We start from the raw sequence: 57130 nt of genomic DNA, 5'->3' as shown, positions 1-57130 counted from the left end.
CGTCCTGGAGTCGCTGCTGGCCCTGCCGGCGCTCTACCGGCTGCCGGCCGTGGCCGCCGACTGGGAGCCGCGGGCGCGGGCCAACCTCACCGCGGAGCTCGGTCTGCTGCGCTCGCGCGCTTCCTGACCCGCAGCCCCGCCCCCACCAGCCGGGTGAGCAGCTCGCGGGCACCCACCGGCTGCGCCCCGGCGGCGACGGCGACGTCGTAGAGGTCCTCGGGGACGTCGTAGTGGTCGCCCTGGAACGCGCGGCGCGGGATGCCGAGCTCCGCGGCGACGAAGGCGTGCAGCTCGTCGTAGGAGACGTCGCTGACCAGGTGCGACCACCGCCGCCCCCGCCAGGGCCACACCGGGGTGTCGATCAGGACGGCCACCGGGTCAGTCTGCCGCGCCCCGGCTAGCGTCGTCGGGGTGAGCAGGGAGATCCGCTGGGGCGTCGTCGGACCGGGGCGCATCGCGCAGAACGTGCTGGGGGACTTCGCGCACGTCCCGGACGCCCGGCCGGTGGCGGTGGCCTCGCGGTCGGCCGAGCGCGCGGCGGCCTTCGCCGGGCAGCACGGGCTGGAGCGCTCCTACGGCTCCTACGCCGAGATCCTCGCCGACCCCGACGTCGACGTGCTCTACCTCGCCACCCCGCACGCCCAGCACCACGCCGTCGCGCTGGCCGCCATCGAGGCCGGCAAGCCGCTGCTGGTGGAGAAGGCGTTCACCGCGACCACGCCGGGTGCCGAGCAGGTCGTGGCCGCCGCCCGCGACGCCGGCGTCTTCGTCATGGAGGCGATGTGGACCCGCTTCCAGCCGGCGGTCGTGGCGCTGCGCGAGCTGGTCGCCGACGGCGCGATCGGCGAGGTGCGCTCGGTGCAGGCCGACCTCGGCGTCGACCGCGCCTACGACCCCGCCGACCGGTTGTTCGCCCTCGAGCTCGGCGGCGGCGCGCTGCTCGACCTCGGCGTCTACGTCGTGTCCTTCGCGCAGATGCTGCTCGGCGCGCCCGACACCGTCACCGCCGTGGGCTCCACCTACCCCACCGGGGTCGACGCCGAGGCCGGCCTGCTGCTGGGCTGGGACGACGGCCGCAGCGCGACGCTGACCACCTCGCTGCGCTACCCGACGCCGGGGCAGGCGCGGGTGTTCGGCACGCAGGGGTGGATCGACGTGCTCCCCCGCTTCCACCACCCCGACACGATCGTGCTGCACCGCACCGGTGCGGAGCCGGAGACGATCACCCGCCCGGCGTCGGGGGTCGGCTACTCCCACGAGCTGGCCGAGGTCACCGCCTGCCTGCAGGCCGGCCGCACCGAGAGCGCGGTGGTGCCGCTGGCCGACACCCTCGCCGTCCAGTCGGTGCTCGGGCAGGCCGCCGAGCAGCTGGGCGTCGCCCACCGCGAGGACCCCGGCGCGCTCGGCTGATCCTCAGGCCGCCGCCCACGCGGCGCCGGTCGCCTGCTCCGCCGTGGGCACCCGGGTGGGCGTGCGGCCGGCCCGGCGGACGGCGCCGGCCAGCGCCACCGCGTCGACGACGGCCGCACCGCCGGGGTCGTTGTTGAGGTAGACGAACACGTCCTCGTCGTCGGCGTAGCCGGCCGCCAGGCGCTGCGTCCACTCCTCCAGGACCGCGCCCGGGTAGCCCCAGCCCTCCGCGCCGGTGTGCAGCCGCAGGTAGCCCCAGCCGGTGGTCCGCCACAGCGGGGTCACCGGCCGCTCGGCGCGGTCGGCCCAGCACAGCGCGGCGCCGTAGCGCTCGAGCAGGTCGCGGACCTCGTCGGTCCACCAGGTGTCGTGCCGCGGCTCGACGGCCACCCGGACGCCGGGCGGGAAGCAGGCCAGGCAGTCGCGCAGCAGCCCGGGATCGGCCTTGAGCGTCGGCGGCAGCTGCAGCAGGACGACGTCGAGCCGCTCACCCAGGCCCTCGGCGTGCTGCACCAGGCGGGCCACCGGTTCCTCCGGTTCCCGCAGCCGTCTGACGTGGGTGAGGAAGCGGCTGGCCTTGACCGCCCACCGGTAGTCCGGCGGCGTGCGCTCGCGCCAGGCGGCGAAGGTCTCGCGGGCGGGCAACCGGTAGAAGGCGGCGTTGCTCTCGACCGTGGCGAAGTGCTGCGCGTGGTGCTCCAGCCACAGCCGCTGCGGCAGCCGCTGCGGGTAGAAGCGGCCGCGCCAGTCGCGGTACTGCCACCCCGACGTCCCGATCACCACCGCCATCCCGTCGCCCTACCCGCCGCCCGGTCGCGCGACTCCGCCGCCGGCACGCCCCCGGATTGGGGGGACCGGCTCCCCCCCGTCGCGGCTGCCCAGGGCGTCGCGGGCGGACGAGCGTGCCCTCATCACCGGACCGGCCCGCGACGTGCGGGCACGGCGCGACTGCGGAGTAGGCGATGACCAGGACACGACCGACCCAGCACGGCGGTCGCGGGGGTGCGCACAGGGCGGTTCCCCCCGCATCGCGAACGATCCGATCCCCGAGGCGGCTGCTCGCCGGCGGCCTCGCCGCCGTCACGGTCACGGGCGCCGCCGTGACCCTCGGCGGGATCGCCCAGGCCGGCAACCCGCCGCTGGGCCCGGGCAACATCGAGGTCTTCCCCAAGCGCGACATGGTCGCCCTCGAGGGGTACGACGCCCAGGCCGGTGAGACGGCGACCGTGACCGTCTCCCGCAACGGGCAGCAGGTCGGCATCGGGGAGGGCGTCATCGACGCCACCGGATTCCTGGAGTTCAACCACCCCGGCGGCTCCTGCTGGACCGGCGTGACCCCCGACATCCAGGGCGGCGACCTCGTCGAGGTGCGGTTCAGCCGCACCGCCTTCACCGACGGCGCCTACGTGAGCTCGGCCGCCATCACCAGCGTCACCCACGACACCTTCGCCGCCACCCCGGCCGAGGGCGACGTCGAGGGCACGGTGACCATCGCCGGCACCTACGGCGACGACTTCGGCACCCGCTTCGACCTCTCCCGCTTCGTCGTCGAGGTGGTCAACCCGGAGATGCGCCGCCCTGACCCGAGCACGCCCCCCACCCTCATCGGTGAGCGGGCCATCGGCTGGACGCCGGTCACGGACCCGGCCGAGCCCAACGGCGGGCCCGGGTACGAGGTCACCGGGTCGGCCGGGAACGGCGCCTTCTCCGTCACCTTCAGCATGTACTCCGCCGCCGACGCCGAGCGCGTCCTCGACGGCGAGCACGTGGTGACCTCGTGGATGCAGGAGTCCGGGGAACTGGCACTGGGCAACTCGCTGTACGAGTTCGGCGAGACCGACGGCCCCGGCTTCGGCGGGTGCCCGGCCGGCCCGGCCAGCCAGGCGCCGGTGCCGCCGACGAGCGTCGACGCCGCCCGGAGCGGCACCGACGTCACCCTCACCTGGACGACGCCGACGCAGCCCGCGGGCGCCCGGCCGATCACCACCTACCGGGTGGCGGCCGTCGACACCGTCACGGGTCAGGAGATCGCCGTCCGCCAGGGTGCCAACCCGGGCGAGAACTCGGCGGTCATCCACGGCCTCGTCGCCGACCAGTCCTACCCGCTCGTCCTCGAGGCGACCAACGGCCTGTGGAGCCCGTTGGTGGAGCTCGGCACGCTCCACGCCGACGGCTCCCTCACCCCGGCCACCGACCCGACCAACCCCGACACCACCGGTGGCGGCGGGACGGGTGGCGGGACGGGTGGCGGCGAGACCCCGGCCGAGCCGGTCGTCGTCGCCCCGACGGCGCCCTCGCTGACCCGGGTCCTGTCCGGCCACGAGTCGGTCACCGCCGAGTGGACGGCGGCCCAGCCAGGCAACGCCAACAGCCCGATCACCGGCTACGAGATCGTGGCGACGCCCGCCGCCGCGGACGGCACCCCGGGCACCCCGGTCACGGCGCAGGTCGCGGCCACGGCCACCTCGGGCACGGTGACCGGCCTGACCAACGGCGTCGACCACACCGTCTCGGTGTTCGCCCTCGCCGGTGAGCAGCGCACGGCCGGCACCACGGCGGCCGGCGTCACCGGCGTCGTCACGCCCAACGACGTGGTGGCCGTCAGCCGGGCCCAGTACCGCACGGACAAGCGCGAGTACCGGATCTCGGGCACCGCCCAGGACACCACCGCCAACCGGGTGCACCTGCGGATCGGCGACGTCGCGGGCAGTGGTCAGGTCATCCAGCTCGACGTCCCGGTCGCGGCCGACGGGACCTGGTCGGTCGACCTCCGCAACGGCCCGACCCTGCCGGCGAACAACCGGTTCAACGTCACCTCGGACTCCGGCGCCGGCACCGTCGCCGCGATGACCCGGACGCGCTGATCCGGCCGGCACACCACGGGGCCGGCCCCCGGCCCTGACACCCACCGCGGGTCCCGAGGGCCCGTCACCACACCGGTGACGGGCCCTCGGTCTGCGGGAGGCCCCGCTGGACCCGGGCCCACCGCGGGAGGACCACCCCGCGAACGCCGACAGGGGCGGCCCCGCGAGTGCGGGACCGCCCCTGCCGGGCGTTGCTGGTGCTACGGGACGGCGGGACTCAGAAGTCCATGCCGCCCATGCCGCCGTCGCCACCGGGCATGGCCGGGGCGGCCTTCTCCGGCTTGTCGGCGATGACGGCCTCGGTGGTGAGGAAGAGCGCCGCGATGGAGGCGGCGTTCTGCAGCGCCGAGCGGGTGACCTTGGCCGGGTCGATGATGCCCGCGCCGACCAGGTCCACGTACTCGCCGGTGGCGGCGTTGAGGCCGTGGCCCACCTCGGAGTTGCGCACCTTCTCCGCCACGACGCCGCCCTCGAGGCCGGCGTTGACGGCGATCTGCTTCAGCGGCGCCTCGAGCGCGACGCGCACGATGTTGGCACCGGTGGCCTCGTCACCCTCGACGTCGAGCTTCTCGAACGCGACGGCGGTGGCCTGCGCCAGGGCGACGCCACCACCGGCGACGATGCCCTCCTCGACGGCGGCCTTGGCGTTGCGCACCGCGTCCTCGATGCGGTGCTTGCGCTCCTTGAGCTCGACCTCGGTCGCGGCACCGGCCTTGATGACGGCGACGCCACCGGCCAGCTTGGCCAGGCGCTCCTGCAGCTTCTCGCGGTCGTAGTCGGAGTCCGACTTCTCGATCTCGGCGCGGATCTGGTTCACCCGGCCGGCGATCTGGTCGCTGTCGCCGGCGCCCTCGACGATCGTCGTCTCGTCCTTGGTGACGACGACCTTGCGGGCGCGGCCCAGCAGGGAGACGTCGGCGGTGTCGAGCTTGAGGCCGACCTCCTCGCTGATGACCTGGCCACCGGTGAGGATGGCGATGTCGGTCAGCATGGCCTTGCGGCGGTCGCCGAAGCCGGGGGCCTTGACGGCCAGCGACTTGAAGGTGCCGCGGATCTTGTTCACGACCAGGGTCGCGAGGGCCTCGCCCTCGACGTCCTCGGCGATGATGGCCAGCGGCTTGCCCGACTGCATGACCTTCTCCAGCAGCGGGAGCAGGTCCTTGACCGAGCTGATCTTCGAGTTGACGACGAGCACGTACGGGTCGTCGAGGACGGCCTCCATGCGCTCGGCGTCGGTGACGAAGTAGGGCGAGATGTAGCCCTTGTCGAAGCGCATGCCCTCGGTGAGCTCGAGCTCGAGGCCGAAGGTGTTGCTCTCCTCGACGGTGATGACGCCTTCCTTGCCGACCTTGTCCATCGCCTCGGCGATGAGCTCACCGATGGCGGGGTCGGCGGCGGAGATCGACGCGGTGGCGGCGATCTGCTCCTTGGTCTCGACGTCCTTGGCGGTCGAGAGGAGGTACTCGGTGACCGAGGCGACGGCCTTCTCGATGCCCTTCTTCAGGGCCATCGGGTTGGCGCCGGCGGCGACGTTGCGCAGACCCTCGCGGACGAGTGCCTGGGCCAGCACGGTGGCGGTGGTGGTGCCGTCACCCGCGACGTCGTCGGTCTTCTTCGCGACCTCCTTGACCAGCTCGGCGCCGATCTTCTCCCAGGGGTCCTCGAGCTCGATCTCCTTGGCGATGCTCACACCGTCGTTGGTGATGGTGGGAGCGCCCCACTTCTTCTCGAGGACGACGTTGCGGCCCTTGGGGCCGAGCGTCACCTTGACGGCGTCGGCGAGGGTGTTCATGCCCCGCTCGAGGCCGCGGCGCGCCTCTTCCTCGAAGGCGATCATCTTGGCCATGTGGTGATGTCCTCCATGCATGGATCGCTGCACGGCCGGGACCGGCGCCCGCGACGGACGACACCGGCGCGGCGGGCGCCCTTGTGGCCCGCGCTCCAGTGCCTCACCGTTCCGACCTGATTGGCACTCGGCACTGTCGAGTGCCAATCGAAGTCTGGCACTCGCACCTGCCGAGTGCAAGAACGGGGGGTGCCCGTCAGCCGTTCCCGGGCAGCGGGCGGTCGCCGTCCCCGGACACGACAGCGGCCCGGCCCCCGCGACGGGGACCGGGCCGCTGTGCGTCTCGGCGGGGGCTCAGGCGGGGCGCACCGCGTCGGCCTGGGGGCCCTTCTCGCCCTGGACGACCTCGAAGCTGACCCGCTGGCCCTCGTCGAGGCTCTTGTACCCGTCCATCTGGATGGCCGAGTAGTGGACGAAGACGTCCTGGCCGCCGTCCACGGCGATGAAGCCGAAGCCCTTCTCGGCGTTGAACCACTTCACGGTGCCCTGTGCCACGTGTGCTCCCACGTTTCGTGCGTGCGGACGGACCCCGATGTCCGGGGACCGGGTACAGCTCTTCCGCCCGTCGATCACGAACGTGGAACTGACAACCGCGCGGAAACGTACAGCAGGGAGCGCTGCCTGGGGAGTCACCGCACGCAGGACACATGGCCCGATCGGGGGGTGTGGTCACCCGCCCGGACCGGCGCTGTGGCCGAGCGTACGCCCCTCAGCCGATGAGCCCGGCCGACCGCACCGACCGCAGCGACGGCTCGACCCGGTGGGTGAACCCGACCACCGGCAGGAGCGGGTCGAGGGTCTTGAGGCCCTCGCCGGTGTTGAGGACGACGGTCTCCTCCGACGGGTCCAGCCGGCCGTCCTCGACCAGCTGCCGCAGCACGGCCACGGTCACCCCGCCGGCGGTCTCGGCGAAGACGCCGGTGGTGCGGGCGAGGTCGCGGATGCCCTGGACGATCTGCTCGTCGCCCACCCGGCCGACCGCGCCGCCGGTGCGGCGGATGGCGTCCAGCGCGTAGGGGCCGTCGGCGGGGTTGCCGATGTTGAGCGACTTGGCGATGCCGGTGGGCTTGACCGGCTTGACGACGTCCCAGCCGTTGTCGAAGGCGGTGGCGATCGGGTCGCAACCGGCCGACTGGGCGCCGAAGACCCGCCACCCGGTGTCCTCGACGATGCCGGCGGCGGCCAGCTCCCGCCAGGCCTTGTCCACCTTGGTCAGCAGCGAGCCCGAGGCCATCGGGATGACGACCTGGGCCGGGATGCGCCAGCCGAGCTGCTCGGCGATCTCGTAGCCCATCGTCTTGGAGCCCTCGGCGTAGTAGGGCCGCACGTTCTGGTTGACGAAGGCGGTGTCCTCGAACTCGTCGGTCTCGGCGAGCTCGCTGGTCAGCCGGTTGACGTCGTCGTAGGACCCGTCGACGGCGACCAGCGTCTGCCCGTAGACCGCCGACTGGACGACCTTGCCGGGCTCGAGGTCGGCCGGGATGAAGACGTAGGACGGGATGCCGACGCGGGCGGCGTGCGCGGCCACCGAGTTGGCCAGGTTGCCGGTGGAGGCGGCGGCGATCTTGGCGTAGCCGAGGCCCTTCGCGGCGGTCGCGGCGAGGCTGACCACGCGGTCCTTGAACGAGTGGGTGGGGTTGGCCGAGTCGTCCTTCACCCACAGGCCGCCGGTCAGGCCGAGCTCGGCGGCCAGCCGGTCGGCGCGCACCAGCGGCGTCATGCCGGGGTCGAGCGACACCCGGTCGGCCGGGTCCTGGCCCACCGGCAGCAGGGCGGCGTAACGCCAGATGCTCTGCGGGCCGGCCTCGATCTGCTCGCGGGTGACCGCGCGCATGCGCTCGGGGTCGTAGTCGACCTCCAGCGGGCCGAAGCACTCCGCGCAGGCGTGCTCGGCGACGAGGCCGAAGGTGGCGCCGCAGTTGCGACAGACCAGGCCGCGGGCGGGGCTGGGCGGGACGGGGCCGCCGGCGGCGGAGTCGGCCTGGAGAGAACCGGGAGCGGTCAGGGTCATGCGACGACTACCTCCTCATCTTCCCCGCGTCGGGCCGTCGAGCCGCGCGGGACGGAATTGGCACCTCTCGCCGCTCGCGCAGCGCGGTTGCCGGGGCTTCACCGGGCCGTGTCCCTCTGCCCCTCTGGATGAGTGGAACGACCCGGACTCTACCCCGCCCGTCCGGGGCGCCCCGGGGTCCGGCCATGCTGACCGGTGTGGCAGCGCGCATCGTCTACACCGACCTCGACGGCACGATGGTCGGCCCGCGGGGGTCGTTCTGGCACACCGCGGAGGGCGAGCCGACGGCCGAGCCGGCGGCGGCGCTGCTGGAGCTGCACACCGCGGGGGTCGTGCTGGTGATCGTCAGCGGTCGCACCGCCGACCAGGTGACGGAGGCCGGGCGGATCTTCGCCGCCGACGGCGCGATCGCCGAGCTCGGCTCACTGGTCACCTGGAAGGGCGGCCGGTCGCGCCACCAGCTGACCGGCGAGCTGCCCCCGGAGTACGCGGGGCGGACGCCGGTGGACGTGCTGGCCGAGCTCGGCGTCGTCGAGGCGCTGTGCGCCGCGCACCCCGGCCGGCTGGAGTGGCACGCGCCCTGGCACACCACCCACGAGGGCGACGCGCTGCTGCGCGGCTACGTCGACCCGCTCGCCGTCGACGCCTGGCTGGCCGAGCGGGGCCTGGGTTGGCTCACCCTCAAGGACAACGGCGCGATCCCGGCGTCGGCCCGGCTGCGGCTGGCCCCGGAGGGGCAGCTGGCGCGGGTCTACCACCTCATGCCGCGCGGCATCACCAAGGGCGTCGCGATCGCCTGGGACCTGCAGCGGCGCGGCATCGACCCCGCCGACGCCGTCGCGATCGGCGACAGCGCCAGCGACCTGGAGATGGCCCCGGCGGTCGGGCGGCTGTGGATCACCGCCAACGGCGCCGAGGTCGACGGCATGGCCGGGCTGCTCGGCGCCGTCCCGAACGTGTCGGTGACCGACGAGGCGATGGGCGTCGGCTGGGCCCAGGCGGTGCGCGCGAGCCTGTAGCGGGTCGCGTCCCCTTGAGCGCGGGCGCCGTGCGGCGTAGGACCTCCCCGGGAGGCGGAGGGACGCCCATGACCACGGTGCTCGTGTCGGGAGCGGGGGTCGCCGGGCCGACGCTCGCCTGGTGGCTGCGCCGGCGCGGGCTCCGCCCGACGGTGGTGGAGCGGCGACCGGCACTGCGCGCGGACGACGGTGGCCACGCGGTCGACCTGTTCGGCCCGGCGGTGGAGGTCGTGGCGCGGATGGGCCTGGCCGAGGCCGTGCGGGGGGCGCGGACCCGGACCGTGGCGCTGTCCTACGTCCGTCCCAGCCGCCGTCCCGTCGAGGTGGACGTCGCCACCCTCGCTGCCGGGGTGTCCGGACGGCACGTCGAGATCCTCCGGGGCGACCTGGTGTCCCTGCTCGCCGGCGCGACCCGCGACGTGGAGTACGTCTTCGGCGACGAGGTCACCGCCCTGGACGACACCGGCACCGGGGTCGAGGTCACCTTCTCCTCCGGGACCGAGCGGGTCTTCGACCTCGTCGTCGGGGCCGACGGACTGCACTCGGGGGTCCGCCGCCTCGTGTTCGGGAACGTCCCGCAGCTGTTCCTCGGCGGCTACCTCGGCGTGTTCAGCCTGCTGTTCGAGCCGCTGGGCGGGCGGGCACTCGCACTCGCCGACGTCGGCCGCAGCATCGGGGTCTACGGCGTCGGCGACGGATCGCGGGCGCGGGCCGTCTTCCTGCTCCGCACCCCCCCGCGAGCTGTCCTTCGACCATCGCGACCTCCCGCGGCAGCGGGACCTGCTCCGGGAGGCCTTCGGCGACCTCGGGTGGGAGGTGCCGCGGCTGCTCCGAGCGCTGCCCGACGCCGAGGACTTCTACTTCGACGCGATCAGCCAGATCCGCATGGGCACCTGGTCCCGCGGCCGGGTGACGCTCGTCGGCGACGCCGGGTACTGCCCCGGCCCGGCGGTCGGAGGCGGCACCAGCCTGGCCGTGGTCGGTGCCCACCTGCTGGCCGCCACGGTCGCCGAGGCCGGCCGCGACCCCGCCGCCGGCTTCGCCGCCTACGAGCGGGCCATGGCCGAGCCGGTGCGGCAGAGCCGCCGGGTCGGCCCCGCCGTGCTGCGCACCCTCGTCCCGGGATCGCGGGCGCAGGTGTGGCTCACGCCCCGGGTCCTGCAGACCCTGACGTCGCTGCCGGGACCCCTCCGGCGGCGGCTCACCGCGTACGGGGGCGGGCCCGCGCGGATGCTCGGTGCGGTCGTCCTGCCCGACGACGACCGGCTCCCGACGGTCCCCTGACCGCCGCCGTCAGCTGGTGACGTCGCGGCGGGCGAAGTGCCGGAAGCCCAGCGCGGTGAACACGGCGGCGTAGACCAGGGACTGGACCACCCCGCGGAAGAGGTCGGAGGAGTCGACCGGGGTCTGCAGCAGGTCGGTCCAGGCGAACTCCTCCGCGGTGGGGAACCAGTCGCGGATCGACCCGAGCTGCTCGACCTGGTCGAGGATGGCGAACACGAACATGGTGAACACCGCCCCGCCGACCGCGGCCAGCGGCGCGTCGGTGATCGTGGACAGCCAGAACGCCAGCGTGCCGACGACGAGCAGGTGGACGGCGAGGTAGCCGAGCATCCCGGCCAGCCGCAGCAGGCCCTCGCCCTGCGGGAGGGTCACCCCGATCGGCGTCCGGATCTCCGCGAAGCCGAACGCGGTGCCGCCCGCCACGACCGCCACGAGGGCGAGGGTGAGCAGCGCGCTCACCGAGAGCACCAGCGCGGCGGCGAACTTCTGCCGCAGCAGCCGGCTGCGCGGCACCGGCGTGGCCAGCGTGTAGCGCAGCGACCCCCACTGGGCCTCGCTGGCCACGGTGTCGCCGAAGAACAGCGCGTAGACCACGACCAGGAAGAAGCTCGTCGTCGCGAACAGCACGAACAGGGTGAAGTTCAGCCCGCTGGCTGTGGCGACGTCGACGAGGTTGATCCGGCTGTTGGTCTGCGCCTCCTCGCTGGCGCCCAGCTGCAGCGCGGCGATGAGCACCAGCGGCAGCGCGACCATCAGCGCGAACACACCGATGGTGCGCCGCCGCTTGAACTGCCGGCGCAGCTCGACGCCCAGCCGCAGCGTGCGCTCGGGCCGGTAGCCGGCGACCGCGCCGGTGGGCTGCACGTGCTCCGTCGCGGTCATCAGTTCTCCCCCACCAGGGCCAGGAAGGCGTCCTCGAGCCGGCGCCGCGGCGTGAACTGGTCGACGGCGACGTCGGCGGCCACCAGCGCCTGCAGCGCCGCGGCGCGCGTCGTGCGGTCGCCGAGGTCGGCGACCAGGCCCTCGTCGGTGCGCTCGACGGTGACCCCGGGCAGCCCGGAGAGCACAGCGGCCGCGCGGTCGGCGTCGGCGGGGTCGGACAGGCCGACCAGCACCGCGCCGCCGGTGCCGACGATCTCCTCGACGGTCCCCTGCGCGATCTTCTGCCCCTTGGCCATGACCACCACGTGGGTGCAGGTCTGCTCGATCTCGCTGAGCAGGTGGCTGGAGACGATGACCGTGCGGCCGGTGGCGGCGTAGGAGCGCAGCACCTCGCGCATGGCGTGGATCTGCGGCGGGTCCAGCCCGTTGGTCGGCTCGTCGAGGACCAGCAGGTCGGGCAGGCCCAGCATCGCCTGCGCGATGGCCACCCGCTGGCGCATGCCCTGGCTGTAGCGGCGCACCGGGCGGTCGATGGCCGCACCCAGGCCGGCGACCTCGATCGCCTCCTCCATGTGCGCGTCCCCGGCCGGGCGGCCGGTGGCGGCCCAGTACAGCGTGAGGTTGTCCCGACCGGACAGGTGCGGCATGAGCCCGGTGCCCTCGACGAAGGAGCCCAGCCGCGACAGCACCGGCGCCCCGGGACCCGCGGCGTGGCCGAAGACGCTGATCCGCCCCTCGGTCGGGCGGATGAGGCCCATGAGCATGCGCAGCGACGTCGTCTTGCCGGCGCCGTTGGGTCCCAGCAGGCCCAGCACCTGGCCGCGGCGCACCTCGAAGGACAGGTCGCGCACGGCCACGAAGCCGTCCTTGTAGGCCTTGGTGACGCCCTTGAAGCGCAGCGGCACGTCCTCGCCGTCGGGCTCGACCACCGAGGTCACCCGGCGCCGGCGGCGGCCCCACAGCCACCCGGCCAGCGCGCCGAGCAGGCCCAGGGCGACGACGGCGGCCAGCAGCCACCACCAGCGGGAGGTGCCGCCGTCGGCCTGCGCCTGGCCCTCGACGGTCGGGACGGCGAGCGCGGTGCCGCCGTCGTCCGCGCCGGCCAGCGCCACCGAGTAGACGCTGGACTCGGCCGGCAGCGCGAAGGCCTGGTCGGTGGAGGAGACGACGACGCGCATCGTGTGGCCGGCCTCGAAGCGGTGCACGATGCCCGGCAGCGTGACGGTGACCTCGGTCGGCGCGGTCGGGTCGGCCGACAGCCCGGTGAGCGCGAGCGGGGCCACCAGGCCGCCCGGCAGCGTCTGGGCGCCGTCGGGGCCGACGTCGTACAGCTTGGCGAAGAGGGTGGCGCTGCCGCTGGGCGCGGCGACGGCGAGGTCGACGGTGGGCGCGCCGACGACCTCGACGGCCTCCTCCAGCGGCTCGGTGGCGAACGTGGCGAACTGGCCGGGGATCTCCACCGCGGTCCCGGCCAGCGCCGAGGCGAGCGCGCCCAGGCCGGGGACGGTGGTGATCGCGGCCGGGGTGCCGCCGGCGGGGGTGACCACCGGCTGGGTCGGGCCGTCGACGGCGAGCTCGGTCCGCTCGGCGGCCGCGCCGTCGTCCAGGCCCGGGTAGGTGCCGGCGACCACGCTCTGGCTGCCGCCCTGCACGGTGCCCAGCCCGCTGCCCAGGCCGGTGGGCGCGGGGAACCGGAAGCCGGTGCCGGGGTCCTCGCCGCGGGCGGGGTCGCCCTCGTCGCGCAGGTGCCAGTCGAACCAGCCCGCCACGAGGTCGCGCAGCTCGGCGGTCTCCCGCTCGGTGGCCTGCGAGTCGTGGCCGCCGGCGTACCAGACGACCTTCACCTCGGTGCCGGTGGCGGCGATGCCGCGGGCGTTGGCGTCGGCCTGGCCGAGGCCGAACAGCGAGTCCTCGGTGCCCTGCACCAGCAGCGTCGGCGCGGTGATCCGGTCGAGCACCCCGGCCGGGCTGCTGCGGTCGAGGACGGCGGCGATCTCCGGCGTCAGCGTGCCGGTGGCCGCGGCGTCCTGGTAGGCGGCGCAGATGTCGGCGCGGAAGCGGCCGCAGGTGAGCGCCTGCGCCACGGCGGCCGGGTCGAGCGTCGAGGGGTCGACCGGCAGCTCGGGCACCGACGCCGGAGCGGCCGCCGTGCCGCCGCCGCTCCCGCCGTCGCCCGGGCCGCCGTCCCCGCCGTCCTCCGTGGTCGCCTCCGAGCCGCCGCCGACCTGGCCGAGCAGGCCGGTGGGCACCGAGCCCACCCCGAAGAACAGCCCGGCCCACAGCCGCTTGTAGACGCCGGCGTCGGCGTCCTGCGGGGTGGCCGCGGGCGTGCCGGCCTCGACGGTGCCGGTCTGCGAGGGGAAGAGCGCCGCGGTGAGCGAGTTCCAGGTGATCTGCGGGGCGATGGCGTCGACGCGGTCGTCGTAGGCGGCGCCGAGCAGCGACAGCGCACCGCCGTAGGAGGCCCCGGCCACGCCCACCCGCGGGTCGCCGTCGCCGTCGCGCAGCACGTCGTCGCGCTCGGCGAGCACGTCGATCAGCGTGGAGAGGTCGGCGACCTCGTAGCGGGGGTCGTCCAGGCCGATCTGGCCGGTGCTCGCGCCGAAGCCGCGCGCGGAGTAGGTCATCACGACGTAGCCGCGGCCGGCGAGGTCGGCGGCGTCGTCGGCCACCGACTGCTTGCTGCCACCGAAGCCGTGGGCGAGGACGACGGCCGGGGCCGGGGCGTCCGCGCTCGCCGAGGCCGGCAGGTACAGCGTGGTGTCGAGCTCGACGGCGTCGGCACCGGAGCCCGAGGGGATCCGCGCCTCCTCCGTGCCGACGTCCTCGGCGGCGAGGGCGACCGAGGGCAGCGAGACGAGCACCGTGCCGGCGAGCAGCAGGGCGGTCAGGGCACCGAGGGTCGCGCGGGCGCCGGAGCGCGGGCGGGAACGCACGGGCCCGCGGTGGGGGCGCACGCTGCGGCCAACGGACGGCGTCGCAGCGGTGTTCCGCCGGTGTCGGGTCAGGGCTGCCACTCGCCGGTGACGACGACCACCAGACCGGGGTCGGCCACGCCGGGGACCTCGAAGAAGCGCACCGAGGGCCCGACCGTCACCTGGGGGAAGGCGTCCATCAGCTGCACCGCCGACTGGCGCTGGGTCTCGTCGCCCTGGGTGAAGAACACGGTCGTCGTGGCGACCTCGCTGCCCTGGTACTCACCGACCCCGGCGGTCGACCACCCCTGCCCGGACAGCGAGCCGGCCACCTCGGCGGCCAGCCCGCCGATCTGGGTGGCGTTGAGCACGGTCACCGGCACGCGGACCGGCGTGGCCGGCGCCTCCTCGACCGGCGGCAGCGGCGACACCGACAGCGGCGGCAGCGGGCCGGACGGGGGCGGCACCGACGACGGCGCCGCCGTCGTCGTCGCGGGCTCGGTGGACCCGGTCTCCTGGGCCGCCGGGGAGACGAAGCTGTAGACGCCGAGCACGACCAGCGCGACCACGACCACGGCGAGCAGGCCCAGGGCGGTACGCCCGCGGCGCGGCGAGGCGGCCTGGTCGTCGGCGGCGCGCAGCGCGGCCCGCGAGACGCCGGCCCGGCGCGCGGCCTTGCGCCGCTCGGCCTCCATCGCCTGCCGCTCGGCCTCCCGCGCCTGGCGCTCGGCCCGCAGCGCGGCCCGGCCGCCGACGACGCCGGTGTCCGTCCCGGTGTCGGGGCCGGTCCCGGGCTCGTCCCGGTGCCGCTCGGCGACCCCGCGGTCGGGGATGGCCTCGGTGGGCGGGGCCGGCTCGACGCGGTCGCGGACGACCTCGCGGTCGGGGATGGCCTCGGTCAGCGGGGCCGGCCCGGCGGCTCGGCCGCGGGCCACCTCCCGGTCGGGGATGGCCTCGGTGGGCGGGGCGGCCGGGCGGGCGTCGGCCGGGCCGGAGGGGCGGGTCCAGTCGCGGTAGGCCGGGGTGCCGCCGTTGGGCGCGGGGGACGACGGCGCGGGGGACGACGGCGCCGCGACGGGTGCCGCCGCGACGGGTGCCGGCCGGGCCGGCGCGGCCGGCGGGGCGGCCGCGACCGGACGCGCCCGGACGGCGGGCTCGCGGCGGGCGGGTGCGCTGCGGCCGCGGGCCGGGGGCCGGGCCGGCTGGTCCCAGGGGTCGATGGCCGGTGCGGCGGGCCCGGCGTCGTCGGCCTGGGGCGTGGGGACCGCCTGGAACGGCGCGACGGTGGTCTCCAGGACGGCCGGGCGGGCCGGCGGCTCCGGCTCGGGCCGCGCGGGACTCGCGACGGGCGGCGCGGGCAGGCGGGGACGGGTCAGCGGCGCGGGCTCGACCGGGCGCGAGCGGCCGGCCGGCGGCGCCGGCGGTCGCGCGGGCCGGACCTCGGGCCGGGCGGGGCGGGAGGCGGACGGCGCCGGCGGCTCGACGGTGCGCGGGGCCGCGGTCGCCCCGGCCGGCCGGCCGGTCAGCAGGCGGCGCCGGTCGGTGTCGCCGGCGAGCAGGGCATCACGCCGGCGGTCGGCGCGGCTGCGGCCGGGGGCGGTCGCGTGGTCGCTCGGCTCGACCTGGTCGGCGGGCGGCGGAACGGGTGACGGAACGCCGGGTGGGGTGCCGTCGGTGCGGCGCCGGCCACCGGCCACCGGGGCGGCCGGCCGGTCCGGTTGGTCACCACCTGACGCCGCGTGCCTGCCCACGGTGACCAAATCTAGATGGCCGGGGAGCCCTTGCCCAGGAGGTGAGGCGAACGCCGCTGGCGCCGGGCGGTTCGCAACCGCCGCAGCCGGCGCACCAGGAGGGGGTCGGCGGCCAGCGCCGCGGGGCGGTCGACCAGGGCGTTGAGCACCTGGTAGTAGCGCGTCGGGGCGACGCCGAACTGCTCGCGGATGGCCGTCTCCTTCGCGCCGGCGTGGCGCCACCACTGCCGCTCGAAGGCCAGCATCTCGTGCTCGCGCCGGGTGAGGCCCGCGGGCTGCGCGGGACCCTCGCTCGACGCCGTGTCCTCGGGCGGGGAGACCGCGGGGACGGGGTCGGGGGTCATGGCCGGGACGTCCGTTCGATCGGGGGGAAGCCGTCACCCACGACGGTAGGCCCGGGTGCCGACACTCCGCGCCGTGTCGTGCGCGCCGTCGGCGATCCGTGACCGGGCGAGGCCCTCACGCGGCGGCGGGCACCTGCTCGGCGGCCGCCCGGCGCCCGGCCGCGCGGGCGGCCCGCAGGCTGTCGACGGTGAACACGGCGAGCGCGGTCCACACGACGGCGAACCCGGCCAGCCGCGCCGGGGGCATCGGCTCGCCGTAGACGAAGACGCCGATGGCCAGCTGCATGAGCGGTGTCACGTACTGCAGCAGGCCCACCGTCGACAGCGGGATCCGCCGGGCGGCCGCGGCGAACAGCAGCAGCGGCACCGCCGTCGCGATGCCGGAGCTGACCAGCAGCAGCAGGTGCCCCGTGCCCTCCCCCGCCGTCCCCCGCCCGGTGCCCTGGAGCACCCCGATGACCACCAGCGCGGGCACCAGCACCAGCGCCGTCTCCACCAGCAGGCCCGGCGCCGCCTCGACCCGCACCAGCTTCTTGAGCAGGCCGTAGCCGCCGAAGGTGAGGGCCAGGGTCAGCGCGATCCAGGGCGGGCGGCCGTAGTCCCAGGTGAGGACGGCGACGGCGAGGGCGGCCAGGCCCACCGCCGTCCACTGCAGCGGGCGCAGCCGCTCGGCGAAGACGACGACGCCGAGCAGCACGCTGACCAGCGGGTTGATGAAGTAGCCCAGCGAGGTCTCGACCACGTGGCCGGAGTTGACGCCGTAGACGAACACCAGCCAGTTGGCCGCGATGAGCACCGCCGCGCCAGCCAGCACGAGCAGCGACCGGAGGTCGGTGACCGCGGCGCGCACCAGCGACCACCGGCGCAGCACGGTGATCAGCAGCGCGACGAACAGCAGCGACCAGACCACGCGGTGGGCGACGATCTCCAGCCCGCCGGCGGGCTCGAGCAGCGGGAAGTAGAGCGGGAACAGGCCCCAGAGCCCGTAGGCGGCCAGCCCCGCCGCCGTCCCGGTGCGCCGCTCGTCCACGCGCCGCACCGTACGCCCGCCTCCCGAGCGGTCCTGAGCCAGGCTCAGGACCCGCGTCTAGGAGGTCTGGATGTAGTCGACGAGGTGGGCGCGCTCCTCCTCGAGCTCGTCGAGCCGCGCCTTGACGACGTCGCCGATCGAGACGATGCCCAGCAGCCGGCCGTCCTCGACCACGGGCACGTGCCGGACGCGGTGGTCGGTCATCGTGCGGGCCAGGTCGTGCACGGAGGCGCCGGGGACGCAGGTGCGCACCTCGGCGGTCATCAGCGCCGACACCGGCCCGTCGAGGACGCCCGGGCCCGAGGTGTGCAGCCCGCGGACGACGTCGCGCTCGGAGAGGACGCCGTCGACGGCGCCCGGGACGGCGGCCACCAGCAGCGCCCCGATGCCGTGCTCGGCCAGCAGCCCGAGCGCCTCGCGGACCGGCGCGCTGGGCGCCACGGTGACCACGCCGGGACCCTTCCGGCGGAGCAGGTGGGCGATCTGCACGGGCGCCTCCCTCCCTCGGCGGCGGCAGTCTCCACCCGGCCGCGAGCGCGCACAACGGCCCGCGTCACGAGGGGCGGCACGAGCAGCCGGACCGGCCTACCGTCGGTGTGTGCGCACCGAGCACCGCCCCTCCGCGGCCACCGCCCGGCCCACCCCGTGGCAGTGGCTCTACTACGCCTTCGGCGGCCGGCTGCCCCGGCGGCTGTCGGCCTGGGTGCTCGCCGACACCACCGGCCCCGGCTGGGCGCGCCGGCACCTGACCCGCTCGGTGGTGCAGCTCTCGCCGCTGGTGGCGCTGTGCATGGTCGTCCCGGTCGGCGTGGGCTACCGGCTGACCGCGGCGCTCGGCGGCCTGGTGGTCGGGCTCATGTACTCCCTCGCCCTCATGGTCGAGACCACCGAGCACCGCGTGGCCAAGGCCGGCTACCCCGCGGGCACCGCCGCCCGGCTGCGCGAGGAGCGGGCGGAGCGCGCCCGGACCGCCCGGGTCGAGCAGCGCCACCCCTACCGCGTGGGCGGGGCGGGCAGCTTCGACTGAGCGGGTCGCGGGAGGGAGCCGACGGGGGGACTCGAACCCCCAACCGCCCGATTACAAGTCGGGTGCGCTACCAGTTGCGCCACGCCGGCGGGACACGGGAACAAGTCCCGGGACGAGTCTAGGGACAGCGCGGGCGAGGACTCCGCGGGCTCCAGGACGCCGCCCCTCCGGCGGTCGGGCCCGGGTCAGAGCCGGGGGTCGACCGGCTCGGACTCCAGGGCGAGGACGGCGAAGACGCACTCGTGCACGCGCCACAGCGGCTCGCCCCGGGCCAGCCGCTCCAGCCCCTCCACGCCCAGCGCGTACTCCCGGAGCGCGAGTCCGCGCTTGCGGCCGAGCGACCGCTGCCGCAGCCGGTCGAGGTGCCGGGGCTCGGTGTAGTCCGGGCCGTAGACCAGCCGCAGGTACTCGCGTCCGCGGACCTTCAGGCCGGGCTGCACCACCCCACCTCGCCCGCGGGTCGGGCCGGCCGCGGGCTTGACGACCATGCCCTCACCGCCGGCGGCGGTCAGGTCCTCCCACCACGCCGTCGCCGCGGCCTCGCTCGTCGGGTCGGTGACGTCGACGGGGAGCGAGCGGGTGCCGCGGACGAGTCCGGGGTCGGCCGCGGCGAGGCGGTCGGCGAGGGCCAGGTGCCAGGCGTGCGGCCGGTCGGCGTGGGTGGCGCCGGCGGAGGCGAGCAGCTGGAAGGGCGCGAAGGAGACGCCGCCGAGCCCGTCGGTGGGCCAGCAGTAGCGCCGGTACCCCTGGGTGAACGCCTCCGCGTCGGCGACGCGCCGCCGCTGGCGGTCGAGCACGTCGGCCACCTCGAGGCCCCGTGCGGCCGCCTGCTCGAGGGCCGCCACGGCGACCGGTAGCGCCGTCCGGGCGGCGGCCCCGACGGTGGCGTACTGGTTGCGGACCAGGTCAGCGGCCTTGACCGACCAGGGCAGCAGCTCGGCGTCGAGGAGCAGCCACTCGCTGTCGAGCTCCTCGAACAGCCCCGCCTCCTCCGCCGCGGTGCCGAGGCGGCCCAGGAACGCGGCGGTCAGCCCGGGGCCGAAGAAGGAGCGACCGGTGCGGGTGTGCAGCGCACCGCTGCGGTCGCGGCGGACCAGCGCGACCGCGCGGGAGCCCATGTGCTTCTCCTGGCAGACGACCTCGGCCACGCCCTCGGTGCGGAAGTAGGCGAACGCCTCGGCCGGGTGCTCGAGCAGCCCCGGCCGGGTCGAGGTGGCCGACGGGCTCATCGTCGGCGGCAGGTGGAGCAGCTGCTCCGGGGCGACGGCGAAGCGGCTCATCACCTCGATCGCCGCCGCGGCGCTCTCCTCGCGCACGGTCACCCGGCCGGCGAGCCGGGTCTCGACGACCCGCTTGCCGAGCACGTCCTCGACGTCGAGGACGTCGTCCCGGCGCCGCGTCCCGGTCGCGGGTGCCGCCTCCCCCTCGGGCAGGAACGGGCGGGCCGGCTCGTAGTAGGTCTCCCTGGCGGCGACGCTGACCAGCTCGCGCTCGGGGTAGCGCAGCGCGGTCAGCCGGCCGCCGAAGACGCAGCCGGTGTCCAGGCACAGCGTGTCGTTCACCCACTCCGGCGTCGGGACGGGGGTGTGCCCGTAGAGCACCGTCGCGCGGCCCCGGTACTCCTTCGCCCAGGGGTAGCGGACCGGCAGGCCGAACTCGTCGGTCTCCCCGGTCGTGTCGCCGTACAGCGCGAAGGCCCGCACCCGCGCGCTGGACCGGCCCTGCAGCGACTCCTTGAGCCCGGCGTGCGCGACGACCAGCGCCCCGCCGTCGAGGACGTAGTGGCTGACCAGGCCGTGGCAGAACTCCTCGACCCGACGCCGGAAGCCGTCGTCCTCCCCCTCGAGCTGGGCGAGCGTGCGCTCCAGGCCGTGGGTGACCTGCACGTCCCGACCGCGCAGGGCGCGCACCAGCTTGGCCTCGTGGTTGCCCGGCACGCACAGGGCGTGTCCGGCGGCGACCATGCCCATGACCAGGCGCAGGACGCCGGGTGAGTCCGGCCCGCGGTCGACGAGGTCGCCGACGAAGACCGCTCGTCGTCCGGCCGGGTGCTCGGCGTCCACCGGGCGGCCGTGCTCGTCGCGGCGCAGCTCGTAGCCGAGCTCGCCCAGCAGGTCCTCGAGCTCGGCGCGGCAGCCGTGCACGTCGCCCACGACGTCGAAGGGGCCGGTGTCCTCGCGCCGGTCGTTGTACTGCTTCTCGTAGGTGACGACCGCGCGCTCGACCTCCTCGGTGCCGTCGAGCACGTGCACCTTGCGGAAGCCCTCACGGCCCAGGCCGCGCAGGCCGCGCCGCAGGTCGGTCCGCTGCCGCCGGACCACCTCGGGGGGGAGGTCCCGGTCCGGCCGGGCGGCGTTGCGGGCCAGGCACTCGCCCTCCGGCACGTCGAGGACGACCGCGACCGGCAGCACGTCGTGCTCGCGCGCCAGCGCCACGAGGGACGCCCGGTCCTCGCGCTTGACGTTGGTCGCGTCGACCACCGTGAGGCGGCCGGCGCGCAGCCGGACGCCGGCGATGTGGTGCAGCAGGTCGAACGCGGCCGGCGTCGCCGACTGGTCGTTCTCGTCGTCGGCGACCAGGCCGCGGCAGGAGTCGCTGGAGACCACCTGGGTGGCCCGGAAGTGCCGGCGCGCGAAGGTGCTCTTGCCCGAGCCGCTGACCCCGATCAGCACGACCAGGGCGAGGTCGGGGACGACGACGGTGCGCGGTCGACCGGCCGGGCGCTCCTCGGCGGGGGTGCTCACGCCGCCACCTCCGTCGCCGCGCCGCGGGTGAACACGGCCATCTGCGTGGGTGTCCCGACGTCCGGGTCCTCCTCGCCGACGCCGAGCAGCCGCGCCGTGTACCCGTACCGGTCCCCGGCGGCGGCCACCCAGTCGGCGAACTGCTGACGGGTCCACTCGAACCGGTGGTCGCGGTGCCGGAAGGTGCCGGCCGGCAGGCCCTCGAAGCGGACGTTGTACTCGACGTTGGGCGTGGTGACGACGACGGTCGCGGGGGCGGCGGCGCCGAAGACGGCGTGCTCGAGCGCGGGCAGGCGGTCGAGGTCGAGGTGCTCGACGACCTCCATCAGCACCGCCGCGTCGTAGCCCCGGAGCCGGACGTCGGTGTACGTCAGGCCGCTCTGCAGGAGGCGGATGCGTGCCCGCTGCCGCTCCGGGAGCCGGTCGAGCCGCAGGCGCCGGGCGGCCACCTCCAGCGCCCGGGCGCTGACGTCGACGCCCAGGACCTCGGTGAACGCCGGCTCGGCCAGCAGCGCGTGCAGCAGCGCGCCGGCCCCGCAGCCGAGGTCGACGACCCGCTGCGCGCCGGCCGAGCGCAGCGCGGCCAGCACCGCCCCGTGCCGCTGCACCGCCAGGGGCACCGGCCGGTCGGTCGCGTCCTCGCCCTCCGGCGACCGCGGACCGCCGGCTGCGGCGAGCGGCGGGGCGATCGCGTCGTCCAGCGTCTCGGGATCGGCGTCGTCGACCTCGGCGAGCCGCTCGATCGCCCGGCGGGTCAGGGCGGTCCGGTGGCCCAGGTACCGGCGCGTGATGAGGTCGCGCTCCGGGTGGCCGGCCAGCCAGCCGCTGCCCGCGCGCACCAGCTTCTCGACCTCGTCGCTGCCGACCCAGTAGTGCTTCGCGTCGTCGAGCACGGGCAGGGCCACGTAGAGGTGGTTGAGCGCGTCGGCGAGCCGGAGGTCACCGCCCAGCCGCAGGTCGACGTACCGGGAGACGCCCCAGTCCGGCAGGGTCTCGTCCAGCGGTACCGCCCTCGCGTCGACCCGCCAGCCGAGCGGCGCGAAGAACCGCTGCGCCATCTCCACGCCACCGCGGCACGACAGCGCGGGGACGTGCACCTCCAGCGGCAGGGCGACGTCCACCAGCTCCGGCCGTTCCCTGCTCACCCCCCGGCGGGCGCTGGAGAACGCCTTGCCCAGGGCCACGGCCAGCAGGCTCGACGCCGCGTACGGACGGTCGTTGACGTACTGGGCGAGCGCGCCGTCGTCCCCGCCGGCCCGAGCTGTGCGCACCAGGCCGACCGGGTCGACCTCCAGCAGCAGCGCCGCGGTGCACCGGTGCTCGTCCGCCTCGGGGTAGAAGACGTGCGCCGTGCCGGTCGAGACCTCCACCTGCTGCGCCCGCGCCGGGTTCTTGTGCAGCAGGAAGCCGAGGTCGGTCGCGGGCACGTGCGTGGTGGTCAGGGTGACGAGCACGCCCGAGTGTCACCGAGCGACGCCCGGCAGGCGAACTCCTTTCGGTACCGTGCCCGCGTCCTGTCGCCTCGGGCTACGACCCCGGGTGGCGACGCCGGGGCTAGGGCATCGGCTCCATCTCGCCCGTCCCGTCGGCGCCGGGAGTCGTGAGGGCCGGGACCGCCTGAGGCGCGGTCAGCACGAGCACGCCCAGCGCGAGGAGCAGGGCCGCCGTCCCGTAGGTCGCCACGCGCCGCCACGGCAACGTCTTCTCGACGGCGATCACCCCCGCCACGACGGCCATCCAGACGACGCTCATGACGCCCAGCGCGAACAGCGACGCCATCAGCGCCCAGCAGCAGCCGACGCACCACGCGCCGTGTCTCGCGCCCATCTGCAGCGCGCCCCGGCGGCCGTCGCGCCACGAGCCCAGCAGGAACCCGAGCGGGCTGCGGCACTTGCCGAGGCAGACGTCCTTGAGCGGGGTGAGCTCGTAGACCGCCGCGACCACCAGGGTGGCGCCGGCGACCCACCGGCCCGCGCGGTCCCAGGCGAGCACGTCACCGGCGGCCCGGGTCACGAGCGCCGTGAGCGCGAAGGCGAGCAGGCCCGCCGCTGCCCAGGTGAGCAGGTAGCCGGCCGCGAACAGCAGGGGCGACAGCGGAGACCGCCGCCGGGTCATCCGGGAGTACAGCGCGACCGTCGGTGCGACCGACGGGAACATCATCGCGGCCATCATCACGACCCAGACCGAGAGGAACCAGCCCAGCGTCCCCAGGCCGGTCCACGGGCCCTCGTCCATGCCCCGCATCGACTGGACGGTCCACCACCAGCCGACGCCGGCCAGGACGAACAGGACGGCGACCAGTCCCAGCCGGACACGGACGGCGGCGAAGGCCGGCGCGAGGCCGCGGTCCGGGGGGAGGCGTACCTGCGCCGGAGGGCTCACGGGGTCACCCGGCCCAGGAGAACTCCGCGGTCGAGACGCCGCTCCTGCCCTCGTACCGGATGCCGAAGGCGTCGATCCGGGAGCGCCGCGCCTCGGCGATCGTCAGGTCCGACGCGACCGGGTGGCCCCCACCGACCAGCCTGGCCGGCCGACTGTCCTCCCTGTCGAACGGCACGACGTCCTCGACCTCGAAGTCGATCACGTCCCCGACCCGGACGCTGTGTCGCAGCCCGTCGTCCCGGAACTCGATCGGCGCCCGTTCGACGCCGGCGATCTCCGCCACGAGCGGGCCGAGTGCGGCCATCGGCCCGCCGAGCTGCCCACCGAAGACCTGGACCAGCTTGTCGAACTGCTCGTCCGTGGCCTGGTCGTCGACGAACATGCCGAGCCGCCAGTTGCCCTCGGTCATCACCTTCGGGGTGTCGATGATCGTCACGACCCTGCGGCCCCGGACGTCGGTGCCGTCGACCTGCCCCTCGCGGATGGCGAAGGCCAGGGTCGCCCGGCAGAAGTCGTAGGTCGCGCCGTGGTCGAACGAGAGGTTGCACGGGCACATGAGCTCGCACGAACACGTCTCGGCGTAACTGCCCCTGAGGTCCCACGCCATGGCCGGCCCCCTCCGCGAGGGAGCCAGTGTCCGACCGTCCGGCGGGACCGGTCAACGGCCCCCGCGACGGCTCCGTCGCTCAGGCGGGGGCGGTGCCCGCGGCCGGGCCCTGCTGCAGCCAGTCGGCCGGGTCGCTGCCCGGCAGCGGGCCCTCGGCCAGCCAGCGGGCGAAGCCCTCGGGGTCGCGGCGCTCCAGCTCGTCGAGCGTGTCCTGGCGGCGGCGGACCACGGCCTGGCGGGCCGCCGGGTCCAGCCGCCCGGCGAGGGCCGCCGTCGTGGTCAGCCACTCGCGGCCCAGCGCCACCGTCGACAGCGTGGCCACCGGCGGCAGGGCCAGCACGCGGGCGCCGGGCCGGCCGGAGTACCGGGCGGTCCCCGGCCGCGGCGGTCCGGCCGGCGCCACCGACGGAGGCGGCACTACGGGAAGGCCGGGGCGGTGCCCGCCGGGCCGGCCGGCGCGCAGCAGCCAGACACCGAGCCCGGCGATGACGAGCAGCGCGGCGGCCGACGCGGTGAGCGCGGCGCCGCCGACCGCGGCCGTCCCGGAGAGGAACAGCAGGACGACGATGGTGGCCGCGCCGGTGCGCCAGGCGGCCTCCAGCGGGGCCGGCCCCCCGTCGGTCGACTCGCGGGCCACCCCGGCGGCCAGGCAGGCGGTGACCACCGCGGCCAGCCCGATGGCCAGCAGCCCGGGCGGCCGCAGGGCCAGGCCCCCGACGACCACGACGGCCGCCAGGGCGAGGGCGGCGACGCCCAGGAGCAGGCGGACGGGCAGACCGCGGTCGGACATCGGGCAGCCTCCAGGGGGGCAGGCCGGGCACGGGGCTCCCGGCCGGCTCCAGGCGGAGCGACCGGGACCGCCCCCTACCCAGCGGAACGGCGCTCGCACACCGCGCCCGGGCGTGTCGTGGCCCGCCGGGTCGCGGGCGGCATGATCGCCGCCCGTGGGCACCTCCGTCGTCGACCTCGGACCCCGGCTGGCCGTCGTCCTCGTGCTGCTCACCGCCCTGGCCGCGGTCGGCGGCCGGCTGTCCGGACTGGGGCAGGAACGGCCGGTCGTCGTGGCGGCGCTGCGGGCCACCGTGCAGCTGGCCGCGGTCTCGGCGGTGCTGCTGGCCGTCGTCGGCTCGCTGTGGCTGTCGTCGGCGTTCGTGCTGCTCATGCTCACCGTCGCGGCGGTCACCGCCGCCGGGCGGGTCAGCGGCCTGACGCTGCGCACGCCCGGGGCGCCACGCCGGGTCGCGGCGGCGGCGCTCGCGGTCGTCGGCGGGGCCGGGCCCGTGGTGGGGCTGGTGCTGGCCAGCGGCACGGTGCCGCTGCGCGGTGAGGCGGTGGTCCCGGTGGCCGGGATCCTCATCGGCGGGGCCATGACGGCGACGTCGCTGGCCGGGCGGCGGCTGCGCGAGGAGCTGGCCGGCCGGCGCGGCGAGGTGGAGGCGGCACTGGCCCTGGGACTGCTCCCCCGCGACGCGGTCCTCCTCGTCGCCCGCCCCTCGGCCGCCACCGCCCTCGTCCCGCCGCTCGACCAGACGCGCACCGTGGGCCTGGTCACCCTCCCGGGCGCGTACGTCGGCGTGCTGCTGGGCGGCGGCAGTCCGCTGGCCGCCGGGGCCGCCCAGCTGCTCGTGCTGGTGGGGCTGCTGGCCGCCCAGGTCGCGGCGGTGTGGATCGTCACCGAGCTGGTCGCACGTGGGCAGGTGCTGGCCTTCCTGCCCCGCTGAGGACGTCCAGCGACCTCACAGGCGACCTGCAGCGCCCCACCAGTCGCCGCGCCGACCGTGGTCGTCGAGGGCGGCGGACGGCCGCCCGTGAGGGAGGCGCAGGACAGTGACCGACGGACAGCAGCACCCGGCGCAGCAGCCGACCGGCGCGACCCCGGGGTGGGCCCCGCCGCCGTCCGGCGGCTCCTGGCACCCCTCGGGCGGGACCGCGACGGTCCCGCCGCCGCTGGTGCCGCTCGTCCCCGCCGCCGCGCCGCGCCGCGCCAGCCGGCTGCGGCTCGGCGTCGCCGGGCTGCTCGCCGGCGCGCTCATCGGCGGCGGCGCCGGGGCCGGCGTCGTCGCGCTCACCGCGGACGGCGGCACCGCGGCGACGACGGCCGCCACCGCGCAGAGCGTCGTCGTCAAGGACCCCCAGACGGCGACCGCGGTGACCGCCGCCGCCGCCAAGGCGGCGCCCAGCGTCGTCACCGTGTACGTCAGCGGCGGCTCGGGGTCGGGCAGCGGCTCGGGCGTGGTGCTCTCCGCGGACGGCTACGTGCTGACGAACAACCACGTGGTCACCCTCGACAGCAGCACCGACGGCGCCACCATCCAGGTGCGCACCTCCGACGGCACGCTCTACGACGCCACCGTCGTCGGCACCGACCCGACCTCGGACCTCGCCGTGGTCAAGCTGCAGGGCGCCGACGGGCTGACCCCGGCGACCTTCGCCGACTCCGACGACGTGCAGGTCGGCGACCTCGCGGTGGCGATCGGCGCCCCGCTCGGCCTGTCCGACACGGTCACCGACGGGATCATCAGCGCCACGAACCGCGCGGTGGCCACCGGCTCCACCCGCGACGACGCGACGGTCCTCGACGCGCTGCAGACCGACGCGGCGATCAACCCGGGCAACTCCGGCGGCGCGCTGGTCGACGCCGCCGGCGAGGTCATCGGCATCAACAGCGCCATCGCCTCGGTGGCCTCGGGCGCACCGGGCCAGGACGCGCAGAGCGGCAACATCGGCGTCGGCTTCGCCATCCCCAGCAACACCGCGCAGCGCATCGCCCAGGAGATCGTCGCCACCGGCTCGGCCACCCACGCCGTCCTCGGGGTGCAGGCGCAGACCGCGGCCAGCGACGCCAACAGCGGGGTCGGCACCGGCGCGCAGGTCGTGCAGGTGCAGGACGGCGGCGCGGCGGCCTCCGCCGGGCTGCGGGCCGGTGACGTGGTGACCGCCGTCGGCGACCGGGCGGTGACCACCTCCACCGAGCTCACCGCCGCGGTGCGCAGCAGGGCCCCCGGCGACGAGGTGACGCTGACCGTCCGCCGCGACGGGCAGACCTCCACCGTGCACGTGACGCTCGGCAGCAGCGACAGCTGATCCCCGCGCCCCGACGGCACCCTCCCGCGCCTCCTAGGCTCGGGAGGGTGTCGTCGTCCCCGAGCGCTCCGCTGGCCTCCTCGCTGGACGACCCGGAGCGCGCCGAGGGCCTGCGCCGGATGAAGCGGCTGGCCACCGGGCTGTTCCTGCTGGCCGCGGCGGTGTTCCTCGCCTGCGTGCTGGTCGGGGAGGACGCCGGCGCCTGGGTCGGGTACGTGCGGGCCACCGCCGAGGCCTCGATGGTCGGCGCGCTGGCCGACTGGTTCGCCGTCACCGCGCTGTTCCGGCACCCGCTGCGGATCCCGATCCCGCACACGGCGATCATCCCGCGCAAGAAGGACCAGATCGGCGCGAGCCTGGGCACCTTCGTGCAGGAGAACTTCCTGACCCGCGGCGTCGTGGAGGACAAGCTCGCCACCGTCGACGTCCCCGGCCGGCTCGGGGGCTTCCTCGCCGCGCCCGGCCGGGCCGAGCGGCTGGCCGCCGACGCCGCGGTCGCGCTGACCGGGGTCACCGACCTGCTGCGCGACGACGACGTGCAGGACGCCGTCGCCGGGCTGGTCGACCGCAAGCTGCACGAGACGCCGGCCGCGCCGGTGCTGGCGCGGGTGCTGGAGCTGGTCGTCGACGGCGACCGCCACCAGGAGGTGCTCTCGGCGGCGCTGCGCTACCTGGCCCGCTTCCTGGAGGACAACCGGGTGGTGTTCCGCGCCCAGCTCGGCGACGCCTCCCCCGCCTGGGTGCCCGACTGGGTCGACGACCGGGTGTTCGACCGGGTGTTCGCCGGGGTGCAGTCCTTCCTCGACGAGGTGGGCGCCGACCGGCACCACGAGCTGCGCCGGGTGTACGACGCCCGGCTGCGCGTCTACGTGCACGCCCTGCGCACCGACCCCGACACCGCCGCGCGGGTCGAGGCGTTCAAGAAGGAGCTGCTCGAGCACCCGGCGGTGCGCACCTGGTCCTCGTCGCTGTGGACCAACGCCAAGACCGCGTTCCTCGCCGCGGCCGCCGACCCCGACTCCGAGCTGCGGGCCCGGGTGGCCGGGCTGGTCCGCGACGCCGCCCGGCTGCTGCAGACCGACCCGCGGGTGCGCGAGCGGGTGCAGCGGCAGTCGGTGCGGGTTGCCGGCTACCTGGTCGACCGGTTCGCCGGCGAGCTGGCCGACGTCGTCGGCGCCACCGTGGCGCGCTGGGACACCGAGGAGACCAGCCGGCGCATCGAGTTGCAGGTGGGCCGCGACCTGCAGTTCATCCGGATCAACGGCACCGTCGTCGGCGGCCTGGCGGGCCTGGTCATCTACACCGTCGCCCAGCTGCTGGGGTGAGGCGCTCGATGATCAGGTGACCTGATCGTCGCGGCCGCTACCGGCGGGCCTGGGCGGCCGCGTAGAGGGCGATGCCGGCGGCGACGCTGACGTTGAGCGACTCGGTGTCGCGGGCGATCGGGATGCGCAGGACGACGTCGCAGCGCTCACGGACCAGCCGCGACAGCCCCGTCCCCTCCGCGCCGACGACCAGGACCACCGGGTCGGCGAGGCCGTCGAACTCGTGCAGGTCGGTGTCGCCGTCGCCGGCCAGGCCCACGGTCATCAGCCCGGCGTCCTGGTAGGAGGCCAGCGCGCGGGCCAGGTTGACCGCGCGGGCCACCGGCAGCCGGGCGGCGGCCCCCGCGCTGGTCCGCCAGGCCGAGGCGGTCATGCCGACGGCGCGGCGCTGCGGCACGACGACCCCGTGCGCGGCGAACGCGGCGGCCGAGCGGACGACGGCGCCGAGGTTGCGCGGGTCGGTGACGCCGTCCATCGCCACCACCAGCGGCGGCCGCCCGGAGTCGCGGGCGACGTCGAGCAGGTCGTCGGGGTGGGCGTAGGAGTAGGGCGGGACCTGCAGGCCGATGCCCTGGTGCAGCGCCCCGTTCGACATCCGGTCGAACTCGGCCTTGCCCACCTCCAGCAGCGGCAGGCCGCGGTCCGCGGCGAGCTGCACCGCCTCGGTGACCCGCTCGTCGGACCGCGTGGACTCACCGGTGACCACGTAGAGCGCGGTCGCCGGGATCTCCGCGCGCAGCGCCTCCACCACCGGGTTGCGGCCGAGCAGCAGCTCCGGGGTCTCCTCGGCGCGCTGGCGGCTGCGGTCGCGCTCGGCCCGCCGGCGCGCGTCGGCCTGCGCCTTGCGCTGCGCCGGGTGCCCCTTGCGCATCTCCGCGGGCGGGGTCGCGCCGCGGCCGGCGAGGGACCGGCGGTTCTTGCCGCCCGTGCCCGCGGTGGCGGTCTTCTTGCCGGCACCGCTCGTGCGGCCGCGGCGCTGGCTGTTGCCGGCCATCAGCGGGTCAGCTCCCATCGGGGTCCCTGCGGGGTGTCCTCGACCTGCACGCCGAGGGCGGTGAGCTGGTCGCGCAGCGCGTCGGCCGCCGCGTAGTCCTTGCGCGCGCGGGCGGCCTGGCGCTGGTCGAGCGCCAGCCGGACCAGGCCGTCGGCCACCTCGGTGAGCCGGTCGTCGGATCCACCGCCGGCCCACCGGGGGTCGAGCGGGTCGAGGCCGAGCACGGCGAGCATCGCGCGCACCGGGCCGAGGGCGGCGGCGGTGGCGGCGTCGTCGCCCTCGGCCAGGGCGGTGTTGCCCTGCCGGACGGTGTCGTGCACGACGGCGACGGCGGCCGGGGTGCCCAGGTCGTCGTCCATCGCGGCGCGGAACGCCTCGGGGAGGTCGGCCGAGTGCTCGGCGCCCACCCGCTCGGCGGCCCGCTGCACGAACGACTCGATCCGCCGGTAGGCCGCACCCGCCTCGGCCACCGCGGCGTCGGTGAACTCGATCGTCGAGCGGTAGTGCGGGGCGACCAGGTAGTAGCGCAGCTCCACCGGCCGCACCCGCTGCACCACCTCGTCGACCAGCGCGGTGTTGCCCAGCGACTTGCTCATCTTCTCGCCGCCGAGGGTGACCCAGCCGTTGTGCAGCCAGTACCGCGCGAACCCGTCGCCGGCCGCGCGCGACTGCGCCTGCTCGTTCTCGTGGTGCGGGAAGCGCAGGTCCAGCCCGCCGCCGTGGACGTCGAAGTCGGGGCCGAGGTAGCGCCCGGCCATCGCCGAGCACTCCAGGTGCCAGCCCGGCCGGCCGCGCCCCCACGGCGTCGGCCACGCCGCGGTCGCCGGCTCGCCGGGCTTGTGCGCCTTCCACAGCGCGAAGTCGCGGGGGTCGCGCTTGCGCTCGTCGGTGTCGGTGTCGCCGGCCGCCTCGAGGTCCTCGAGCCGCTGGCGGGTCAGCGCCCCGTACTCCGGGAACGAGCGGACGTCGAAGTAGACGTCGCCGTCGACGGCGTAGGCGTGCCCGCGCTCGACCAGCCGCTCGACGAGCTCGACCATGTCGGGCACGTGGCCGGTGGCGCGCGGCTCGTAGGTGGGCGGGCGGACGCCGAGGACGTCGTAGGCGCGGGTGCAGGCCAGCTCGTTGGTGTAGGCCCACGCCCACCACGGCACGCCCGCCTCGGCGGCCTTGGTGAGGATCTTGTCGTCGATGTCGGTGACGTTGCGGACCAGCGTGACGTCGAGGCCGTGGCCGTGCTCCAGCCAGCTGCGCAGCACGTCGAAGACCAGCGCGGCCCGCACGTGGCCGACGTGTGGCGGCCCCTGGACGGTGAGCCCGCAGACGTACATCGAGGCCTGTCCCGCACGCAGGGGCGTGAAGTCGCGGACCGCGCGGGCGGCCGTGTCGTACAGGCGGAGGCTCACTGCGCGGAGTCTACGGAGCGCTGCGTCGGCGGGGCGCGGAGTCTACGGAGCGCTGCGTCGGCGGGGCGCGGAGTCTACGGAGCGCTGCGTCGGCGGGGCGCGGAGTCTACGGAGCGCTGCGTCAGCGGGGCGCGGAGTCCACGGACCCCGCCTCGACGACCAGCGCGGTCGCGATCGCCGCCCGGCCCTCGCCGCGCCCGACCAGGCCCAGGCCGTCGGTGGTGGTGGCCGTGACGCTCACCGGGGCACCGAGCGCCGCCGACAGCGCGGCCTCGGCCTCCGCGCGGCGCGGGCCGAGCTTGGGCGTCGGGGCGACCAGCTGCACGGCCGCGTTGCCGACCCGCCAGCCGGCCGCGGCGAGCGTCTCCCGCACGTGCTCGAGGACGGCGACACCGCGGGCGCCGGCCCAGCGCGGGTCGTCGGTGCCCAGCAGCCCGCCGATGTCGCCGAGCCCGGCGGCCGACAGGACGGCGTCGGTGAGGGCGTGCGCGACGACGTCGCCGTCGGAGTGCCCGGCGCACCCGTCGGCGCCGGGCCACTCGAGGCCGGCCAGCCGGCACGGGCGCCCGGCCTCGACCGGGTGCACGTCGACGCCGAGGCCCACCCGCGGCAGCCCGGTCACCGGGCCACCTGCAGCCCGGCGAGGTGCAGGTCGTGCGGCACGGTCACCTTCGCGGCGCGCTCGTCGCCGTCGACGGTCGCCACCGGGACGCCGGCGGCGCGCACCACGGCCGCGTCGTCGGTGAGCTCGGCGCCCTCGGGCAGGCCGGCGTAGGCGGCGACGAGGACCGCGCGGTCGAAGCCCTGCGGCGTCTGCACCCGGCGCAGCCGGGCCCGCGGGACGGCGTCGGCGACCAGGCCGCCGTCGTCGACGACCACGGTGGTGTCGACGACGGGCAGCACCGGGACGACGGCGGGGGCGCCGGCGGCCAGCGCGGCGAGCACCCGGGCGACGACGTCGGGCGGGGTGAGCGGGCGGGCCGCGTCGTGCACGAGGACGACGTCGGCGCCCGGGCCGGCGGCGGCCAGGCCGGCGCGGACCGAGGCGGTGCGGGTGGCGCCGCCCTCGACGAGGTGCACGCGGCCGGGGAGCGCGGCGGCGAAGGCCGCCCGGTCGGCGGCGGGGACGGTCACCACGACCTCGTCGACCCCGCCGGCGAGCAGGGTCTCGACCGCCCAGGCGACCAGCGGCCGGCCGGCCAGCTCGACGAGCGCCTTCGGCCGGTCGGCCCCCAGACGCGAGCCACTCCCGGCCGCTGCGACGACGCCGACAGCGGACACGGGAGTGGCCGGGTGGAGCAGAGGGTGCGAGAGGCTCAGCTGGCGAGGACCTCGTCGAGCAGGACCTCGGCCTTGTCCTCGTTGGTGCCCTCGGCGAGCGCGAGCTCGCTGACCAGGATCTGGCGGGCCTTGGACAGCATCCGCTTCTCGCCGGCGGAGAGGCCACGGTCCTTGTCGCGGCGCCACAGGTCGCGGACGACCTCGGCCACCTTGTTCACGTCACCGGAGGCCAGCTTCTCGAGGTTGGCCTTGTAGCGGCGCGACCAGTTGGTCGGCTCCTCGGTGTGCGGGGCCCGCAAGACCTCGAACACCCGGTTCAGCCCGTCCTGCCCGACGACGTCGCGGACGCCGACGATCTCTGCGTTGTCGGCCGGCACGCGCACGGTCAGGTCGCCCTGGGCGACCTTCAGCACGAGGTAGGCCCTCTCTTCACCCTTGATGACCCGCGTCTCGATCGCCTCGATCAGAGCGGCACCGTGGTGCGGGTAGACGACGGTCTCGCCGACAGTGAAGCCCATGTGATTGTGACCCCTTTCGCTGACCCCAGGTTAGCACGGCACACTGACGGCCGGACAGATCCGTCTGCTCATATGCGCAGGTCAGAGGCCTGGTGAAGTCTCCGGGAGGGGTTGACAGAGGCGTGGTCGGTGTGCGTGCGCACCCTTCGCGGGCCTCCCTCGTGCGGGCCCTCGTGCTCGCCACGCATGCCCCGCCGTCGGGCGCGGTGACGGTCGTGGCGACCCTGCTCGCCGTCGCCGCGGGACTGTCCGCCGGGCGGGTGGCCCTGGTGGGGCTGGCCGTCCTCGCAGGTCAGGCCTCCATCGGCTGGAGCAACGACTGGCTCGACGCCGATCGCGACCGGGCCGTCGCCCGGGCGGACAAGCCCGTCGTACAGGGCGCCGTGGCTCCCGCCGTGCTGCGGACGGCGGCCCTCGCGGCGGCCGCGGCGGCCGTCGTCCTGTCGCTGCTGCTCGGCCTCGTGCCCGGGCTGCTGCTGCTCGTCCTGGTGGCCAGCGGGTGGGCCTACAACGCCGGGCTCAAGCGGACCGCGGTCTCCGCGCTGCCCTACGTGACCGGCTTCGGCGCGCTGCCGGCCGGGGTGGTGGCCGCCGCGCCGGGGGTGCCGGTGGCGCCGTGGTGGCTGCCCGCGGCCGGGGCGGCGCTGGGTGCCGCGGCGCACCTGGCCAACGTCGCCCCCGACCTCGCCGACGACCTCGCCACCGGGGTGCGCGGCCTGCCGCACCGGCTGGGTGCCCGGGCATCGGCGGCACTGGGCGCGCTGCTGCTGGGGACCGCGTCGCTGGTGCTGGTCCTGGGGCCGGCCGGTCCGCCCGCCTGGTGGGGCTGGGCAGGACTGGCGCTGGCCGTGCCGGCCGTCGTCGTCGCGGCGCTGGCCGGGACGGCCCGCTTCCGCCGGGCGGCCTTCCCGGCGGTGCTGCTGCTCACGGTGCTCGACGTGGTGCTGCTGGTGGCCGGCGGGGCCGCGCTCACCTGAGCGCGGCCCCGCCCTGGCTCACTTGCGGCCGTTGCCGCCACCGTTCCCGTTGCCACCGCCGTTGGTGTTGCCACCACCGTTGCCGTTGCCGTTGCCGCCGGCGTTCCCGGGGGTCGCGGCCGGTGCGGGCGCCGGAGCGGGGGCCGGGGCCGCCTGCGCCGGGGCGACCGGGGCCGTCGCGGCGGGCTGCTGGGGAGCCTGCGCCGGGGCCAGGACGGGGGCTGGGGCCGGGACCGGTGCCGGGGTGGCCGCCCGGGCCGCCTCGCGGGCGGTCTGCCGGTCGGCGTTGCGCAGGTGGGCAGCCTGGCTGACGCGCTCCCCGGTGGCCCAGCCCATGTGCGCACCCTCGCTGACCCAGGCGCCGAACGACTGGTCCGGGGCCGGGCCGGCAACCCACTGCTGCTCGGTCAGACCCGACTCGGACAGTGGCGGGTCGGTGACGACGGGCTGCTCGGTCGCGACCTCGAGGGGCGCCCCGGAGTCGTCGCCGGACTCCTCTTCGGACTCTCCGCCGGGGACCTCGTCATCGGCGGCGGGGACCTCGTCGTCGGCGTCCGAGACCTCGTCATCGGCGTCTGGGGCCACAGGGGTGGCATCAGGCTGGGTGCTGGTCACCGTGTCGCCGCTGCCGCCCTCGGCAGGCTGGGAGACGGCGGGGGGCTGGTCGACGACCGCGACGGTCGTCACCGCGCCGGTGACGGCGAGGGCGACGGCTCCGGTGGCGGCGGCGCACTTGGCGGCGATGCCGGCGGCGGCGAGCTTGGCGGTGAGGGTGCTGAGGATCATGCGGGGTCTCTTCCGTGAGGCCCGGGCGGGCTGCCCGGTCGTCCGCGTGGACGGGTCCGACTGGTCGGTGAGCAGACCGGTGGCCAGCAGCTCGGCCAGGGCCGCGGAGGGCCGCCCGGGGGCGGTGGCACCGGCCCGGACCGCGTCGGTGAACGCGGTCAGGTGCGCGGCGCCCGCGGGCACGGGCCGCCCGGCGAGGCAGGCCGCGAAGGCGTCCTCGTCGGTCCGGGCGTCGGCTGGCGTGGTCATCTCGCTCCCGTCATCGCCGGGCGGGCCGAGAAGGGTGCGCGCGCCGCCACGGCCGTCTCACCCGTCCGGGGGGTCCCGGCCGGTTCGAGGCGGGCGCGCAGCGTCCGCAGCCCGCGTCGCTGCAGCGCCTTGACCGAGCCGGCCGAGCGGCCCATCACGTCCGCGACCTGCTCGACGGTGAGGTCGGCGAGCACCCGCAGCAGCAGCACCGAGCGCTGGTCCGCGGGCAGGTCGGCGCACATCCGGTGCACCGCCTCGGTGCCCAGCCGGACCAGGACGTCGTCCTCCACGTCCCCGCCGGGCGTCTCGGGCGGCGCGTCGCCGGCGTCGTCGACCAGCTGCGGACGGCGGCTGCGCCGGCGCCACTCGTCGACCAGCCGCCGGTGGGCGATGGTGAACGCCCACGAGCGCAGCGCGGCCTCGTCGCCGGAGAAGCCGCCGAGACCGCGGAAGACCGCGAGGAACGTCTCGCTGGCCAGGTCGTCGGCGTCCGCGGCGCCGTGCAGCCGCAGGTAGCCGGTCACCGCCGGGGAGAGGTCCCGGTAGAGCACCTCGAAGGCCCACGCGGCGCCCGCCTGGGCCGCCGCGAGGACGTCGTCGAACGCCGGCCCCGTCGCCATCGCCACCTCCTGCCGTTCCTCCGTGCGGAGGTGGCATCGGCAGGTGCGGGCCGGAACTGGACCGCCGTCCCCCGGTCAGGGGAGGCGGTCAGGGCGGGCTGGTGCCGCGGGCGGCCTCCTGCTCGACGACCAGCGGGAGGTCCTTGAGCCGGTCGAGGCCCTGCAGGGGGCGCCGCATCCGCTGGTTACCGGCCAGCCGCTCGCGGTTGCGCTCGAGGAAGGCCCAGTAGCCGGCGGTGTAGGGGCAGGCGTCCTCGCCCAGGCGCTGCCGCGGGTCGTAGGGGCAGCCGCGGCAGTAGTCGCTCATCCGGTCGATGTAGGCGCCGCCGGCGGCGTAGGGCTTGGTGGCCAGCGCGCCGCCGTCGCCGTGCTGGCTCATGCCGACGACGTTGGCGACCATCACCCAGTCGTAGCCGTCGACGAAGGTGCGGTGGAACCAGTCGGTCATCGCCAGGGGGTCGATGCCGCGCTGCAGCGCGTAGTTGCCGAGCACCATCAGCCGCGGGATGTGGTGCACCCACCCGTCGCGGCGCAGGTCGCCGAGCACGCCGGACAGGCAGGCGGCGTCGACGGCGGTGTCGTCGAGGTCGGCCATCCAGGCGGGCACCGGCTCGGTCGCGCGGAGGACGTTGGCGTGCCGGTAGTGCCGGCCGAAGTGCCAGTAGGTGTGCCAGATGTAGTCGCGCCAGCCCATGACCTGCCGGACGAAGCCCTCGACCGAGTTCAGCGGCAGCGGGTCGCCGTCGGCGGCGCGGGCCCGGGCGACGTCCTCGGCGGCGTGCACCACCTCCAGCGGGTCGAGCAGGCCGAGGTTCATCGCCGGCGACAGCAGCGAGTGGGCCAGCCAGCGCTCACCGGCGAGCATCGCGTCCTCGTGCGGGCCGAAGGCGCCCAGCCGCTGGGTGAGGAAGTCGTGCAGCCGGGTGAGCGCCTCCTCACGGGTGACCGGGAACAGCCGCGGGCCGTCGTCGCCGACGAAGGAGACCTCGCCGTCGGCCTCCCAGCGGTCGAGGTCGGCGCGCACCTGCTCGTCGATCTCGTCCTCGGCCGGCCACCACGGCTCGGGCGCCGGCGAGCGGCCGTCGCGCGGCGCGGGCTCGCGGTTCTCCTGGTCGTAGTTCCACCGCCCGCCCAGCGGCTCGGCGCCGTCCATGAGCACGCCGAGCCGGCGGCGGGCGTCGCGGTAGAAGTCCTCCATCAGCAGCCGGCGGCCCCCGCGACCCTCGGCCCAGCGGGCGAAGTCGCCCTGGCTGCTGACGAACCCGCGCGCGGCGAGCACCTGCAGGTCGCGGCGGCGCAGGACGTAGTCGCGGCTGCTCCAGGTGGTCGGCGCGCAGACGCTCAGCGGCTCGTCGTAGCGGTCGAGGGCCTCGGCGTAGGTGGTGACCCGGTGCAGGTGCGCCTGCTCGCCGAGCTCGGCGGCCCGGTGGCGCAGCGCCGAGAGCACCAGGTGGGCCTTCTGCCGGTGGAAGCGGCGGCGGGCGAACACGGCCTTCGACTCGACGAGCAGCACCGGCTGGTCGGGGGAGTCGAGGAAGTGCGGGCCGAGTTGGTCGGCGAACAGCCAGCGGCGGGTGCCCGGCGACCGCTCGGGGAAGTCGGCCAGCGCCGGGTCGCGCTCCTCGGCGCCGGGACCGCCGGTCCGCGGTCGCTCCAACTGCCTCACCTCCCGGCGGACATGGTGGGTCGACCGTTAGGCTCGGCGCGACTTGGGCCACCGATCCGCACGGTGGCCGGCACGTGTTCCCGCTGGAGGTCGACCGCTGTGAACCGCGCGAAGAGCGCCGCCGTGATGGGTGCCCTCGTGATCGCCCCGGTCGCCCTCGGTGCCTGCAGCGCCGGGCAGGTGTCCCAGACCGGCACGCAGGACCGCGACAAGGTCGGCCCCCAGGCGCAGGTCGAGGACGTCCTGCTGCGCCAGGTGCTGCTCGCCTACCCCGAGGAGGGGCAGTACGAGGAGGGGGACGACGCCGAGCTGATCGTCACGATCGTCAACGCCTCGAACGCCGACGACACCCTCACCGGCATCGAGGGCGAGGGCTTCAGCGGCCTGCAGGTGGCCGCCACCGGCCCCACGCCCTCGCCGTCCTCCCCGGCGGGCAACCAGCCCACGGCCACGCCGACGCCCGGCACGACCGGCGCCACCCCGGCCGCGCCGCCGACCGCGGCCACGCCCACCAGCGCCTCCCCGACGGCGTCCTCGGAACTGGCGCTGGACATCCCGGCTGACACCGCGCTGTACATCGGGCGCGAGGACGGCGCGACGATCACCCTGCAGGACCTCGCCGAGCCGCTCACGGCCGGGCAGAACCTGACGCTGACGTTCACCTTCGAGCAGGCCGGCGACATCACCGTGCAGGCGGTCGTCTCCTCGCCCGAGGAGGAGGTCGAGCGCGGCGAGCCGTTCCACTTCGACACCGAGGAGGAGTCGGACGAGCCCAACACCGAGGCGGAGTGACGCGAGCTCCCCTGCGTCCTCCCCCGGAGTGTCGGTAGCCGCACCTACCGTGGCGGCATGCCCCCGTCCGGAGTGAAGGCCGCTCGTCCCGCCCACCGCTGCACCGAGTGCGGCTACGCCTCGGCGAAGTGGGTCGGCCGCTGCCCCGAGTGCCAGGCCTGGGGCACCCTGCAGGAGGCCGGCCCGCCCGCCGCCGCGCTCCGCTCGGTCGCGGCCGGCCCGGTCACCGCTCCCGCCCGGCCGATCGGCCAGGTCGAGCTGACCGGCGCGCGGGCCGTCCCCACCGGCATCCCCGAGTTCGACCGGGTGCTCGGCGGCGGGCTGGTGCCCGGCGCGGTGGTCCTGGTCGCCGGCGAGCCCGGGGTGGGCAAGTCCACGCTGCTGCTCGAGGTCGCCCACCGGGTCGCGGCGGGCAACGGGCCGACCCTGGTGGTCTCCGGGGAGGAGTCCGCGGCCCAGGTCCGGCTGCGCGCCGAGCGGATCGGCGCCCTGCACGACCGGCTCTACCTCGCCGCGGAGACCGAGTTGTCGGCGGTGCTGGCCCACGTCGAGCAGGTGGCCCCGTCGCTGCTGGTCCTCGACAGCGTGCAGACCGTCCGCTCCCCCGCCGTCGACGGCACCGACGGCGGCGCCACCCAGGTGCGGGCGGTGGCCACCGCGCTCACCGCCGTCGCCAAGTCGCGCGGGATGACCACCATCCTGGTCGGTCACGTCACCAAGGACGGGGCGATCGCCGGCCCGCGGTCGCTGGAGCACCTCGTCGACGTCGTCGTCTCCTTCGACGGCGAGCGGCACTCGACGCTGCGCCTGGTGCGGGCCACCAAGAACCGGTTCGGCCCCGCCGACGAGATCGGCTGCTTCGAGATCGGCGACGCCGGCGTGGTCGGCGTCCCCGACCCCTCGCACCTGTTCGTCTCCCGGCGCACCGCCGCGGTGCCGGGCAGCTGCGTCACCGTGACGATGGAGGGCAGCCGGCCGCTGCTGGCCGAGGTCCAGGCGCTCGTGGCCACCAGCGCCGGCGGCGGGTCCCCGCGGCGGGCGGTCAGCGGGCTGGACTCCCAGCGCGTGGCCATGGTCAACGCCGTGGTCGAGCGGCGCGGCGGGGTGCGGCTGGCCGACGCCGACGTGTTCGCCGCCTCCGTGGGCGGGGTGAAGATCGCCGAGCCCGCGGCCGACCTGGCGCTGGCGCTGGCCATCGCGTCGGCGTCCCGGGACACCCCCCTGCCCGAGGGCATGATCGCGCTGGGCGAGGTCGGGCTGTCCGGCGAGATCCGCCGGGTCGGCGGCACCGGCCGGCGGCTGGCCGAGGCCGCCCGGCAGGGCTACCGCCTGGCCCTGGTGCCGCCCGACGCCGGCCCCGCGCCCAAGGGCATCCGGCTGATGGAGGTCCCCGACCTCGGCGCGGCGCTGTCCTCGCTGTTCCCGGGGTGAGCCGGCCGGCCCCCGCACCCCGCTCGCGACCGGCCGACCGGCGTGCCACGTAGACTCAGCCGCCGTACCACGTCGACGTCAGGAGCGCCCGTGCCGCCCGCTGTGGACTCCGAGGTCGCCCTCCGGGAGCTCCTCGGCCGCATCGCCCCCGGGACGGCGCTGCGCGACGGGCTGGAGCGCATCCTGGCCGGGCGCACCGGAGCGCTGATCGCGCTGGGCTACGACCGGGTCGTGGAGTCCATCTGCACCGGCGGGTTCGCCCTCGACGTGGCGCTGTCGGCCACCCGGCTGCGCGAGCTGGCCAAGATGGACGGCGCGGTCATCCTGTCCTCCGACGGGCTGCGCATCGTGCGCGCCGGCGTGCACCTCATGCCCGACCCGACGGTGCCCACCGAGGAGTCGGGCACCCGGCACCGCACCGCCGAGCGGGTGGCCGTGCAGACCGGCTTCCCGGTCATCTCGGTCAGCCAGTCGATGCACATCATCAGCGTCTACGTCGCCGGCCGGCGCTACACCCTCGAGCACCCGACGACGATCCTCGCGCGCGCCAACCAGGCGCTGGCCGCGCTGGAGCGCTACAAGCTGCGCCTCGACGAGGTGGCGAGCACCCTGTCGGCGCTGGAGATCGAGGACCTGGTCACCATCCGCGACGCGATGAGCGTCAGCCAGCGGCTGGAGATGGTGCGCCGGATCGCCGACGAGATCGAGGGTTTCGTCGTCGAGCTCGGCACCGACGGCCGGCTGCTGGCCCTGCAGCTCGACGAGATGCTCGCCGGGGTCGAGGAGGACCGCGCACTGCTGGTCCGCGACTACCTGCCCGGCGGGGGCGGGCGGCGGCCGCGCAGCATCGAGCAGGTCCTCACCGACCTGCGGGCGCTGTCGGCCACCGAGCTGCTGGACCTCTCGGCCGTGTCCCGCTGCTACGGACTGCCCACCTCGGCCGAGGCCCTCGACTCCCCCGTCAGCCCCCGCGGCTACCGGCTGCTGGCGCGCGTGCCCCGGCTGCCGTCCGGGATCATCGACCGGCTGGTCGACCACTTCGGCGGCCTGCAGAAGCTGCTGGCGGCCACCATCGAGGACCTGCTGGCCGTCGAGGGCGTCGGTGAGGCCCGCGCCCGCGGCATCCGCGAGGGCCTGTCCCGGCTGGCCGAGACCTCGATCCTCGACCGCTACAGCTGACGGGCTCCCTGCAGGAGCCCGCCCCGAGCCTGCGAGGGGTGGGGGGCAGGGAGGTCCGTCACGTGACCTCGAGGGCGGCGTCCGGGCTGGTCTTGGTGTCCAGCCGGGCGCGCAGCACGTACTGCCCGGGCCCGACCGGCACGCGCTCCGCGCTGCACGTCGGCTCGCTGGTCAGCCCACCCCAGGTCAGCGGGAACACGACCTGCTCACCCGGCGCCAGGGTGCGGGTGTCGTCGCTCTGCTCCGGGAAGCAGTCGTTGCTGCCCCACAGGCGTGTCCCGGCCGCGTCGAGCAGCACGATCTCCTGCAGCTCCTCGTCCAGTACGCGGGTGCAGGGCACGTCGGAGGTGTTGGTGACGACGAGCTCGAGGACCGGCTGGGAGCCCGCGGGCACCGAGCCGGGCGTGCGGACCTCCAGGGCCACGACGTCGTCGCCGCAGGGTGCACCGGCCTCCTGCTCCGGCGCCGACGGCTCGGCCGGTTCCGGGGCCTCGGTGGGCGGCGGCGTGGGGGTCCGCACGCTGGCCAGCGAGGGGACGACGCGGTCGAGGGCGGGCGGCTGGGCGGTGGTGGTCGTCGCCGTCGCCTCGGCGGCCGCGGCGTCGCCGTCCGAGCCGCCCAGCAGGGACACGCCGAGCCACCCGGCCCCGCCGAGGACGGCCAGCAGCAGCACCAGCACCAGGAGCCGCCGTCGCCAGTAGACGGCGGCGGGCAGGGGCCCGACCGGGTGCAGCACGGACAGGACGCTAGTCGGCGGCCACTGCCCCCTCCTCCGCGGCACGCCGCGGTCCCGGGCAGGCACACTGAACCCTCGTGGACGACCCCGCCGCGCCGGCCCCCGGGCTCGGGGACGCCCTGGTCGACTGGTACGACACCGCGGCGCGCGACCTGCCGTGGCGGCGGCCGGGCGTGGACCCGTGGGCCGTGCTGGTCAGCGAGGTGATGCTGCAGCAGACGCCGGTGGCCCGGGTCGAGCCGGTGTGGCAGGCGTGGGTGGCCCGGTGGCCCACGCCGGCCGACCTGGCCGTGGCCTCGCCCGCGGAGGTCATCCGCGCCTGGGGCAAGCTCGGCTACCCGCGCCGGGCGCTGCGGCTCCGGGAGACCGCCGTCGCGCTCGTGGAGCGGCACGGGGGCGCCGTGCCCGCCGACGTGGCCGCCCTGGAGGCGCTGCCGGGCATCGGCACGTACACCGCCCGGGCGGTGGCCTGCTTCGGCCACGGGCAGCCGCAGCCGGTGGTGGACACCAACGTGCGCCGGGTGGTGGCCCGGCTGGTGCACGGCCGCGCGGAGGCGGGGACGGCGCGCGCCGCCGACCTCGCCGACGTCGCGGCGCTGGCACCGGCCGACCGGGACCGCGCGGTGCGCTTCTCGGTGGCGGCCATGGAGCTCGGGGCGCTGGTGTGCGTGGCCCGGACGCCGCGCTGCGCGGTGTGCCCGGTGCGCGACCGCTGCGCCTGGCGGCTGGCCGGGTGCCCCGCCGCCGACGGGCCGCCCCGCCGGGTGCAGCGCTTCGCCGGGACCGACCGCCAGGTGCGCGGCCGGCTGCTCGACGTCCTGCGGGCGGCCGAGGGCCCCGTGGCGGCGGCCGCCCTCGACGGGGCCTGGGACGACGCCGCCCAGCGCGCCCGCTGCCTGGACTCGCTGCTGGCCGACGGTCTGGTGGAGCAGACCGAGGACGGGCGGTTCGCGCTGCCCGCCTGAGGGGGCCGTCCGCCGTCCGACCTCACCGCAGCGCGTCCGACCTGACCGTGGGCGGTCGGGTGGGACGCGCGACGATCAGGTCACCTGATCGTCGCGGGCCCCGGCCCGGGAACGGCACAGGGGCCGCCTCCCTCGCGGGAGACGGCCCCTTCGCGGCCCCGTCCGGAGGCTCATCCCGAGCGTGCGAGGGGTGAGTGGGACGGGGTCCTTCAGCTAGCGGGTCACTCGCCCTTCCTGAGCGAGGTCGGGCCGCTCTGGCCGTCCTCGTCGTCGCCCACGGTGAGGGCGACCGGCGGGGTGTCGGGCAGGTCGATCGGCTTGGCCTCGCCGCGGAAGGTGAAGGTCGCGGTCGGACCCTCGCCCTCGACGTCCACCACGATGATCTGACCGGCGGTCAGCTCCCCGTAGAGGATCTTCTCCGACAGCGCGTCCTCGATCTCGCGCTGGATGGTCCGGCGCAGCGGCCGGGCACCCAGCACCGGGTCGAACCCGCGGGCCGCCAGCAGCTTCTTGGCGTCCTGCGTGATCTCCAGCGACATGTCCTTGTTGGCCAGCTGGCCCTCCACGCGGGCGACCATGAGGTCGACGATCTCGATGATCTCGTCCTCGGTCAGCTGGTGGAACACGACGATGTCGTCGATGCGGTTGAGGAACTCCGGCCGGAAGTGCTGCTTGAGCTCCTCGTTGACCTTGAGCTTCATCCGCTCGTAGTTCGACTGGGTGTCGTTGCCGACCTGGAAGCCCAGACCCACGGCCTTGGAGATGTCCCGCGTCCCGAGGTTGGTCGTGAGGATCAGGATCGTGTTCTTGAAGTCCACGATCCGGCCCTGACCGTCGGTGAGCCGGCCGTCCTCCAGCACCTGCAGCAGCGTGTTGAACACGTCCGCGTGCGCCTTCTCGATCTCGTCGAAGAGGACCACCGAGAACGGCTTGCGCCGCACCTTCTCGGTCAGCTGGCCACCCTCGTCGTAACCGACGTAACCGGGAGGGGCACCGACGAGCCGCGACACGGTGAACCGGTCGTGGAACTCGCCCATGTCGATCTGGATGAGGGCGTCGTCCTCGCCGAAGAGGAACTGCGCGAGCGCCTTGGCCAGCTCGGTCTTACCGACACCCGAGGGGCCGGCGAAGATGAACGAGCCACCGGGGCGACGCGGGTCCTTGAGGCCCGCGCGGGTGCGCCGGATCGCCTGGCTGACGCTCTTGATGGCCTCTTCCTGGCCGATGATCCGCTTGTGGAGCTCGTCCTCCATGCGGAGCAGACGGGTCGTCTCCTCCTCGGTGAGCTTGAAGACGGGGATGCCGGTCCAGTTGGCCAGCACCTCGGCGATCTGCTCGTCGTCGACCTCGGCGACGACGTCCATGTCGCCGGCCTTCCACGCCTTCTCGCGCTCGGCCTTCTCGCCCAGGAGCTGCTTCTCCTTGTCGCGCAGCGACGCGGCCTTCTCGAAGTCCTGCGCGTCGATCGCCGACTCCTTCTCGCGACGGATGGTCGCGATCCGGTCGTCGAACTCGCGCAGGTCCGGCGGCGCGGTCATCCGCTTGATCCGCATCCGGGCGCCGGCCTCGTCGATCAGGTCGATCGCCTTGTCGGGCAGGAAGCGGTCGGAGATGTAGCGGTCGGCCAGCGTCGCGGCGGCGACCAGGGCCCCGTCGGTGATGCTGATCCGGTGGTGGGCCTCGTAGCGGTCGCGCAGGCCCTTGAGGATCTCGATGGTGTGCTGCAGCGTCGGCTCGCCGACCTGGATGGGCTGGAAGCGGCGCTCGAGCGCGGCGTCCTTCTCCAGGTGCTTGCGGTACTCGTCGAGCGTGGTGGCGCCGATGGTCTGCAGCTCGCCGCGGGCCAGCATCGGCTTGAGGATGCTGGCGGCGTCGATCGCGCCCTCGGCGGCACCGGCACCGACGAGGGTGTGGATCTCGTCGATGAACAGGATGATGTCGCCGCGGGTGCGGATCTCCTTGAGGACCTTCTTCAGGCGCTCCTCGAAGTCGCCGCGGTAGCGCGACCCGGCGACGAGGGCGCCGAGGTCGAGGGTGTAGAGCTGCTTGTCCTTCAGCGTCTCCGGGACCTCGCCCTTGACGATCGCCTGGGCCAGGCCCTCGACGACGGCGGTCTTGCCGACGCCGGGCTCGCCGATGAGGACGGGGTTGTTCTTGGTCCGCCGCGAGAGGACCTGCATGACCCGCTCGATCTCCTTGGCCCGCCCGATGACCGGGTCGAGCTTGGAGTCGCGCGCGGCCTGGGTCAGGTTGCGGCCGAACTGGTCGAGGACCAGGGAGGTCGACGGCGTGCCCTCCGAGGGGCCGCCGGCCGCGGCCGGCTCCTTGCCCTGGTAGCCCGACAGCAGCTGGATGACCTGCTGGCGGACGCGGTTGAGGTCGGCACCCAGCTTCACCAGGACCTGGGCGGCGACGCCCTCGCCCTCGCGGATGAGCCCGAGCAGGATGTGCTCGGTGCCGATGTAGTTGTGGCCGAGCTGCAGCGCCTCGCGCAGCGACAGCTCCAGCACCTTCTTCGCCCGGGGGGTGAAGGGGATGTGGCCGGAGGGGGCCTGCTGGCCCTGGCCGATGATCTCCTCGACCTGCTGGCGGACACCCTCGAGCGAGATGCCCAGGGACTCGAGCGCCTTGGCCGCGACACCCTCACCCTCGTGGATCAGGCCCAGGAGGATGTGCTCGGTGCCGATGTAGTTGTGGTTGAGCATCCGGGCCTCTTCCTGGGCCAGGACGACCACCCGACGGGCTCGGTCGGTGAACCGTTCGAACATCTGCTGATCTCCTCTGACCGGCTGGTCCGGCACTGTCCTCCCCAGGAGCGGGGAGGAGCACCCGACGTCCGTCGGCGCGCTGGGGCACCGGTCTTCCACTGTAGTCACGGACCACGCCGTCCCGTCGGTGGCGACCGGCGGTGCGGTGGGTGGCTGTCCTGGTCAACCGATGGTGCCCGGACGGTGTTCCGGTCCGGTTACGCCGACAGCGGACGGCGCCGTGTCCGGGGACGCCGGTGGCCCGGCCCCTCGAGGGGACCGGGCCACCGGTGGCGTGCTCGAACGGCCCCGCTGCGGGGCCTTCCTCAGTGGGCCGCCTCGTAGGCGTCGACGACGCTGGCCGGGATGCGACCGCGGTCGCTGACGTTGTGGCCGTTCTTGCGGGCCCAGTCGCGGATGGCGCCGGCCTGCTCGCGGTCCATGCGGCCACCACCGCCGCCGCCGGTGGCCCGGGAACGGCCGCCACCGGAGGCGCGACCGCCGCCGCGGCCGACCTTGCGCGCGGCCTGGACGTACCGGGAGAAGGAGTCGCGCAGTTCCTTCGCGTTCTTCTCCGACAGGTCGATCTCGTAGTTCGTGCCGTCGAGCGAGAAGCTCACCGTCTCGTCGGCGGGCAGGTCCTCGTCGAGGTCGTCGCTCAGGATCACCTGTACCTTACGCGCCATTGTCGCTGTTCCTCGCACTCTCCGGCATCGCGCCGGTATCGGATTGTCGTCCGTCTGCTCCGGACTCTGCGGCCATTCGACCACACAATCGACCGGACGCACCAATCACGCGCAGTGACCCGCCCATTCCGGGGGAGAAATCGCGGCGAATACGGGGACAGTGCCGTTTCAGGACAGCGGTCGCACCAATGGGAACAGGATCGTCTCCCGGATTCCCAGACCGGTGAGCGTCATCATCAGCCGGTCGATGCCCATGCCGACCCCGCCGCAGGGCGGCATCCCGTACTCCAGTGCCTCGAGGAAGTCCTCGTCGAGCACCATCGCCTCGGGGTCACCGGCCGCCGCCAGCAGCGCCTGCTGGGTGAACCGCTCGCGCTGCACGACCGGGTCCACCAGCTCGGAGTAGCCGGTGCCCCGCTCGATGCCGCCGATGTAGAGGTCCCACTTCTCGGCCAGGCCGGGCGTCGAACGGTGCGCGCGGGTCAGGGGGGAGGTGTCGACCGGGTAGTCGACGACGAACGTCGGCGCCTGCAGCGAGTGCTGCACCAGCGCCTCGAACAGCTCCTCGACGACCTTGCCGGGCAGCCAGGCCGGGTCGACGCCGACGTCGTGCCGCTCGGCCAGGGCGCGCAGGTGCTCGACCGGCGTCTCGGGGGTGACCTCCTCGCCGACGGCGTCGGAGACCAGCGAGTAGAGCGGCACCTGCGGCCACTCCCCCGACAGGTCGACCTCGGTGCCGTCGTGGTGGCGGGCGGTGTGGTCGCCGAACAGCGCCACGCAGCACTCCTGGACCAGCTCCCGCGTGGTGCGCGCGACGTCGGAGTAGTCGGCCCAGGCCTCGTAGAACTCGAGCATCGCGAACTCCGGCGAGTGCGAGCTGTCGGCGCCCTCGTTGCGGAAGTTGCGGTTGATCTCGAACACCCGCTCCAGGCCGCCGACGATGCAGCGCTTGAGGAACAGCTCCGGGGCGATGCGCAGGTACAGGTCGAGGTCGAAGGCGTTCATGTGCGTGCGGAACGGCCGGGCCGCCGCACCCCCGTGCACGGTCTGCAGCATCGGCGTCTCGACCTCGAGGAAACCCCGGCCGGTCAGCCCGGCGCGCAGCGCGGCCACCACCTGCGCCCGCTGCCGGACGGTGCGGCGGGCCTCGTCGCGCACGATGAGGTCGACGTAGCGACGGCGGACCCGCAGCTCCTCGCTCATCGGCTTGTGCGCCACCGGCAGCGGCCGCAGCGCCTTGGCCGCCAGCTGCCAGGAGTCGGCGAACACCGAGAGCTCGCCGCGCCGCGACGTCCCGACCTCGCCCTCGACGACGACGTGGTCACCGAGGTCGACGTCGGCCTTCCAGGCGTCCAGCGCGTCGGCGCCCACGCGGTCGCGGGAGAGCATGACCTGCAGCTCCGCGTCGCCCTCGCGCAGCGTCGCGAAGCACAGCTTGCCGGTGTTGCGGCTGAAGATGACCCGGCCGGTGACACCCACGCGCTCACCGGTCAGGGTGTCCGGCTCGAGGTCGGGGAACCGCTCCCGGACGTCGGCCAGCGACGTCGTCCGCGGGACGGTGACCGGGTAGGGGTCGACGCCGGCCTCGCGCAGCCGGTCGAGCTTGCCGCGGCGGACCCGCAGCTGTTCGGGGAGCTCGTCGTCCGGCTGGCCGGGGGGTACGTCGGTCACGGCGCCCGAGCCTACGGCCGTGGGCCGCGCCACCTCCCCCGGACGGTGGTCAGCGGCGGCCGCCGGCCTGGTGGCGCTCGAAGGCCAGCCGCAGCCCGTGCACGGTGAGGTCGGGCTCCCGCTCGCCGATCGACCGGCAGCTGTCGGCCACCAGCGGTGCGAGCCCCCCGGTGGCGACGACGACCGGGGCCGCGCCGAACTGGCCGACCAGCTCGGCGGCGATGCGGGCGACCAGCCCGTCGACCAGGCCGGCGAAGCCGAGGACCAGCCCCGACTGCAGCGCCGCGACGGTGTTCTTGCCGATCGCCTGGGGCGGGACCGTGAGCTCCACCGAGCGCAGCTGCGCGGCGCGGCTGGCCAGCGCCTCCAGGCTGACCTCCACCCCCGGCGCCAGCGCGCCGCCGAGGAACTGCCCGTCGGGGCCGACGGCGTCGACGTTGGTCGAGGTGCCGAAGTCGACCACCACGACGGGACGGCCGCGGCCGTCGGGCCGGCGGCCGAACAGCTCGTGCGCGGCGAGCGCGGTGACCACCCGGTCCGCGCCGACCTCGCGCGGGTTGTCCACGTGCAGCGGGACGCCGGTGCGCACGCCGGGGCCGATGAGCACGACCGGCACCTCGAGGGAGTCCAGCAGCTGGCGCAGCGCGGGCAGCAGCGCGGGCACCGTCGAGCAGGCCGAGACCCCCGTGACCTCGCTGTCGCGCAGCAGCCCGCGCCACAGCATCCGCAGCTCGTCGGCGGTGGCCCGCGCGTGCGTGGTCACCCGCCAGCACCCGACCCGCCGGGCACCGTCGAAGGTGGCCAGCACGGTCTGGCTGTTGCCGACGTCGACGGTGAGCAGCACGACTCAGTCCCGCAGGTCCAGTGCCAGGTCGAGGATCGGGGAGGAGTGGGTCAGCGCGCCGACGGACAGGTAGTCGACGCCGGTCGCGGCGACCTCGCGGGCGACGGCGAGGGTGAGCCCGCCGGTGGCCTCCAGCTGCGCGCGGCCCCCGACCAGCGCCACCACCTCGCGCAGCCGGTCGGGCGCCATGTTGTCCAGCAGCAGGAAGTCCGCGCCGGCCTCGACCGCCTCGACGGCCTGCTCCGCGGTGTCGGCCTCCACCTGCACCGGCACCCTCGGCGCCCGCTCGCGGACGGCGGCGACGGCCGCGGCCACGGACCCGGCGGCGGCGACGTGGTTGTCCTTGACCATCGCGACGTCGTAGAGGCCCATCCGCTTGTTCGACCCGCCGCCGCAGCGCACCGCGTACTTCTCCAGCGGCCGCAGCCCCGGCGTGGTCTTGCGGGTGTCGAGCACCACCGCGCCGGTGCCCTCGACGGCGTCGACCCACGCGCGGGTGGCCGTGGCGATGCCGCTGGCCCGGCTGGCGATGTTGAGGGCGCTGCGCTCGGCGGCCAGCAGGGCCCGCACCGGACCCCGCACGGTGAGCAGCACGTCGCCGCGGGACACCCGGTCGCCGTCGGCGGCGCCGGCCGTCAGCGTGGCGCCGGGGGCCAGGCGGGCGAACACGCGGGCGGCGACCGGCAGGCCGGCGACCACGCCGTCGGCTCGGGCGACCAGGTCGGCGGTGCCGTACTGCGCCGGCGGCACGGTGGCGGCGCTGGTGACGTCGAGCGCGACGGCGAGGTCCGGAGCGCTCGGCAGCACGGGGCCGCCGGCGAGGTCCTCGGCCAGCGTGCGCTCGACGAGGTCCTCGACCCACGCCTCGGACAGGCCGGTGCCCTCCAGCGAGCGCGGGTCGGCGCTCACCACGGCGTCACCACCGGTGTGCCGACCGGGCGGCGGGTCAGGCGCAGGGCCCCGTCGTCGTCGAGCTGCACGTCCAGGTGCACCCGCCAGTCCTCCTCGGTGTCGGGGTGGTCCTCCCGCCAGTGGCACCCGCGGGTCTCCTCGCGGGCGGTGGCGGCGGCGGTGAGCGCGCCGGCGACGGTCAGCAGGTCGGTGGCCTCCCAGCTCGCCACCCCCGGGTCGGCGCCGGGCCCCTCGGTCAGCCCACGTGCCAGCGCGGTCAACGCGGCGCCGGCCTCGGCCAGGCCCGCCCCGGAGCGCAGCGCGGCGACCCGCCCGGACATCGTGTCGGTGACCGTCCGCCGGCCGGCCGGGTCGAGCAGCCCCGCCGTCGCCGGGGCGGCCTCGCGGGCCGGGGCGGACGGCGGCAGGCCGCGGGCCAGCTCCGCACCGATGCGCGCGGCGAACACCAGCCCCTCGAGCAGCGAGTTCGACGCCAGCCGGTTGGCGCCGTGCACGCCGGTGCAGGCGGCCTCGCCGCAGGCGTAGAGGCCGGGCACCGTGGTGCGCCCGGCGAGGTCGGTGACCAGGCCGCCGGAGGCGTAGTGGGCGGCCGGCGTCACGGGCACCAGGTCGGTGAGCGGGTCGACGCCGGCGGCGCGGCAGCGGGCCACGATGGTCGGGAAGCGGCGCTCGAGGTCGGGCACCGCGCGGGCGTCGAGCCACACGTGGTCGACGCCGTCGCGCAGCTGCACGCGGGTGATGCCCTTGGCGACGACGTCGCGCGGGGCGAGCTCGGCCAGCGGGTGCGCCCCCACCATGAACCGCTCCCCCGCGCCGTCGCGCAGCACCGCGCCCTCCCCGCGCAGCGCCTCGCTCACCAGCGGCTGCTGCCCGCGGGCGCCGGGTCCCAGGTACAGCGACGTCGGGTGGAACTGGACGAACTCCAGGTCGGTGGCCACCGCCCCGGCGCGCAGGCCGAGCGCCACGCCGTCGCCGGTGGACACCGCGGGGTTCGTCGTCGCGGCGTACACCTGGCCCATGCCGCCGGTGGCGAGCACGACCGCGCGGGCGCGGACGGCGCCGACGCCGTCCTCGGAGCCCTCGCCGAGCACGTGCAGCGTGACGCCGGCGGCGCGGCCGCCGGCGTCAGTGAGCAGGTCGAGCACCATCGCGTGCTCCACGAGGGTGACGCCGGGGTCGGCGTGCACGGCCTCGCACAGCGCCCGCATGACCTCCGCGCCGGTCGCGTCCCCGCCGGCGTGCACGATCCGGTCGGCGGAGTGCCCGCCCTCGCGGGTGAGCAGCAGCGCCCCGGCGGCGTCCCGGTCGAAGCCGGCGCCCCAGTCGATGAGCTGGTGCAGCCGCGCCGGCCCCTCGGTCACCAGCGCGCGGACCGCGGCGGGCTCGCACAGGCCCACGCCCGCGACCTCGGTGTCGCGGGCGTGCGCCTCCGCGGTGTCGGCCGGGTCGAGGACGGCGGCGATGCCGCCCTGTGCCCAGCGGGTCGAGCCGTCGTCGACGCGGACCTTGGTGACGACGGCGACCGACAGGCCGGCCGCCCGCGCGTGCAGCGCGACGCACAGCCCCGCGACGCCGGAACCGACGACGCAGACGTCGGCGGCCAGCTCCCAGCCCGGCGCCGGGGCGGCCAGGCGGGTGGGCAGGCCGGTGCGGGCCGGCGTCGTCAGGGTCACCGGACCGGCACGCCCCGGTCGCTGCGCCGCTGGTCGTCGGCACCGGGGACCGGGGCGGAGGGGTCGCCGCCGAGCTCGACGACGCGGTTCGTGGCGTCGACGTGCACCACCCTCGGGACGGAGGACTTCGCCTCGGTCTCGTCCATCAGGCCGTAGCTGATGAGGATCACCAGGTCGCCGGGGTGCACGAGGTGCGCGGCGGCGCCGTTGATGCCGATGACGCCGCTGCCCCGCTCGCCGGGGATGACGTAGGTCTCCAGCCGCGCGCCGTTGGTGACGTCGACGATCGCGACCTGCTCGCCGGGGAGCAGGTCGGCGGCGTCGAGCAGGTCCTCGTCGACGGTCACCGAGCCCACGTAGTGCAGGTCGGCCTGGGTCACCGTCGCCCGGTGGATCTTGGACTTGAGCATCGTGCGCATCATCGTGGTCCTCCCAGGGGAACGGGGACGTTGTCCAGGAGCCGGGTGTCGCCGGCACGGGCGGCGACCAGCAGGCGGGCGGGGCCGCTCACCGGCGCGGGCCCGAGGTCGGGGTCGGTGAGCGCGAGGTAGTCGGGGACGAGCTCCGGCGCGGTGGCCAGCACCGCGCCGGCCGCGGCCAGGACGGCGTCGGCGCCCCGCGGGCCGGCGTCGGCCCCGGCGCGCAGGGCACGGGAGATCGTCGCCGCGGTGACCCGCTGCCCGGCCGAGAGGTAGCGGTTGCGGGAGGACAACGCCAGGCCGTCGTCCTCGCGGACGGTGGGGACCCCGACCACCTCCAGCGGCAGCGCCAGCTCGCGCACCATCGCGCGGACGAGCGTGAGCTGCTGGTAGTCCTTCTCGCCGAAGTAGGCCAGGTCCGGCCGGGCCAGGCCGAGGAGCTTGGCGACGACGGTCAGCACGCCGGTGAAGTGACCGGGCCGCACCGCGCCCTCGAGGACGGAGCCGAGCGGGCCCGGGTCGACGGTCACGCCGAGCGCGCCCGGCGGGTAGACCTCCTCGACCGGCGGGTGGAAGACGACGTCGGCGCCCTCCTCGGTGAGCGCGGCGAGGTCGGCGTCCCAGGTGCGGGGGTAGCGGTCGAGGTCCTCGCCGGGTCCGAACTGGGTCGGGTTGACGAACACCGAGACGACGACGCTGCCGGCGCGCTCGCGGGCGGCGCGGACGAGGGCGCGGTGCCCCTCGTGCAGGGCGCCCATGGTCGGCACCAGGGCGACCGGGCCGGGCAGCGCGGCGCGCAGCCGGGTCAGGTCGGCGGTGGTCCGCGCGACCGCCGGCACGGGAGGCGCGCTCACCGGGAGCCGGCCGGGTCGGCCGCCTCGTAGAGCAGGTCGAGCAGCGGCGCGCCCTCGTGCCGCCGGAGCCGGCCGGAGGCCACGGCCCGCTCGGTGGTCCGCTGCGCCATCGCGACGTAGGCCGCGACCGACTCGGGCGCCCGCTCGGTCAGCGTCTCCAGGTGGTCGGCCACCGTCCCGACGTCGCCGCGGCTGACCGGGCCGGTGAGCCCGCGGTCGCCGCGGCGCAGGCCGTTGTCCAGCGCGGCGGTGAGCAGCGGGGTGAGCACCCGGGCCGGGTCGCCGACGCCGGCGGTGCGCAGCAGGTCGGCGGCCTCGGCCACCAGCGTGACCAGGTGGTTGGCGCCGGTGACCAGCGCGGCGTGGTAGAGCCGCCGGTCGTCCTCGGCCACGAAGAACGGCTCGCCGCCCATCTCCAGCACCAGGGTCTCGGCGACGGCGCGGTGCGCGGGCCGGCTGGTCACGCCGAACGGGGCGCCGGTCAGCCGGTCGGCGTCCTCGGGGGCGCCGGTGAAGGTCATCGCCGGGTGCAGCGCCAGCGGCAGCACGCCGGCGCGCTCGGCCGGGGCCAGCACGGCCAGGCCGTGCGCGCCGGAGGTGTGGAAGGCCAGCTGGCCGGCGCGCCAGGTGCCGGTGCCGGCCAGACCGGCGACCAGCCCGGCGAGGGTGTCGTCGGGCACGGCGAGGACGACGAGGTCCGCGGCGGCCACGACCTCGTCGGCGGGGAGCAGGGGGACGCCGGGCAGCAGCCGGGCGGCGCGCCCGGCGGAGGCGGCGGACAGGCCGGAGGCGGCGACCACGTCGTGGCCGGCGGCGGCGAGGGCGGCCCCCAGGACGGCGCCGACGCGGCCGGCGCCGATGACGCCGACGCGGAGGCGGGCGGGAGCGTGGCCGGCGGGCGGGAGCCCGGCAGCGCGGGTGGTCCTGCGGGCAGCAGGCATCGGTGCACCTCTCGTTCCAGTCCCTGGCGGGTACCGGACTCGGGTCCGTCCGTCGTCGTCGGCGGCCGTGGGTCGTGCGGTCGTGCCGGTGGTGCGGTGTGCCGGCGCACGTCCGCTGCGACCGGGTGTGCCACGCGGACGGGTGCCGATCGCGAGTGTCGGACCGCCTCCGCCGTGCTGCAACGGATCGGCCCTGTGGAGTGGGTCACTCCCCGCCGGGCGGGGACGGCGCCGTCCCGGGCCTTCCCTACGGTGGGCGACGGCGCGTCCGGCAGCGGAGCCGGCGGGACGGAGGAGTGGCGTGGGCACGTTCGAGGGACGCACCGCACTGGTCACCGGCGGCAGCCGCGGCATCGGCCTGGCGATCGCGCGCAGCCTGGTGGACCGGGGCGCCCGCGTGGTGCTCACGGCACGCAGGGCCGAGGCGCTCGAGGAGGCGGTGGCCACGCTCGGCGGCCCGGAGGTGGCCGTGGGCGTGCCGGGCAACGCCGGGGACGCCGCGCACCGCGCCGAGGCGGTGCGCACCGCGGTCGAGCGGTTCGGCAGCCTGGACCACCTGGTGGGCAACGTCGGGATCAACCCGGTCTACGGGCCGATGGTCGACCTCGACCTCGACGCCTTCCGCAAGATCCTCGACACCAACGTCGTGGGCACCCTCGGGCTGGTGCAGGAGGCCTGGCGGGCGTGGATGGCCGAGCACGGCGGCTCGGTGCTCGTGGTCGCCTCGGTGGCCGGGCTCAAGGCCTCGCCGATGATCGGCGGCTACGGCGTGAGCAAGGCCGCGCTGGTCAACCTGGTCACCCAGCTGGCCGTGGAGCTCGGGCCGCGGGTGACGGTCAACGGGGTGGCGCCGGCGGTGGTGCGGACCCGCTTCGCGGGCGCGCTCTACGAGGGGCGCGAGGAGGAGGCCGCCCGCGCCTACCCGGCGGGCCGGCTCGGTGAGCCCGAGGACGTCGGCGAGGCCGCGGCCTACCTGCTCGGTGCCGGCTGGGTCACCGGCCAGACCCTGGTGCTCGACGGCGGCGCGCTCTCCCGCGGTCCGTCCTAGTCGCGGTAGCGGTGGCGGCGGCCGCCGGGCCGGACGCCGCTCTCCGCGAGGATCTGCGCCAGTCTCGCCGCACCGGTGTCGTCGTCCTCCACCACCGGCGACGGCGCGACCCAGGACGGCGCGGCGTGGCCGGCTGCGGCGCTGTGCACCGAGGGCCGCTCGACGGTGAGCTGCTCGGCGGGCGGCGGGGCGGACGCGCCCAGCGGGTCGGTGTGGCGGCGGCGCGGCCCGGTGTCGGCGGGGTCGAGCAGGCCGCGCTCGGCCGGCCACCCGCCCGGGGAGGCCGCGGGCTCCGCGGGCACCGGCACGGGCACCGGCGGCAGCGGGCGGGCGGGCGGCTCCGGCTCGCGCGTCACGGCCGGGGCGGCGACGGTTCCCGCGGGCACCTGCGCCGACCAGCCGGCGTCGAGCTCGCCGCCCCAGACGGGAGGCGCCGGCTGCAGCGGCTCGCGACCGGCCGGCGCCCGCACCGACTGGGTGCGCATGACCAGCCGCTCGACGCGCATCTCCCCGGTCAGCTGCTCGGTGAGCTCCGCGCGCAGCCGGCCGACGTCGGCCCGCAGGCCGCCGATCTCCGCCAGGTCGGCGCGCAGTGCGGCGATCCCGGACAGCCCCTCCCGCAGCCCGGCCAGCTCCCCGCGCAGCGCGTCGAGCTCGCGGCGCATCGACTGCTCGGCCTCGCGCCGGACCTCGTTCTCCAGCTCCAGCTCGTAGCGCTGCCGGGCGGCGACCTCGCGCTCGAGCTCGGCGTCGTAGGCCCGGCGCAGCTCCGCCTCCAGGGCGGCGGTGTCGGGAGCGGCGGCGTCGTCGGTGTCCCGGGCGGGCCGGCGGCCGGCGGCCACCGCGGCGAGCAGGCAGGCCCAGGCGACGGCGACGACGGAGATCCGCAGCACCCGGGCGTCCTCGGTCAGGAAGACGACGGCGGTGGCCGCGGAGGCCAGCAGGAAGCCGAGGACCAGCCCGGCGGTGCGCAGGCCCGGCGTGCCGACCGGGTCGGGAGGTCGTCGGGCTCCCGTGTCCGCTCCTCCCCGCATGGCCTCAGGGTAACGGTGAGCGAGCCTCCGGCTCCGGCACGCAGTCGCCCTGCGTGCCGGAGCGGCCGCTGCTCAGGGCCGAGTCAGCCCTGGGCGAGGGCGCCGTCGGAGCTGAAGACCAGGCCCATGGAGACCTCGCCCTGCTGGATGGCGGCCTTGGTCGCGGGGCCGCCGGCGTCGAACTCGCGGAACTCCGCGAACTGCAGGCCGTAGGTCTCCTCGAGGCCGGGCTGGCAGAACGGCCGGCTCGGGCACTCGGCCGGCCCGCCGAGGACCAGCGAGCCATCACCGCAGGCGTCGGCCAGCTCGGAGAGCGTGGTCACGCCGAGCTGGTCGGCGAACTCCTGCGTCACCGCGAAGGCGTTCTGGTCGGCGGCCTCGGAGGGCGTGCCGAAGGTCAGCCCCACCTGGTCGGCCAGCGGCTGCAGCGCGTCGCGGGTGGCCTGCGCGTCGCCGCTGGCGATCGGCGTCGGGTTGGCGCCGTTGACCTGCGCGTTGAGCGCCTCGGTGACGGTGGCCAGGTACTCGGGGAAGACCTGCAGGTCGGCGCCGGAGATCAGCGCCGGGAGGTACAGGTCGCGGTTGCCGACCTCGCGCACCGAGGCGTCGAAGCCCGCCGCGTCGAGGACCCCCGCGTAGACGTTGGCCAGGATGGTCGACTCGGTGAAGTTGCCGGCGCCCACGACGATCGGCCCGCTGCCCTGCTGGAGGCCGTCGGTCACGCCGCTGTCCTCGACCCAGGCGGCCGCGACGTCCTCGGCGCTCTGCCGCTCGAGGTCCACCGCGGCGTTCATCTCGATGAGCTGGTCGGTGGTCAGCGCGGCGGAGACGGCGTCCAGCGCCGGGACGAGCGCGGGGTTGGCCGCGGCGGTGGCCGCGGTGACCGCCGGGACGATGTTGTCGGCGTTCTGCAGCTTCTGGTCGTCCTCGAGGACGACGAGCTGGTCGCCGGGGACGGGAGCGCAGGCGTCGCCGGACGCGGCCGAGCCGCTGGTGCTGGTGGAGCCGCCCGTGCCGGAGGACCCGGACTCGCCGCAGGCGGCGGTGAGCAGGAGCCCGGCCAGCAGGAGTGGGGTCAGTGCGCGTGGCTGACGCATGTGTCCGCCTTCTGTGTCCCGTGCGGCGGGCGGCCGCGACGCGTGTCTGGCGGGGGATCCCGCGCCGGACATGCAACTCCCGCGGTCCGCAGCTGGGCAATCGCGGCGCGGATGTGTTGCGGGGTCGTTACCGAGCCCCGCTCCAGGTCGGGACCCGCCTCACAGGGGGACACCGCTGGCCGTCGGTTCCGGAACCGGACTGGCCGACCTGGGGGTGCTGACCTGCAGGAACGGGAGACGGCGGGGTCCGGGGGTGACCGCCCAGGACAGCAGCGCCAGCACCGCCTCGGTGAGCAGCGCGAGGCCGGCGACCAGGATCGCGCCGGCGATCATGACGCCGTAGTCCTGCTGGCCGAAGCCGAGGTTGATCAGCCGGCCCAGTCCCCCGCCGCCGACCAGCGCGGCCAGGCCGGCCGTGGCCACGACCTGCACCGCGGCGGTGCGGATGCCGGTCGTCACCAGCGGGAGGGCCAGCGGCAGCTCGACCCGGCCGAGCACCTGGCCGCGGCTCATCCCCATGCCGCGGGCGGCCTCGCGCACCTCCGGGTCGACGCCGCGGAACCCGACGAAGGTGTTGGTCAGGATCGGCGGGACGGCGAAGACCGCCAGCGCGATCGTCGTGGCCCGGTTGCCGAAGCCGATGGGACTGACGGCGAACAGGGTGAGCAGCGCCAGCGTGGGCACCGCCCGGCTGACGTTGGACAGGACGACGACCAGGCCCGCGCCGCGCCGCGCCGTCCCCAGGGCGACGCCGACCGGCAGCGCGAGCACCGCCGCGGCCAGCACCGCCACCGCGGAGATGGCCAGGTGCTCCAGCGCCAGGTCGGTGATGCCGCTGGGGCGGGACCAGTTGAACGGGTCGTTGAGGTAGACCAGCGCCCGCGAGAACTCGTTCACGCCCGCACCGCCCGGGCCCAGGGGGTCAGCGCCCGCTCGACGCCGGCCAGCAGGATGTCGGCCAGCAGCGTGAGCAGCACGCACCCGACCGCCCCGGTGACGATCTCGGCGCGGTAGAAGTTCGCCGCGAACCCGCCGGTGATCAGCTGACCGAGGCCGCCGTGGCCGACCAGCACGCCGACGGT

At 75.8% G+C, this 57130-nt stretch carries 53 protein-coding genes, 1 tRNA gene, 1 pseudogene and 1 riboswitch (2 of these 56 running past the window's edge); of the genes and pseudogenes, 16 read left to right on the top strand and 39 right to left on the bottom strand.

Going from position 1 to position 57130, the window contains the following annotated elements; translation table 11 throughout:
- Positions 1-127 carry the end of an HD domain-containing protein gene (locus LY71_RS19340; protein WP_106280739.1) on the top strand. It extends 500 nt beyond the left edge of the window, so the window shows 127 of its 627 coding nt (coding positions 501-627); its start codon lies beyond the left edge, outside the window; it ends in the stop codon at positions 125-127.
- Here the strand turns inward: LY71_RS19340 and LY71_RS19335 are convergent.
- On the bottom strand, positions 87-374 hold the full coding sequence (locus tag LY71_RS19335; protein WP_106280737.1) for a DUF4031 domain-containing protein: 288 nt from the start codon (positions 372-374) through the stop codon (positions 87-89). The two genes, LY71_RS19340 and LY71_RS19335, sit on opposite strands and share 41 nt — an antisense overlap.
- Positions 375-411: 37 nt before the next feature.
- Between LY71_RS19335 and LY71_RS19330 the strand changes: the two genes are divergently transcribed.
- On the top strand, positions 412-1410 hold the full coding sequence (locus LY71_RS19330; RefSeq protein WP_106280734.1) for a Gfo/Idh/MocA family protein: 999 nt from the start codon (positions 412-414) through the stop codon (positions 1408-1410).
- A 3-nt stretch (positions 1411-1413) separates the two neighbouring features.
- On the opposite strand, the gene LY71_RS19325 is transcribed toward LY71_RS19330, so the two are convergent.
- Positions 1414-2199 (bottom strand): DUF72 domain-containing protein, encoded by a 786-nt coding sequence (locus tag LY71_RS19325; RefSeq protein ID WP_106280732.1) that lies wholly within the window; start codon positions 2197-2199, stop codon positions 1414-1416.
- 311 nt (positions 2200-2510) lie between these two features.
- Between LY71_RS19325 and LY71_RS19320 the strand changes: the two genes are divergently transcribed.
- Complete coding sequence (locus tag LY71_RS19320; RefSeq protein ID WP_106280730.1) at positions 2511-4274, top strand: fibronectin type III domain-containing protein; 1764 nt, start codon at positions 2511-2513, stop codon at positions 4272-4274.
- Positions 4275-4491: 217 nt separating this feature from the next.
- Here the strand turns inward: LY71_RS19320 and groL are convergent, their stop codons facing one another.
- From groL to thrC, 3 genes are all read right to left on the bottom strand, one after another.
- Positions 4492-6120, bottom strand: a complete 1629-nt coding sequence (groL, locus tag LY71_RS19315) for a chaperonin GroEL (protein WP_106280727.1) — start codon at positions 6118-6120, stop codon at positions 4492-4494.
- Positions 6121-6414: 294 nt separating this feature from the next.
- Positions 6415-6615 (bottom strand): cold-shock protein, encoded by a 201-nt coding sequence (locus LY71_RS19310; RefSeq protein WP_106280725.1) that lies wholly within the window; start codon positions 6613-6615, stop codon positions 6415-6417.
- A gap of 214 nt (positions 6616-6829) precedes the next feature.
- A complete protein-coding gene (gene thrC, locus LY71_RS19305) occupies positions 6830-8131 on the bottom strand; it encodes a threonine synthase (RefSeq protein WP_211297426.1) in 1302 nt (433 codons plus the stop codon).
- 12 nt (positions 8132-8143) lie between these two features.
- A riboswitch (SAM riboswitch) is annotated at positions 8144-8266 on the bottom strand.
- A gap of 62 nt (positions 8267-8328) precedes the next feature.
- Here thrC and LY71_RS19300 point away from each other — a divergent pair.
- The 3 genes and pseudogenes from LY71_RS19300 (at position 8329) to LY71_RS24255 (ending at position 10434) form a co-directional block, all read left to right on the top strand.
- Positions 8329-9150, top strand: coding sequence for an HAD family hydrolase (locus tag LY71_RS19300; protein ID WP_106280785.1), 822 nt, complete (start codon positions 8329-8331; stop codon positions 9148-9150).
- Between the two features lie 68 nt (positions 9151-9218).
- Positions 9219-9698 (top strand): annotated as a pseudogene (locus tag LY71_RS24745) (FAD-dependent monooxygenase); the annotation flags it as partial.
- A gap of 268 nt (positions 9699-9966) precedes the next feature.
- Complete coding sequence (locus LY71_RS24255; RefSeq protein WP_245888104.1) at positions 9967-10434, top strand: Rossmann-fold NAD(P)-binding domain-containing protein; 468 nt, start codon at positions 9967-9969, stop codon at positions 10432-10434.
- Between the two features lie 9 nt (positions 10435-10443).
- Here the strand turns inward: LY71_RS24255 and LY71_RS19290 are convergent, their stop codons facing one another.
- From LY71_RS19290 to LY71_RS19265, 6 genes are all read right to left on the bottom strand, one after another.
- Positions 10444-11316 carry an ABC transporter permease gene (locus LY71_RS19290; protein ID WP_106280723.1) on the bottom strand — a complete coding sequence of 291 codons (873 nt, stop codon included), beginning with the start codon at positions 11314-11316 and terminating at the stop codon, positions 10444-10446.
- Complete coding sequence (locus LY71_RS19285) at positions 11316-14252, bottom strand: alpha/beta fold hydrolase (RefSeq protein WP_245888102.1); 2937 nt, start codon at positions 14250-14252, stop codon at positions 11316-11318. Before LY71_RS19285 ends, LY71_RS19290 begins: the two co-directional genes overlap by 1 nt.
- A gap of 68 nt (positions 14253-14320) precedes the next feature.
- Positions 14321-15982, bottom strand: coding sequence for a LytR C-terminal domain-containing protein (locus LY71_RS19280; RefSeq protein ID WP_146146186.1), 1662 nt, complete (start codon positions 15980-15982; stop codon positions 14321-14323).
- Positions 15983-15993: 11 nt separating this feature from the next.
- Positions 15994-16326, bottom strand: coding sequence for a DUF3263 domain-containing protein (locus LY71_RS19275; RefSeq protein ID WP_106280717.1), 333 nt, complete (start codon positions 16324-16326; stop codon positions 15994-15996).
- A 115-nt stretch (positions 16327-16441) separates the two neighbouring features.
- Positions 16442-17356, bottom strand: coding sequence for an EamA family transporter RarD (gene rarD, locus LY71_RS19270; protein ID WP_106280715.1), 915 nt, complete (start codon positions 17354-17356; stop codon positions 16442-16444).
- 57 nt (positions 17357-17413) lie between these two features.
- Positions 17414-17845 carry a CBS domain-containing protein gene (locus tag LY71_RS19265; RefSeq protein WP_106280713.1) on the bottom strand — a complete coding sequence of 144 codons (432 nt, stop codon included), beginning with the start codon at positions 17843-17845 and terminating at the stop codon, positions 17414-17416.
- Between the two features lie 109 nt (positions 17846-17954).
- On the opposite strand from LY71_RS19265, the gene LY71_RS19260 reads away from it, so the two are divergent.
- Positions 17955-18383 (top strand): DUF5313 family protein, encoded by a 429-nt coding sequence (locus LY71_RS19260; RefSeq protein ID WP_106280711.1) that lies wholly within the window; start codon positions 17955-17957, stop codon positions 18381-18383.
- Positions 18384-18399: 16 nt separating this feature from the next.
- On the opposite strand, the gene LY71_RS19255 is transcribed toward LY71_RS19260, so the two are convergent.
- From LY71_RS19255 to LY71_RS19230, 6 genes are all read right to left on the bottom strand, one after another.
- Positions 18400-18472 (bottom strand) — tRNA-Thr (locus LY71_RS19255).
- 96 nt (positions 18473-18568) lie between these two features.
- Complete coding sequence (locus LY71_RS19250; protein WP_106280709.1) at positions 18569-21127, bottom strand: polynucleotide kinase-phosphatase; 2559 nt, start codon at positions 21125-21127, stop codon at positions 18569-18571.
- Positions 21124-22581 (bottom strand): 3' terminal RNA ribose 2'-O-methyltransferase Hen1, encoded by a 1458-nt coding sequence (locus LY71_RS19245; protein ID WP_106280707.1) that lies wholly within the window; start codon positions 22579-22581, stop codon positions 21124-21126. The genes LY71_RS19250 and LY71_RS19245 overlap by 4 nt, the downstream gene beginning before the upstream one ends.
- A gap of 100 nt (positions 22582-22681) precedes the next feature.
- Entirely contained in the window at positions 22682-23509 is an 828-nt protein-coding gene (locus LY71_RS19240; RefSeq protein WP_106280705.1) for a DUF2182 domain-containing protein, read from the bottom strand.
- A gap of 4 nt (positions 23510-23513) precedes the next feature.
- On the bottom strand, positions 23514-24116 hold the full coding sequence (locus tag LY71_RS19235; protein WP_106280703.1) for a DUF1326 domain-containing protein: 603 nt from the start codon (positions 24114-24116) through the stop codon (positions 23514-23516).
- A 79-nt stretch (positions 24117-24195) separates the two neighbouring features.
- Complete coding sequence (locus LY71_RS19230) at positions 24196-24906, bottom strand: hypothetical protein (protein ID WP_106280701.1); 711 nt, start codon at positions 24904-24906, stop codon at positions 24196-24198.
- Between the two features lie 154 nt (positions 24907-25060).
- On the opposite strand from LY71_RS19230, the gene LY71_RS19225 reads away from it, so the two are divergent.
- The 3 genes from LY71_RS19225 (at position 25061) to LY71_RS19215 (ending at position 28525) form a co-directional block, all read left to right on the top strand.
- Entirely contained in the window at positions 25061-25837 is a 777-nt protein-coding gene (locus LY71_RS19225; protein ID WP_106280699.1) for an ABC transporter permease, read from the top strand.
- A 106-nt stretch (positions 25838-25943) separates the two neighbouring features.
- Positions 25944-27200, top strand: coding sequence for a S1C family serine protease (locus LY71_RS19220; RefSeq protein ID WP_106280697.1), 1257 nt, complete (start codon positions 25944-25946; stop codon positions 27198-27200).
- Positions 27201-27247: 47 nt separating this feature from the next.
- Entirely contained in the window at positions 27248-28525 is a 1278-nt protein-coding gene (locus LY71_RS19215) for a DUF445 domain-containing protein (protein ID WP_245888100.1), read from the top strand.
- A gap of 37 nt (positions 28526-28562) precedes the next feature.
- Here LY71_RS19215 and rlmB read toward each other — a convergent pair whose 3' ends face one another.
- The 5 genes from rlmB to LY71_RS19190 all read right to left on the bottom strand — a co-directional run bounded on the left by rlmB (position 28563) and on the right by LY71_RS19190 (position 32721).
- A complete protein-coding gene (gene rlmB, locus LY71_RS19210; protein WP_245888099.1) occupies positions 28563-29537 on the bottom strand; it encodes a 23S rRNA (guanosine(2251)-2'-O)-methyltransferase RlmB in 975 nt (324 codons plus the stop codon).
- Positions 29519-30922: a cysteine--tRNA ligase gene (gene cysS, locus LY71_RS19205; protein WP_106280692.1), complete on the bottom strand. Its 1404-nt coding sequence runs from the start codon at positions 30920-30922 to the stop codon at positions 29519-29521. Before cysS ends, rlmB begins: the two co-directional genes overlap by 19 nt.
- 121 nt (positions 30923-31043) lie before the next feature.
- Entirely contained in the window at positions 31044-31544 is a 501-nt protein-coding gene (gene ispF, locus LY71_RS19200) for a 2-C-methyl-D-erythritol 2,4-cyclodiphosphate synthase (protein ID WP_106280690.1), read from the bottom strand.
- Positions 31541-32203 carry a 2-C-methyl-D-erythritol 4-phosphate cytidylyltransferase gene (gene ispD / locus LY71_RS19195; RefSeq protein WP_106280688.1) on the bottom strand — a complete coding sequence of 221 codons (663 nt, stop codon included), beginning with the start codon at positions 32201-32203 and terminating at the stop codon, positions 31541-31543. The genes ispF and ispD overlap by 4 nt, the downstream gene beginning before the upstream one ends.
- Before the next feature lie 35 nt (positions 32204-32238).
- A complete protein-coding gene (locus tag LY71_RS19190) occupies positions 32239-32721 on the bottom strand; it encodes a CarD family transcriptional regulator (protein WP_012946870.1) in 483 nt (160 codons plus the stop codon).
- A gap of 215 nt (positions 32722-32936) precedes the next feature.
- Here LY71_RS19190 and LY71_RS19185 point away from each other — a divergent pair, with 215 nt between their 5' ends.
- The gene (locus LY71_RS19185) at positions 32937-33698 is read left to right on the top strand and encodes a UbiA family prenyltransferase (RefSeq protein ID WP_245888097.1); all 762 of its coding nucleotides are present in this window, start codon (positions 32937-32939) and stop codon (positions 33696-33698) included.
- Positions 33699-33716: 18 nt separating this feature from the next.
- Here LY71_RS19185 and LY71_RS19180 read toward each other — a convergent pair whose 3' ends face one another.
- From LY71_RS19180 to LY71_RS19170, 3 genes are all read right to left on the bottom strand, one after another.
- On the bottom strand, positions 33717-34733 hold the full coding sequence (locus LY71_RS19180) for a hypothetical protein (RefSeq protein WP_106280686.1): 1017 nt from the start codon (positions 34731-34733) through the stop codon (positions 33717-33719).
- Positions 34730-35353 carry an RNA polymerase sigma factor gene (locus tag LY71_RS19175; protein ID WP_106280684.1) on the bottom strand — a complete coding sequence of 208 codons (624 nt, stop codon included), beginning with the start codon at positions 35351-35353 and terminating at the stop codon, positions 34730-34732. Before LY71_RS19175 ends, LY71_RS19180 begins: the two co-directional genes overlap by 4 nt.
- Positions 35354-35441: 88 nt before the next feature.
- Positions 35442-37010 (bottom strand): cryptochrome/photolyase family protein, encoded by a 1569-nt coding sequence (locus LY71_RS19170; RefSeq protein ID WP_170121416.1) that lies wholly within the window; start codon positions 37008-37010, stop codon positions 35442-35444.
- Between the two features lie 108 nt (positions 37011-37118).
- Here LY71_RS19170 and LY71_RS19165 point away from each other — a divergent pair, with 108 nt between their 5' ends.
- From LY71_RS19165 to disA, 3 genes are all read left to right on the top strand, one after another.
- Entirely contained in the window at positions 37119-37811 is a 693-nt protein-coding gene (locus LY71_RS19165; RefSeq protein ID WP_106280679.1) for a copper chaperone PCu(A)C domain-containing protein, read from the top strand.
- Between the two features lie 57 nt (positions 37812-37868).
- Positions 37869-39242 (top strand): DNA repair protein RadA, encoded by a 1374-nt coding sequence (radA, locus tag LY71_RS19160; RefSeq protein ID WP_106280677.1) that lies wholly within the window; start codon positions 37869-37871, stop codon positions 39240-39242.
- Between the two features lie 90 nt (positions 39243-39332).
- A complete protein-coding gene (gene disA / locus LY71_RS19155; protein ID WP_106280675.1) occupies positions 39333-40421 on the top strand; it encodes a DNA integrity scanning diadenylate cyclase DisA in 1089 nt (362 codons plus the stop codon).
- Between the two features lie 58 nt (positions 40422-40479).
- Here the strand turns inward: disA and LY71_RS19150 are convergent, their stop codons facing one another.
- A complete protein-coding gene (locus LY71_RS19150; RefSeq protein WP_106280673.1) occupies positions 40480-41157 on the bottom strand; it encodes a MucR family transcriptional regulator in 678 nt (225 codons plus the stop codon).
- Positions 41158-41234: 77 nt separating this feature from the next.
- Here LY71_RS19150 and LY71_RS19145 point away from each other — a divergent pair, with 77 nt between their 5' ends.
- Positions 41235-42122, top strand: a complete 888-nt coding sequence (locus LY71_RS19145; protein WP_106280671.1) for an HhH-GPD family protein — start codon at positions 41235-41237, stop codon at positions 42120-42122.
- A 221-nt stretch (positions 42123-42343) separates the two neighbouring features.
- On the opposite strand, the gene LY71_RS19140 is transcribed toward LY71_RS19145, so the two are convergent.
- The 9 genes from LY71_RS19140 to LY71_RS19100 form a co-directional block, all read right to left on the bottom strand.
- Positions 42344-44890, bottom strand: a complete 2547-nt coding sequence (locus LY71_RS19140) for an ATP-dependent Clp protease ATP-binding subunit (RefSeq protein ID WP_106280669.1) — start codon at positions 44888-44890, stop codon at positions 42344-42346.
- 305 nt (positions 44891-45195) lie between these two features.
- Complete coding sequence (locus LY71_RS19135) at positions 45196-45555, bottom strand: histone-like nucleoid-structuring protein Lsr2 (protein WP_106280667.1); 360 nt, start codon at positions 45553-45555, stop codon at positions 45196-45198.
- A 168-nt stretch (positions 45556-45723) separates the two neighbouring features.
- A complete protein-coding gene (gene lysS, locus LY71_RS19130) occupies positions 45724-47226 on the bottom strand; it encodes a lysine--tRNA ligase (RefSeq protein WP_106280664.1) in 1503 nt (500 codons plus the stop codon).
- Positions 47227-47275: 49 nt separating this feature from the next.
- The gene (locus tag LY71_RS19125; RefSeq protein ID WP_106280662.1) at positions 47276-48070 is read right to left on the bottom strand and encodes a type III pantothenate kinase; all 795 of its coding nucleotides are present in this window, start codon (positions 48068-48070) and stop codon (positions 47276-47278) included.
- Positions 48071-48073: 3 nt separating this feature from the next.
- On the bottom strand, positions 48074-48979 hold the full coding sequence (gene nadC / locus LY71_RS19120; protein WP_245888095.1) for a carboxylating nicotinate-nucleotide diphosphorylase: 906 nt from the start codon (positions 48977-48979) through the stop codon (positions 48074-48076).
- Positions 48976-50655 carry an L-aspartate oxidase gene (locus tag LY71_RS19115; protein WP_245888094.1) on the bottom strand — a complete coding sequence of 560 codons (1680 nt, stop codon included), beginning with the start codon at positions 50653-50655 and terminating at the stop codon, positions 48976-48978. Before LY71_RS19115 ends, nadC begins: the two co-directional genes overlap by 4 nt.
- Positions 50652-51074, bottom strand: coding sequence for an aspartate 1-decarboxylase (panD, locus tag LY71_RS19110; RefSeq protein ID WP_281261624.1), 423 nt, complete (start codon positions 51072-51074; stop codon positions 50652-50654). The genes LY71_RS19115 and panD overlap by 4 nt, the downstream gene beginning before the upstream one ends.
- A complete protein-coding gene (panC, locus tag LY71_RS19105) occupies positions 51074-51928 on the bottom strand; it encodes a pantoate--beta-alanine ligase (RefSeq protein ID WP_245888092.1) in 855 nt (284 codons plus the stop codon). The genes panD and panC overlap by 1 nt, the downstream gene beginning before the upstream one ends.
- The gene (locus tag LY71_RS19100) at positions 51925-52869 is read right to left on the bottom strand and encodes a Rossmann-like and DUF2520 domain-containing protein (RefSeq protein ID WP_106280656.1); all 945 of its coding nucleotides are present in this window, start codon (positions 52867-52869) and stop codon (positions 51925-51927) included. The genes panC and LY71_RS19100 overlap by 4 nt, the downstream gene beginning before the upstream one ends.
- 301 nt (positions 52870-53170) lie before the next feature.
- On the opposite strand from LY71_RS19100, the gene LY71_RS19095 reads away from it, so the two are divergent.
- Positions 53171-53917: an SDR family oxidoreductase gene (locus tag LY71_RS19095; RefSeq protein WP_106280654.1), complete on the top strand. Its 747-nt coding sequence runs from the start codon at positions 53171-53173 to the stop codon at positions 53915-53917.
- On the opposite strand, the gene LY71_RS23590 is transcribed toward LY71_RS19095, so the two are convergent.
- The 4 genes from LY71_RS23590 to LY71_RS19075 all read right to left on the bottom strand — a co-directional run.
- On the bottom strand, positions 53914-54951 hold the full coding sequence (locus LY71_RS23590; RefSeq protein ID WP_106280652.1) for a DUF6779 domain-containing protein: 1038 nt from the start codon (positions 54949-54951) through the stop codon (positions 53914-53916). The two genes, LY71_RS19095 and LY71_RS23590, sit on opposite strands and share 4 nt — an antisense overlap.
- Positions 54952-55034: 83 nt before the next feature.
- On the bottom strand, positions 55035-56048 hold the full coding sequence (locus LY71_RS19085; protein ID WP_106280650.1) for a glycine betaine ABC transporter substrate-binding protein: 1014 nt from the start codon (positions 56046-56048) through the stop codon (positions 55035-55037).
- A 159-nt stretch (positions 56049-56207) separates the two neighbouring features.
- The gene (locus LY71_RS19080; protein WP_106280648.1) at positions 56208-56945 is read right to left on the bottom strand and encodes an ABC transporter permease; all 738 of its coding nucleotides are present in this window, start codon (positions 56943-56945) and stop codon (positions 56208-56210) included.
- On the bottom strand, positions 56942-57130 hold the final stretch of the coding sequence (locus LY71_RS19075) for an ABC transporter permease (RefSeq protein WP_211297424.1). 507 nt of this gene lie beyond the right edge of the window; only the last 189 of its 696 coding nucleotides appear in the window; its start codon lies beyond the right edge, outside the window; it ends in the stop codon at positions 56942-56944. Before LY71_RS19075 ends, LY71_RS19080 begins: the two co-directional genes overlap by 4 nt.

Source organism: Geodermatophilus tzadiensis, assembly GCF_003002915.1.
Classification (GTDB): Bacteria; Actinomycetota; Actinomycetes; order Mycobacteriales; family Geodermatophilaceae; genus Geodermatophilus; species Geodermatophilus tzadiensis.
The sequence above is the reverse complement of the archived record's forward strand: the minus strand, read 5'-3'. Positions and strand labels throughout refer to the sequence as shown.

Coding starts and splice junctions, on each gene's coding strand:
- LY71_RS19325 (WP_106280732.1), bottom strand. CDS start 2,199: ATGGCGGTGGTGATCGGGACGTCGGGGTGGCAGTACCGCGACTGGCGC.
- groL (WP_106280727.1), bottom strand. CDS start 6,120: ATGGCCAAGATGATCGCCTTCGAGGAAGAGGCGCGCCGCGGCCTCGAG.
- thrC (WP_211297426.1), bottom strand. CDS start 8,131: ATGACCCTGACCGCTCCCGGTTCTCTCCAGGCCGACTCCGCCGCCGGC.
- LY71_RS19290 (WP_106280723.1), bottom strand. CDS start 11,316: ATGACCGCGACGGAGCACGTGCAGCCCACCGGCGCGGTCGCCGGCTAC.
- LY71_RS19275 (WP_106280717.1), bottom strand. CDS start 16,326: ATGACCCCCGACCCCGTCCCCGCGGTCTCCCCGCCCGAGGACACGGCG.
- LY71_RS19235 (WP_106280703.1), bottom strand. CDS start 24,116: ATGGCGTGGGACCTCAGGGGCAGTTACGCCGAGACGTGTTCGTGCGAG.
- LY71_RS19230 (WP_106280701.1), bottom strand. CDS start 24,906: ATGTCCGACCGCGGTCTGCCCGTCCGCCTGCTCCTGGGCGTCGCCGCC.
- rlmB (WP_245888099.1), bottom strand. CDS start 29,537: ATGGGAGCTGACCCGCTGATGGCCGGCAACAGCCAGCGCCGCGGCCGC.
- LY71_RS19190 (WP_012946870.1), bottom strand. CDS start 32,721: ATGGGCTTCACTGTCGGCGAGACCGTCGTCTACCCGCACCACGGTGCC.
- LY71_RS19180 (WP_106280686.1), bottom strand. CDS start 34,733: ATGACCACGCCAGCCGACGCCCGGACCGACGAGGACGCCTTCGCGGCC.
- LY71_RS19175 (WP_106280684.1), bottom strand. CDS start 35,353: ATGGCGACGGGGCCGGCGTTCGACGACGTCCTCGCGGCGGCCCAGGCG.
- radA (WP_106280677.1), top strand. CDS start 37,869: ATGCCCCCGTCCGGAGTGAAGGCCGCTCGTCCCGCCCACCGCTGCACC.
- LY71_RS19140 (WP_106280669.1), bottom strand. CDS start 44,890: ATGTTCGAACGGTTCACCGACCGAGCCCGTCGGGTGGTCGTCCTGGCC.
- LY71_RS19135 (WP_106280667.1), bottom strand. CDS start 45,555: ATGGCGCGTAAGGTACAGGTGATCCTGAGCGACGACCTCGACGAGGAC.
- panD (WP_281261624.1), bottom strand. CDS start 51,074: ATGCGCACGATGCTCAAGTCCAAGATCCACCGGGCGACGGTGACCCAG.
- LY71_RS19100 (WP_106280656.1), bottom strand. CDS start 52,869: ATGCCTGCTGCCCGCAGGACCACCCGCGCTGCCGGGCTCCCGCCCGCC.
- LY71_RS23590 (WP_106280652.1), bottom strand. CDS start 54,951: ATGCGGGGAGGAGCGGACACGGGAGCCCGACGACCTCCCGACCCGGTC.
- LY71_RS19085 (WP_106280650.1), bottom strand. CDS start 56,048: ATGCGTCAGCCACGCGCACTGACCCCACTCCTGCTGGCCGGGCTCCTG.